The sequence below is a fragment of the Pseudomonas fragariae (ex Marin et al. 2024) genome (assembly GCF_059621105.1).
Window position 1 is genome coordinate 3,384,888 of the sequence record NZ_CM184369.1, and the last position, 56,857, is coordinate 3,441,744.

Annotated in this window: 52 protein-coding genes, 2 tRNA genes and 5 pseudogenes (2 of these 59 only partly in view); 25 read left to right on the top strand and 34 right to left on the bottom strand. The window is 59.0% G+C overall.

The features are described from left to right. Window positions 1-44 carry the 5' end (the start) of a benzaldehyde dehydrogenase gene (locus tag AC54XV_RS14445; RefSeq protein WP_058398308.1) on the bottom strand. 1,438 nt of this gene lie to the left of the window's left edge, so the window shows 44 of its 1,482 coding nt (coding positions 1-44); the start codon lies at window positions 42-44; its stop codon lies beyond the left edge, outside the window. 277 nt (window positions 45-321) lie between these two features. Between AC54XV_RS14445 and AC54XV_RS14450 the strand changes: the two genes are divergently transcribed. Continuing rightward, window positions 322-2,085, top strand: coding sequence for a sigma-54-dependent Fis family transcriptional regulator (locus tag AC54XV_RS14450; protein ID WP_024642851.1), 1,764 nt, complete (start codon window positions 322-324; stop codon window positions 2,083-2,085). Window positions 2,086-2,134: 49 nt separating this feature from the next. Here AC54XV_RS14450 and treS read toward each other — a convergent pair whose 3' ends face one another. The 4 genes from treS to AC54XV_RS14470 form a co-directional block, all read right to left on the bottom strand. Beyond that, window positions 2,135-4,198, bottom strand: a complete 2,064-nt coding sequence (gene treS / locus AC54XV_RS14455; protein ID WP_003401001.1) for a maltose alpha-D-glucosyltransferase — start codon at window positions 4,196-4,198, stop codon at window positions 2,135-2,137. A gap of 164 nt (window positions 4,199-4,362) precedes the next feature. Continuing rightward, on the bottom strand, window positions 4,363-4,932 hold the full coding sequence (locus tag AC54XV_RS14460) for a substrate-binding domain-containing protein (RefSeq protein WP_229768885.1): 570 nt from the start codon (window positions 4,930-4,932) through the stop codon (window positions 4,363-4,365). Beyond that, window positions 4,929-5,228 carry a LysR family transcriptional regulator gene (locus AC54XV_RS14465; protein WP_003400996.1) on the bottom strand — a complete coding sequence of 100 codons (300 nt, stop codon included), beginning with the start codon at window positions 5,226-5,228 and terminating at the stop codon, window positions 4,929-4,931. The genes AC54XV_RS14460 and AC54XV_RS14465 overlap by 4 nt, the downstream gene beginning before the upstream one ends. Window positions 5,229-5,454: 226 nt before the next feature. Further along, the gene (locus AC54XV_RS14470; RefSeq protein ID WP_010430079.1) at window positions 5,455-6,060 is read right to left on the bottom strand and encodes a DJ-1/PfpI family protein; all 606 of its coding nucleotides are present in this window, start codon (window positions 6,058-6,060) and stop codon (window positions 5,455-5,457) included. A 142-nt stretch (window positions 6,061-6,202) separates the two neighbouring features. Between AC54XV_RS14470 and ftrA the strand changes: the two genes are divergently transcribed. Further along, window positions 6,203-7,156 (top strand): transcriptional regulator FtrA, encoded by a 954-nt coding sequence (gene ftrA, locus AC54XV_RS14475; protein ID WP_003314848.1) that lies wholly within the window; start codon window positions 6,203-6,205, stop codon window positions 7,154-7,156. Here the strand turns inward: ftrA and AC54XV_RS14480 are convergent. From AC54XV_RS14480 to AC54XV_RS14530, 11 genes are all read right to left on the bottom strand, one after another. After that, window positions 7,116-8,306: a serine hydrolase domain-containing protein gene (locus AC54XV_RS14480; RefSeq protein WP_057457509.1), complete on the bottom strand. Its 1,191-nt coding sequence runs from the start codon at window positions 8,304-8,306 to the stop codon at window positions 7,116-7,118. The genes ftrA and AC54XV_RS14480 overlap by 41 nt on opposite strands. A 3-nt stretch (window positions 8,307-8,309) precedes the next feature. Further along, complete coding sequence (locus tag AC54XV_RS14485) at window positions 8,310-9,464, bottom strand: iron-containing alcohol dehydrogenase (RefSeq protein ID WP_024642854.1); 1,155 nt, start codon at window positions 9,462-9,464, stop codon at window positions 8,310-8,312. A gap of 24 nt (window positions 9,465-9,488) precedes the next feature. Next, window positions 9,489-10,133, bottom strand: coding sequence for a LysE family transporter (locus tag AC54XV_RS14490; protein WP_024651053.1), 645 nt, complete (start codon window positions 10,131-10,133; stop codon window positions 9,489-9,491). A 15-nt stretch (window positions 10,134-10,148) separates the two neighbouring features. Then, the gene (locus tag AC54XV_RS14495; protein WP_024642856.1) at window positions 10,149-11,897 is read right to left on the bottom strand and encodes an FAD/NAD(P)-binding protein; all 1,749 of its coding nucleotides are present in this window, start codon (window positions 11,895-11,897) and stop codon (window positions 10,149-10,151) included. Next, complete coding sequence (gene sbnB / locus AC54XV_RS14500) at window positions 11,897-13,954, bottom strand: 2,3-diaminopropionate biosynthesis protein SbnB (protein WP_080434085.1); 2,058 nt, start codon at window positions 13,952-13,954, stop codon at window positions 11,897-11,899. Before sbnB ends, AC54XV_RS14495 begins: the two co-directional genes overlap by 1 nt. 5 nt (window positions 13,955-13,959) lie before the next feature. Then, entirely contained in the window at window positions 13,960-15,279 is a 1,320-nt protein-coding gene (locus AC54XV_RS14505) for a lysine N(6)-hydroxylase/L-ornithine N(5)-oxygenase family protein (protein ID WP_103377781.1), read from the bottom strand. A 44-nt stretch (window positions 15,280-15,323) separates the two neighbouring features. After that, window positions 15,324-16,304: an ABC transporter substrate-binding protein gene (locus AC54XV_RS14510; protein ID WP_346618441.1), complete on the bottom strand. Its 981-nt coding sequence runs from the start codon at window positions 16,302-16,304 to the stop codon at window positions 15,324-15,326. Then, window positions 16,301-17,455, bottom strand: coding sequence for an NAD(P)/FAD-dependent oxidoreductase (locus tag AC54XV_RS14515; protein WP_496716973.1), 1,155 nt, complete (start codon window positions 17,453-17,455; stop codon window positions 16,301-16,303). The genes AC54XV_RS14510 and AC54XV_RS14515 overlap by 4 nt, the downstream gene beginning before the upstream one ends. 14 nt (window positions 17,456-17,469) lie before the next feature. Continuing rightward, window positions 17,470-18,969 (bottom strand): methionine--tRNA ligase, encoded by a 1,500-nt coding sequence (locus tag AC54XV_RS14520; RefSeq protein WP_496716974.1) that lies wholly within the window; start codon window positions 18,967-18,969, stop codon window positions 17,470-17,472. Then, entirely contained in the window at window positions 18,962-19,354 is a 393-nt protein-coding gene (locus AC54XV_RS14525; protein WP_058398302.1) for a cupin domain-containing protein, read from the bottom strand. Before AC54XV_RS14525 ends, AC54XV_RS14520 begins: the two co-directional genes overlap by 8 nt. 333 nt (window positions 19,355-19,687) lie before the next feature. Beyond that, window positions 19,688-20,653 (bottom strand): site-specific integrase, encoded by a 966-nt coding sequence (locus AC54XV_RS14530; protein WP_058398301.1) that lies wholly within the window; start codon window positions 20,651-20,653, stop codon window positions 19,688-19,690. A gap of 223 nt (window positions 20,654-20,876) precedes the next feature. Here AC54XV_RS14530 and AC54XV_RS14535 point away from each other — a divergent pair, with 223 nt between their 5' ends. Continuing rightward, on the top strand, window positions 20,877-21,341 hold the full coding sequence (locus AC54XV_RS14535) for an Xre family toxin-antitoxin system antitoxin (RefSeq protein WP_003400960.1): 465 nt from the start codon (window positions 20,877-20,879) through the stop codon (window positions 21,339-21,341). A gap of 5 nt (window positions 21,342-21,346) precedes the next feature. On the opposite strand, the gene acuI is transcribed toward AC54XV_RS14535, so the two are convergent. Together acuI and acuR are read right to left on the bottom strand one after the other, a co-directional pair. After that, window positions 21,347-22,330, bottom strand: coding sequence for an acrylyl-CoA reductase (NADPH) (acuI, locus tag AC54XV_RS14540; protein WP_003400957.1), 984 nt, complete (start codon window positions 22,328-22,330; stop codon window positions 21,347-21,349). 49 nt (window positions 22,331-22,379) lie between these two features. Then, window positions 22,380-23,039 (bottom strand): acrylate utilization transcriptional regulator AcuR, encoded by a 660-nt coding sequence (gene acuR, locus AC54XV_RS14545; protein WP_058398299.1) that lies wholly within the window; start codon window positions 23,037-23,039, stop codon window positions 22,380-22,382. Between the two features lie 135 nt (window positions 23,040-23,174). Here acuR and AC54XV_RS14550 point away from each other — a divergent pair, with 135 nt between their 5' ends. The 8 genes from AC54XV_RS14550 (at window position 23,175) to AC54XV_RS14585 (ending at window position 29,555) form a co-directional block, all read left to right on the top strand. Continuing rightward, complete coding sequence (locus AC54XV_RS14550; RefSeq protein WP_058398298.1) at window positions 23,175-24,254, top strand: NAD(P)H-dependent flavin oxidoreductase; 1,080 nt, start codon at window positions 23,175-23,177, stop codon at window positions 24,252-24,254. Between the two features lie 101 nt (window positions 24,255-24,355). Further along, window positions 24,356-25,123: a molybdate ABC transporter substrate-binding protein gene (gene modA / locus AC54XV_RS14555; protein ID WP_024660820.1), complete on the top strand. Its 768-nt coding sequence runs from the start codon at window positions 24,356-24,358 to the stop codon at window positions 25,121-25,123. Further along, window positions 25,124-25,804, top strand: coding sequence for a molybdate ABC transporter permease subunit (gene modB, locus AC54XV_RS14560; protein WP_058398297.1), 681 nt, complete (start codon window positions 25,124-25,126; stop codon window positions 25,802-25,804). 3 nt (window positions 25,805-25,807) lie between these two features. Then, the gene (gene modC, locus AC54XV_RS14565) at window positions 25,808-26,896 is read left to right on the top strand and encodes a molybdenum ABC transporter ATP-binding protein (RefSeq protein WP_058398296.1); all 1,089 of its coding nucleotides are present in this window, start codon (window positions 25,808-25,810) and stop codon (window positions 26,894-26,896) included. Between the two features lie 89 nt (window positions 26,897-26,985). Then, window positions 26,986-28,056 (top strand): DNA topoisomerase IB, encoded by a 1,071-nt coding sequence (locus tag AC54XV_RS14570; protein WP_058398295.1) that lies wholly within the window; start codon window positions 26,986-26,988, stop codon window positions 28,054-28,056. Window positions 28,057-28,223: 167 nt separating this feature from the next. Further along, window positions 28,224-28,309, top strand: a tRNA-Leu gene (locus tag AC54XV_RS14575). Window positions 28,310-28,885: 576 nt separating this feature from the next. Beyond that, window positions 28,886-29,254, top strand: a complete 369-nt coding sequence (locus AC54XV_RS14580) for a hypothetical protein (RefSeq protein WP_058398294.1) — start codon at window positions 28,886-28,888, stop codon at window positions 29,252-29,254. A 25-nt stretch (window positions 29,255-29,279) separates the two neighbouring features. Then, complete coding sequence (locus AC54XV_RS14585; RefSeq protein WP_080395945.1) at window positions 29,280-29,555, top strand: hypothetical protein; 276 nt, start codon at window positions 29,280-29,282, stop codon at window positions 29,553-29,555. 128 nt (window positions 29,556-29,683) lie between these two features. On the opposite strand, the gene AC54XV_RS14590 is transcribed toward AC54XV_RS14585, so the two are convergent. Next, a complete protein-coding gene (locus AC54XV_RS14590) occupies window positions 29,684-30,295 on the bottom strand; it encodes a DUF6338 family protein (RefSeq protein WP_058398293.1) in 612 nt (203 codons plus the stop codon). 84 nt (window positions 30,296-30,379) lie between these two features. Here AC54XV_RS14590 and AC54XV_RS14595 point away from each other — a divergent pair. Continuing rightward, window positions 30,380-31,185, top strand: a pseudogene (locus tag AC54XV_RS14595) (nucleoid-associated protein); the annotation flags it as partial. 311 nt (window positions 31,186-31,496) lie between these two features. Here AC54XV_RS14595 and AC54XV_RS14600 read toward each other — a convergent pair. Beyond that, complete coding sequence (locus AC54XV_RS14600; protein ID WP_058398291.1) at window positions 31,497-32,069, bottom strand: hypothetical protein; 573 nt, start codon at window positions 32,067-32,069, stop codon at window positions 31,497-31,499. Between the two features lie 97 nt (window positions 32,070-32,166). On the opposite strand from AC54XV_RS14600, the pseudogene AC54XV_RS14605 reads away from it, so the two are divergent. Continuing rightward, window positions 32,167-33,279, top strand: a pseudogene (locus AC54XV_RS14605) (DNA-methyltransferase). Between the two features lie 565 nt (window positions 33,280-33,844). Here AC54XV_RS14605 and AC54XV_RS14610 read toward each other — a convergent pair. Further along, entirely contained in the window at window positions 33,845-34,162 is a 318-nt protein-coding gene (locus AC54XV_RS14610) for a hypothetical protein (protein ID WP_058398290.1), read from the bottom strand. Window positions 34,163-34,424: 262 nt separating this feature from the next. Between AC54XV_RS14610 and AC54XV_RS14615 the strand changes: the two genes are divergently transcribed. Continuing rightward, a complete protein-coding gene (locus AC54XV_RS14615) occupies window positions 34,425-34,946 on the top strand; it encodes a hypothetical protein (protein WP_192873883.1) in 522 nt (173 codons plus the stop codon). Here the strand turns inward: AC54XV_RS14615 and AC54XV_RS14620 are convergent. Beyond that, window positions 34,916-35,203: an Ea8.5 family phage-derived protein gene (locus AC54XV_RS14620; protein WP_058398288.1), complete on the bottom strand. Its 288-nt coding sequence runs from the start codon at window positions 35,201-35,203 to the stop codon at window positions 34,916-34,918. The genes AC54XV_RS14615 and AC54XV_RS14620 overlap by 31 nt on opposite strands. 102 nt (window positions 35,204-35,305) lie before the next feature. Between AC54XV_RS14620 and AC54XV_RS14625 the strand changes: the two genes are divergently transcribed. Genes AC54XV_RS14625 through AC54XV_RS14635 form a run of 3 tightly spaced genes read left to right on the top strand, consistent with a single transcriptional unit; the run spans window position 35,306 to window position 36,042 of the window. Then, entirely contained in the window at window positions 35,306-35,530 is a 225-nt protein-coding gene (locus AC54XV_RS14625; RefSeq protein ID WP_058398287.1) for a hypothetical protein, read from the top strand. Next, a complete protein-coding gene (locus AC54XV_RS14630) occupies window positions 35,527-35,685 on the top strand; it encodes a hypothetical protein (RefSeq protein ID WP_235592044.1) in 159 nt (52 codons plus the stop codon). Before AC54XV_RS14625 ends, AC54XV_RS14630 begins: the two co-directional genes overlap by 4 nt. A gap of 27 nt (window positions 35,686-35,712) precedes the next feature. Next, the gene (locus AC54XV_RS14635; protein WP_235592043.1) at window positions 35,713-36,042 is read left to right on the top strand and encodes a hypothetical protein; all 330 of its coding nucleotides are present in this window, start codon (window positions 35,713-35,715) and stop codon (window positions 36,040-36,042) included. A 205-nt stretch (window positions 36,043-36,247) separates the two neighbouring features. Here AC54XV_RS14635 and AC54XV_RS14640 read toward each other — a convergent pair whose 3' ends face one another. Further along, a complete protein-coding gene (locus AC54XV_RS14640) occupies window positions 36,248-36,463 on the bottom strand; it encodes a hypothetical protein (RefSeq protein ID WP_152999820.1) in 216 nt (71 codons plus the stop codon). Window positions 36,464-36,551: 88 nt separating this feature from the next. On the opposite strand from AC54XV_RS14640, the pseudogene AC54XV_RS14645 reads away from it, so the two are divergent. The 4 genes and pseudogenes from AC54XV_RS14645 to AC54XV_RS14660 form a co-directional block, all read left to right on the top strand. Then, window positions 36,552-38,601, top strand: a pseudogene (locus AC54XV_RS14645) (DNA cytosine methyltransferase). Window positions 38,602-38,866: 265 nt separating this feature from the next. Continuing rightward, window positions 38,867-39,631 (top strand): annotated as a pseudogene (locus tag AC54XV_RS14650) (MCP four helix bundle domain-containing protein); the annotation flags it as partial. Continuing rightward, entirely contained in the window at window positions 39,623-40,486 is an 864-nt protein-coding gene (locus AC54XV_RS14655) for a methyl-accepting chemotaxis protein (protein ID WP_331851766.1), read from the top strand. The pseudogene AC54XV_RS14650 and the gene AC54XV_RS14655, both read left to right, overlap by 9 nt. A 341-nt stretch (window positions 40,487-40,827) precedes the next feature. After that, window positions 40,828-41,220 (top strand): annotated as a pseudogene (locus tag AC54XV_RS14660) (hypothetical protein); the annotation flags it as partial. Window positions 41,221-41,259: 39 nt separating this feature from the next. On the opposite strand, the gene AC54XV_RS14665 reads toward AC54XV_RS14660, so the two are convergent. Then, window positions 41,260-41,478, bottom strand: a complete 219-nt coding sequence (locus AC54XV_RS14665) for a hypothetical protein (protein WP_024638618.1) — start codon at window positions 41,476-41,478, stop codon at window positions 41,260-41,262. Between the two features lie 759 nt (window positions 41,479-42,237). Between AC54XV_RS14665 and AC54XV_RS14670 the strand changes: the two genes are divergently transcribed. Beyond that, a complete protein-coding gene (locus AC54XV_RS14670; RefSeq protein ID WP_104684267.1) occupies window positions 42,238-43,221 on the top strand; it encodes a DUF1852 domain-containing protein in 984 nt (327 codons plus the stop codon). Window positions 43,222-43,244: 23 nt separating this feature from the next. Beyond that, window positions 43,245-44,276 carry a methionine synthase gene (locus AC54XV_RS14675; RefSeq protein WP_003400934.1) on the top strand — a complete coding sequence of 344 codons (1,032 nt, stop codon included), beginning with the start codon at window positions 43,245-43,247 and terminating at the stop codon, window positions 44,274-44,276. A 158-nt stretch (window positions 44,277-44,434) separates the two neighbouring features. Here AC54XV_RS14675 and AC54XV_RS14680 read toward each other — a convergent pair whose 3' ends face one another. The 4 genes from AC54XV_RS14680 to AC54XV_RS14695 form a co-directional block, all read right to left on the bottom strand. Further along, window positions 44,435-45,208: a lytic polysaccharide monooxygenase auxiliary activity family 9 protein gene (locus tag AC54XV_RS14680; protein WP_003400932.1), complete on the bottom strand. Its 774-nt coding sequence runs from the start codon at window positions 45,206-45,208 to the stop codon at window positions 44,435-44,437. A gap of 147 nt (window positions 45,209-45,355) precedes the next feature. Next, entirely contained in the window at window positions 45,356-45,742 is a 387-nt protein-coding gene (locus tag AC54XV_RS14685) for a VOC family protein (protein ID WP_103377758.1), read from the bottom strand. A 1-nt stretch (window position 45,743) separates the two neighbouring features. Further along, window positions 45,744-46,757, bottom strand: coding sequence for an isopenicillin N synthase family dioxygenase (locus AC54XV_RS14690; protein ID WP_024642731.1), 1,014 nt, complete (start codon window positions 46,755-46,757; stop codon window positions 45,744-45,746). A 227-nt stretch (window positions 46,758-46,984) separates the two neighbouring features. Beyond that, entirely contained in the window at window positions 46,985-47,623 is a 639-nt protein-coding gene (locus tag AC54XV_RS14695) for an isochorismatase family protein (protein WP_487212762.1), read from the bottom strand. A 179-nt stretch (window positions 47,624-47,802) separates the two neighbouring features. Here AC54XV_RS14695 and AC54XV_RS14700 point away from each other — a divergent pair, with 179 nt between their 5' ends. Then, complete coding sequence (locus AC54XV_RS14700) at window positions 47,803-48,180, top strand: YceK/YidQ family lipoprotein (RefSeq protein ID WP_003400923.1); 378 nt, start codon at window positions 47,803-47,805, stop codon at window positions 48,178-48,180. Window positions 48,181-48,280: 100 nt separating this feature from the next. Here the strand turns inward: AC54XV_RS14700 and AC54XV_RS14705 are convergent, their stop codons facing one another. Next, entirely contained in the window at window positions 48,281-48,571 is a 291-nt protein-coding gene (locus tag AC54XV_RS14705; protein ID WP_024659478.1) for a hypothetical protein, read from the bottom strand. A gap of 307 nt (window positions 48,572-48,878) precedes the next feature. On the opposite strand from AC54XV_RS14705, the gene AC54XV_RS14710 reads away from it, so the two are divergent. Then, window positions 48,879-49,685, top strand: a complete 807-nt coding sequence (locus tag AC54XV_RS14710) for a c-type cytochrome (protein ID WP_058398281.1) — start codon at window positions 48,879-48,881, stop codon at window positions 49,683-49,685. Between the two features lie 156 nt (window positions 49,686-49,841). Here AC54XV_RS14710 and AC54XV_RS14715 read toward each other — a convergent pair. The 5 genes from AC54XV_RS14715 to AC54XV_RS14735 form a co-directional block, all read right to left on the bottom strand. Continuing rightward, window positions 49,842-49,915, bottom strand: a tRNA-Cys gene (locus tag AC54XV_RS14715). 200 nt (window positions 49,916-50,115) lie between these two features. Further along, window positions 50,116-51,855, bottom strand: a complete 1,740-nt coding sequence (locus AC54XV_RS14720; RefSeq protein ID WP_496716979.1) for a tannase/feruloyl esterase family alpha/beta hydrolase — start codon at window positions 51,853-51,855, stop codon at window positions 50,116-50,118. A 118-nt stretch (window positions 51,856-51,973) separates the two neighbouring features. Continuing rightward, the gene (locus AC54XV_RS14725) at window positions 51,974-53,380 is read right to left on the bottom strand and encodes an efflux transporter outer membrane subunit (protein WP_496718954.1); all 1,407 of its coding nucleotides are present in this window, start codon (window positions 53,378-53,380) and stop codon (window positions 51,974-51,976) included. Then, entirely contained in the window at window positions 53,380-56,526 is a 3,147-nt protein-coding gene (locus AC54XV_RS14730; protein WP_058398279.1) for an efflux RND transporter permease subunit, read from the bottom strand. The genes AC54XV_RS14725 and AC54XV_RS14730 overlap by 1 nt, the downstream gene beginning before the upstream one ends. A gap of 2 nt (window positions 56,527-56,528) precedes the next feature. Beyond that, window positions 56,529-56,857: the 3' portion of an efflux RND transporter periplasmic adaptor subunit gene (locus AC54XV_RS14735; protein ID WP_058398278.1), read on the bottom strand. The gene runs 874 nt beyond the window's last position; only the last 329 of its 1,203 coding nucleotides appear in the window; its start codon lies beyond the right edge, outside the window; the stop codon is at window positions 56,529-56,531.

The window sequence follows — 56,857 nt, forward strand, 5'->3', positions numbered from 1 at the left end:
TCAATCGCGCGTTGCAACAGAGGGGTGCCATCAGACGCTGACATATTAACTCCGGCTTTTATGGTTGTAATCGCCTGCCCCATTTGCCATGGGAAACATGCGCCGTACGTACGTCAGAGCAAAGGCTGTGCCGGGATTGTAATCCGACCATCATGTCATCACTCGACCGCTTTGGGACAAGGGTTTGCGACGACCTTATTGAAGCGTCGAGCCCCTCAGGCAGAAACTCTACGCGGACACGCTTGTTCATTTGATGAAGTTATGTTTATTGATCAAGCCTTAATTTGATCATTTCGACCATTGCCCGGCCGAGGTACATCCATGAACAACCCTCACTGCGAGCTGCCCGATCACAGCGTCCCCACCGAGCATTTCTCGCCTCGCGGCGACAGCAGTCAGACGCACGCAGGCGACTCGCCAACCGCTGAGGAATTGACCAGTTGCCTGTTCTTCTCGCCTGATGATGGGCGCATCTGGCTTAACGACCAACGCATGATGCTGCTGCATACTTCATCGTTCGGCACCCTGCGCCGTGAAATCATCGAACGGCTGGGCCTGGAACAGGCACGCGGGATGTTCACCCGTGCCGGGTATCTGTCTGGCGCGCGGGACGCCCGATTGATTCGCGAACGCTGGCCACAGGCTGACGCCTCGTCGGCGTTTCGTGCCGGTACGCACTTGCATACCCTGGAAGGCATGACCAAGGTCGAGCCGCTGCACTTCAAATTCGACGCCGAGTCGGGGTTCTACGAGGGGGAGTTTCTCTGGCATCACTCGTGCGAAGCCGACGAACATGTTGCAGCGTATGGCATCGGCCAGGACCCGGTGTGCTGGACCGAAATCGGTTACGCCACGGGCTTTGTCAGCGGCCTGTTCGGGCAGATGGTGGTTTTCCGCGAGGTGGAATGCCGGGGCATGGGGCATGCGAACTGCCGTGTGGTCGGCAAGACCTCGGAACAATGGGGCGATGTCGAACGCGACCTGAGCTACCTGAGAGCGGTCAACTCACCTGCGCCAGTACACAGCGTCCCGACGCCAGCGGCGAGCTATGAGGCAAGCCCGCCGACCGGCACCGACCAGCCGCTGGTCGGCGCAAGCGCTGCCTTCAATGCGGCCACCCAGGCGTTGCAACGGGTGGCGATGACCCCGGCAACCGTATTGATCAGCGGCGAGTCCGGAGTCGGCAAGGAAATGTTCGCCCGCCAGTTGCATCAGCTCAGCCGCAACCGCGAAGGCCCGTTCGTTGCACTCAACTGCGCAGCCATCCCCGACAACCTTATCGAGGCCGAGCTGTTCGGTGTGGAGCGAGGGGCTTATACCGGGGCAACGCATTCCAGAGCCGGGCGTTTCGAGCGGGCCAACGGTGGCACGCTGTTTCTCGATGAAATCACCTCTCTGAGCCTTGCCGGGCAAAGCAAGCTGCTGCGCGCCTTGCAGGAACGCGAGATCGAGCGCGTCGGCGGGGTGCACGGCATCAAGGTCAACGTTCGAGTGGTGGCGGCGACCAATGTCGACCTGCGCAAGGCGGTGGCCGAGGGCGATTTCCGCGAAGACCTGTTCTATCGCCTGAACGTCTACCCGATCGCCCTGCCGCCACTGCGCGAGCGCCGCGATGACATTCCGCTGCTGATCAATTTCTTTCTCGGGCGCTTCTGTCAGGAGTACGGCAGGACGCCGGCCGGATTGACCATGCGCGCGCTGAAGACCCTGCTGGGTTATGACTTTGCCGGGAATGTGCGCGAATTGCAGAACCTGATCGAGCGCGGCCTGATTGCCAGTGATGAAGGCCAGGCCATCGATCTGGTGCATATTTTCCGCAACGAATCGTTACCACAGGACACCTACTCGCTGAATCACCATGGAGCACTGCGTCAGGCATCGACTGCGGGCGCACAGCAGGCACCTGCTACCTCGCTGCTGGATTCCCTTAATCAGCCGGATCAGGCGTTCTCCATCGACGAGCTTGAACAGCGCCTGATCCAGGAGGCGCTGGACAAGAGCGAAGGCAACCTGGCGGCGGCCTCGCGCTTGCTGGGCCTGAGCCGCGCCCAGTTTGCCTACCGCCTGAAAAAGCGCCAGCCCTGAACAGCCTGATTCAGTTTCACGCGCAGCCAGTCCGGCTGCGCGTGACACCTCAGAGTGGCAAGGCGCTGACCACACGCAGAGCCAGCCCTTCGTAGGCATCGAGGGTGATGGTGAACTCGCCCTGCTCGGTCAGATCGCCTTCAACACGCTCGTTGATGATGTCAACCACCGGACCCGGCGCAATGCCAGGCAACTGCAGCGTTTCGACGATCGTCTCCGCGCTGAAATTAAGCGCAGTGATCTGCGTGCCCTTGCCGGCCGGCAGCTCATGGACCATGACCAGCAGCCCTGGATGCTCGACATCAGGAATCAGAATCTGACGGCTTGCCGCGATGTCATAGGCGCGGCGCACAGCGAGAATCTTCTTGAGCTGCGAGGCAAACGAATCTGGACGCTGGAGTTGAGTGACCAGGCTGCCGTACAACGTCTTGGGACGCGGCATGTCACCGGCAGAAAACTCGGCTTCCGGGTCGAGATCGACCAGATCGTAGGCGCCGCGGTGAACCCAGCGCGTGTCGCCATCCTGCATCAGGTGGTCGACCTGCTCGGCCGGCAGCGTCAGGGCACCGACAAGGTCCCAGCCAGACAGGGCAAACACGCCCGGCTGCATGGCGTTGTACATCACCAGCAGCAGGTGAATGTGCTGGATCTGCTGAATGTCGGCATCGGTAATGGTGCTCAGGTCACGAATGCCCAGCGCTGCAGTGATGATGCTCGCCGTGGTGCAGGAGACGCCGTTGGTGACGAACTTGAGGTTGTACGGCGCGTGTTCGCCGGACAGCTTCTCGTACATCTCCTCACGGATGTGCTCGCGCAGGATGTTGCCCGGGAACGTCTGGCCCTGGTAATGGAAGGTATCGTGGGCGTGCAGCGTCCAGAAGTGCACCAGTTCCAGGGTCAGCTCATCGTGGTTCTGCAAGGCATGGATCAATGACGCCGGATCGATGCCATAGGCATGCACCTGGCGCAGCATCAGGCGCAGGAATTCGGTGGTGCCGGTCAGCAGCGCGTGTTGATAGGCCGGCCGGGTAATGAAGTCGTAGGACAGATCCGCGCCACCCTGCCCCATGGAGGCAATGTCATCGATGGTCAGGTTCAGCTCCTGGAAGCTGAAGCCGCCGGCCTTGCGGATCGCGCCGGCCAGAAGCTGGTTGCCGGTGATCGACAGCGGATGGCTTTCCGACCAGGCGGTGCCTTCGGCGCGACGTTCGACGCCAAGGAAACCGTTGGCGTCCAGGCGCAACACCCGGGCGCCCATGACATCGATGGCATGCAGCGCGTCACCGATGATCATCTGCTGCGCGGCGAAGCTGGGGTCCAGCCAGTTCAGGGACGGCTGGCCGTCCTTGAAGTAATGCAGGTAAACCCAACGGCGGGCCTTGCCATCAACGCCCTGTACCACGTCGGTGGCGCTCCAGTCGGTTTCCTTGACCCCGGGCTCGAAGAAAATCACCCGCTGCAACTGGCCGACGATGTAGTGCTTGTCGCGCAACTGATCCACCACATCGGGCATCAGGTTGACCGCATCGCGGCCCGCTGGCACTTCAGGCAACAGCTGCCAGTCTTCCTCACGGATCTCGACCATGTGGAACAGGCCGGGGTAATCCTCGTACGCCATCTCGGCCAGGCGGAAGTCTGCGCCCTTGCCGGTGTGCGACGGGATGATGTCGTCGATGATCACCGCGTTGTGCGCTGCGGCAATGCGCGTCAGGCTCAACAGTTGCGCTTCGGTACCCAGGTCCGGGTCGATGCCGAAACTGATGCGGTCGAAGTTGCCATCGATACTCGGCGTGCGCTCGCGCCCCTGCAGTCCGCCGGACAGCTTCAGCGGCCCGTTGTGAATGCCCTGAATGCCGATTTCCGACAGTGCATGCCACAGCGTTTCATCACCCAGCGCTTCGAGCACCGAGCCGCCTTCGCGGGTAACGATTGAGGCCGGGTAGGCGGTGAACCAGACCGAGGCGATAGCGGAGGCGTCTCTGGGACGTGCAAGGGCGAAAGGACGCTGCCAGAGCCTGCCCTGCCCCGAATAGGTCTTGGCGCGCTGTCTTGCCGCGTTCAGCATCGATTGCTCGACCAGCCATTCCACGTACTGCTTGTCCGGTATCGTCATAGCGTTCAGTCTTCCTCTCGAATCGGCGACCTGAGACGCCCCGCGTGCGGAGCGTCCTGAATGTATTGCTTACGGATATGAGCCTTGCCGGCCCGATTCGTTGCATTCGTATCGCGTTCAAAGGTTCGTTGAGGGCACTGTGACAGTGTTTTGTGACACCTCCGTCAATGAGACTGAGGGTTCGAGGCCGGTGGTTTTTTCAGCGCCTGAATCACGGCATTGGCGGCGTTGGACAGCAATGAGGCAGGCCGCGCCACAACGCTGATCTGGCGCATCACGGTCAGCGGCAGCGGGATCGACTCCAGCTCGCGAAGCCGTCCGTTCAACAGCGCGCCAGGCACAATCGAGATGCAATGTCGCTTGGCAACCAGGTCCAGCAGCGTGTCCAGGCAACTGAGTTCGCCGCGTTGACTGAGCCGTACCTGTGCCGATGCCAGTTGCTGGTGCAGGCGCTCCACGCCCGGATGCCGCCAGGCCACATAGCGCGACACCTGCGCAAGCTCGGCGAAACACTGAGCTGCCCCCTGCTTGCTGCGCGCCGCCACCAGTACGTAGTGGTCCGACCAGCAATGGTGCTCGAGGTAATGCTCGTCCAGCACAGCACCCGGCAGGATGAGAATATCGGCCACGCCCTTTATCAATGCGTCCAGCGACGGATGCTGTTCGCTGCGGTGCAGCACGTTCAGATGAATATCGGGGTAATGATGGGCGAGAAAGTCCAGCGAGGTACTCAGGCCGGTCTCGCGGATGTGCGAGTGGTAATGAATGGTGACGCTGCCACTGACCCCATTTTTTTTAGTTGTTCGAGCGTGGCCATGATATTTCCCAGGGTCTGGCTGATGACCTTGCCTTCAGGGGTAAGCGTGCAGCCTGTGCGGCTGCGAATGAACAGGCGTTTTTCGAAAAAATCTTCGACTTCCTTGATCGCATAGCTAATGTTCGACTGGCTGCAGCCCAAAATGGCGGCGGCCTCGGAGAACGAACCGTGCTGTGCGACGGTTTGAACGACTTTGAAGAAGTGGGTTTTCATGTGTCCTGCACTCTGGTTTTGCAAAGGTGGGTGCGGCCCTGCCGCTGAGCCAAAGGCTCGGGAATACAGGAAACCCCCGCCGAAACACCGAGCTGGCCGGTTTATCGGCTGTTCGAATGAATGTCTCAAGCGGGGGTAAGGCGGACGCTGGCTATCGCGTTGAAGCGCTGGCTATGCACATTTCGCGCACATAGCCTCTTCAGGGGTATCCGCAGCGCGACTGGACTCAGTCGTTCTCGGTCCAGTCGAAATCCATTTGCAGCGCGGTACGTTCGGCCAGCTCACGGCTGTGCAGACGCTCGACCAGGTGCAGGCTCATGTCGATACCGGCGGAAATACCTGCCGAGGTCACGAACGAGCCTTCATCGACCCAGCGCAGCGTGCTGAGCACGTCCACCGACGGGAACATTTCCTTGAGGTCGTCGATGTCTTCCCAGTGGGTGGTCACCTGCTTGCCGGCCAGTTTGCCGGTCCTGGCCAGCAGGAAGGCGCCGGTGCATACGGCAGCGACCACGCGGCCAGGCTCCGACTGATCGCTGATCCAGTGAATCACGTCGGGCTTTTCCAGTTCAGCGGTCACGACGCCACCCGGAACGATCAGGCAGTCGACGGGCGGATGGTCGTTGATCGAGAAATCCGGATCGACCTTGAGCCCGGCGCGGGCACGCACTGACGCGGTGCTGCGGCCAATGGTGAACACGTTGAACAACTGCCGGTCATCACGGCTGTTGCGGGCGTGCATGCGGGTTGCGGTGGTGAATACTTCATAGGGGCCAGCGAAGTCGAGAACCTCGACGTCGTCATAAACGTAGATACCGATATTGAGTGGCACGAGTTGGCTCCAGGGCCTGCATGGCAGGCCACTTGCATCATAGTGAGGGTTAAGCGGGTTTCAGCGGTGACACAGAGCAGATTACTCAGTAGCATCACGTCAAACTACTGGCTGAAATGCCAATATCCGGTAACATCGCGCCATGAAAAATCATCTCGTCGTCGCACTCATCTACAACCAGCTGTGCACCTTCGAATTTGGCTGCACGGTTGAAGTCTTTGCGCTGAAAAGACCCGAGCTGGGCGTCAGTTGGTACGAGTTCGCGACCTTCCCGGTCGACGACGGCCCGATCACCGCTGCCGGGGGCATCACCATCGTGCCCACACCCGGCGAGGTGCTGCTGGAAAACGCCGACACGATCATCGTGCCGGGCTGGCGCGGGGTTGAATCAGAGGTTCCGCAACGGCTCATCGAACAGCTCCAGGCGGCTCATGCACGCGGCGCGCGAATCTGCTCGATCTGTACCGGGGCCTTCGTCCTGGCGGCGGCCGGTCTGCTCGACGGGCATAAGGTGACGACCCACTGGCGCTACACCGACCTGCTGGCCACCATGTACCCGGGCCTGACCATTCAGCCCAACGAACTGTATGTGGATCAGGGCAGCATCGTGACCGCAGCAGGCTCGGCTGCCGGGCTGGACATGATGCTGCACCTGGTGCGCAACGATCACGGCTCGCGCGTTGCCAACATGGTTGCGCAGCGCATGGTCATTCCGCCGCATCGCGAAGGCGGACAATCGCAATATGCATCCCGGCAACTGGTATCGGCCAGCGACGGGCCGATTTCCAACCTGATGGACTGGATTCGCAGCGACCTGCAGCGCCCCCATACCATCAAGGAAATGGCCTCACGCGCAGCGCTCAGTACCCGCACCTTGCACCGCAGCTTCATGGAAAGTACCGGGCTGACGCCTTACGACTGGCTGCTCGGTGAGCGCATTGCCTACGCCAAGGAACTGCTGGAATCGTCGAAATTGCGCCTGAATGAAGTGGTGGACCGCGCCGGCTTCGGCTCCGAAGAGTCGTTTCGCCGGCACTTCCGCAATCTGGTGGGCATCAGCCCGAGCAGCTACCGCAAGCAATTTGCCCGGGCCTGACCCCCAGCTTGGGGTAAAGCGCATCGACGATTGCGTCGGCAAACTCGCCCCACGCGCCGGCAACCGCCGTGTTGGTCAGGACCACCATGCTCAGCGCAGCACGCGGATCGACCCAATAATGACTGCCATACAGGCCGCACCACGACCAGGTTCCCGCCCCCTGCCGCTGCCCGGCAAGCACTGGATCGATAAGGATCATCGGCCCCAGCCCGAACCTCCAGCCGGGCCCGCGGCTGGCGATGATTGTCTGGCCAATCGCATTGCCCAGCAAGCGCGCGGTACCGGCTTCACTCAATACCGGCGCGCCGCCGAGACGCAGGCATTCGAGCAGCCGCAGATAGTCATCAGCCGTGCCGAGCATTCCCGCCCCGCCCGACTCATAAGCGCATGAGTCAAAGGCGCGGGCTGCGGACAGCCGCGCCCGGCCGCTGTCGAGCAACACCCCATCGTCATCGCCGATACGCTGCGGGCCACTGACCCCATCCTTGTAGGCGCTGGCCAGCGGACATTCCGGCAGGTGCCTGAATGAGGTCGCATGCATGCGCAGAGGCACGGTGACCCATTTATCGATGGCTTCTGACAACGCCAGCCCCGTGGCCTGTTCGATCACTGCACCCAATACATCCGTGGCCAGCGAGTACCCCCAGGCGCTGCCGGGCTCAAACAGCAAGGGCACACGCGCCAAACGCCTCAGGTTTTCCTGCAGGTCGAACGGTACGCGATCCAGCCCGTCCGACACCCCGGCGCGCTGATAAGCGTTATCGGGCGCTTGCTCAAAGCCGTAGCTCAAGCCCGACGCGTGTGACAGCAGGTGCTGCAGCGTGATGAGCGGCTCGCGGCCATTGGCCAGATGCGGTCGAAAGGCTGGCAGCCAGTGCGTCACCGAAGCGTGCAGATCCAGCACACCCCGTTCGCAGAGCCGCAACACCGCGACCGAGGTCAACAGCTTGGTCAGTGAGGCCAGACGAAAACGCGTGCGGCGGGTGACCGGAATCTGCTGTTCACGATCGGCCCAGCCGCGCGCACTGGCGTATTCCAGACGCCCATGCCGAGCCAGCAACAGCACGCCACCGACGATCCGACCCTGCTCGACGAAACTGCGCCAGACATGGTCAAGACGCTGTATCCCCGCCTCGTTCAGGACAGCCATGGTTCACTCGCCCCTCACTGCACGGCTGAAGATCTGCGCGTAGGCCTGCGCCGAATGGCGAATCGGGTTGGTGTGCGAGCAGCCATCGGCGAAAGCCATCCGCCCGACCCGCTCGGCGTCGCGATCGTCGATACCGATCTCGCCCAGCGTATGTGGAATGCCGATCTGCTCGCGCAGTGTCAGCAGCCAGTCCATCACCCCGGAGAAACCGGGCGACGGCAACCGCAGGTAAACCGCCAGATCGTCCATTTGCGTCTGCAGCACCGAGCGATTGGCCTCCAGCACGTAGGGCAGCAGGATTGCGTTCAGCAAGCCATGATGCTGGTCGTAGAGCGCCCCAAGGCTCTGCGCGATTGCGTGTACGCCGCCCAGACCGCGCTGAAACGCGGCCGCGCCGAGGCTGGAGGCCACCAGCATCTGCTGCCGCGCCTCCAGGTCCTGCCCGTCGGCGACGACACGCGGTAAAAACGCCTTGATCATCTGCATGCCCTTGACCGAAACCGCTTCGGCCATCGGGTGCCAGGCCGGCGAACACCAGGACTCCATGCAGTGGGTCAAGGCATCGGCGCCGGTGGCGGCGGTCAGGTGCCTGGGCAGGTCGAGTGTCAGCGTCGCATCCAGAATCGCGATGCGCGGCATCATGCGAAGGTGCAGAATGGTGCGTTTGACCTGCGCCTGCTCATCGGTAATCACCGACGCACGCCCTACTTCAGAGCCGGTCCCGGCCGTTGTCGGCAGCGCAATCACCGGCGCAATGCCATCCGGATCGGCGCGCAGGTGGTTGTCGTTGATGTCTTCGAAATCCCATAACGGGCGGGTCTGGCCCGACATCAGCGCGACTGCCTTGGCAGCGTCCAGCGCCGAGCCGCCGCCAAACGCAATCACACCGTCGTAGCCTCCGGTTCTGTAAGCGTGCAGCCCCTCGGCGACGTTGGTGCCGGTCGGGTTGCCCTTGACCCGGTCAAACAGGCCGCAGTGGCCCAACTGACTGCGGCAGTCCTCTACGGCGCCGGTGATCATGTCGGTGCTGCCGAGAAAGCTGTCGGTGATCAGCAGCGGACGTTGTATGCCGGTCACCCTGCAGGCGTCGGCCAGTTCGTTGACGCGTCCTGCGCCTGCGCGGATGGAAGTCGGGTAGTGCCAGTCGTTGCGGTGCATTCAGGTATTCCTTTACAGGTGATTTCAGTGAGTGAGGCCAGCAGGCAGCAACCCGATCAGCAGGCGCAGACCGAAAGCGATCATGAACAGGCCGGTGACGATGTCGATGGCCTTTTTCATGCGCTGATAGCGCGTCTGTACCGCGGGGATCGAAAACAGCGTGGCGAGCAGCACGAACCAGGCAATCGCCAGCACCGCGATGATCGATACACCCGCAATGCGTACCCACATCGGCATGCCCGGCGTGGTCACGGTGGTGAACACGCTGGTGTAGAACGCCAGCGCCTTGGGATTGGTCAGGTTGGTCAGCAGGCCGAAACGATAGGCGCGGCTCAGACTGCCAATGCCCAGCGCAGCGATGTCCCTGGGTTTGGGCTGGCTGCCGGCACTGCGCAGGCTTTTGCTGCCGAGCCAGGTCAGGTAGGCACCGCCGAGCAATTGCAGGGTCGGTTGCAGCCATGGCAACTGTTGAAACACCAGCCCCAACCCGGTAGCGGCCAGCAAGGCCCAGAGGATGCTGCCCGAGGCAACGCCCAGCCCGGCACAGATGCCCTGCTGCCGTGACTGGCTGAACGAGAGTTGGGTGATGACCAGAAAGTTCGGACCAGGGCTGATGATCAACACGATGAACGCCCCAGCGAGGGCGGTCAGCAAAGTGATTTCTTGCATAGTAATAATTCCTTTTTAATTAAAAGCTTGAATGGCTTTGTTCAACTGAAATGTGATGCCACTTGAAGTTGTGTTTGTCAGCGTATCCAGACAAGACTCGACTGCCCGGCGCGCCTCGATCAGCGCGCGACAGGTCGGATCAGGAGTCGGTACGTAGTGGTTGTAGAACGTGCAGCCTTCCACGGCGGGCCCGAGAACCCATAGCCGCTGCTGCACCTCACCGTCGCGACCGATTGCGCGACCCGCTGCGTCGGTGTCGATGCCATCGGCAGGCCAGGCATGCGCGGCACGAATCAGCCCGCGCTTGCGCAGATCGTTGATTAACCCATAACGACTGCCCGACACACCGCTGTGGGCGACACGGGCAGACACGCAGTTGTACGGCTCCTGCACGTCACTCATCGGCGGCAAGACCGTCACGACCCCGGCCTCGATCAACGCCAGCAGGTCTTCATGGCGTTCCTTCTGCGGCCCGCCGACCAGACGGTTACTCAGTCCCGCCCAGGTGCCATAGAAATCCAGCGTCGAGGATTCGGTCAGGCCGTTGCGATCGACGACCAGACGCAACAGGTCGCGATAATCGCGCCAGACCTCCAGTGCCTGACAGATCGGGCTGTGCGCGGTGCCCAGCCGACTCAGGGCCAGGTCACGTTTGATCCAGTCGACGAACCACTGCCCGTATGTTTCTTGCGCGCCGGACCAGGGCTGGGTGATCAGCCAGTGCTCAGGCTCGAATTCACCCCACTGCTCTGCCAGACGGGCAAACACTGCCGGTCTGCTGATTGACTCGCGCAGCAGGCGCTGAACAGAGGCCAACCGCCCAGGCGCCTCCATACGGACCCTGGCCTGATAAAACACGGCACGCATTTCATCCTTGATCAGGGGCAGCACATCGGCGCGAAAGTCGAGCCGCCCGCCTTCCCTCTGCTCGCGCAAACGCGCTATGGCGTCGGCCGTGAAAAACAGCCTCGGCAACGGTGCGTGACGGCAGGCATGCCACTGCGGCCTGGCATGAAACGGCAATCCGCTACGGGAATACATCAACACCCTGGGCTCGCGTCCGGACGGCAGGTAACGCCAGCCGGCGAAGCCGCCATCGCGCACGTAGCGCCCGCCGCGCCCCTCAGTCAGATGCGCCAGCGTGTCCATGGCGGTCAGCCCCAGGCCTTCGATGACCACGCACTCGCCGACGTCCTGCTGCACGTGGGGGTCAGGCGCATGTCCGCTGGTGAGGAACACGCCGTCGACGTTCATTGCCAGACTGCCGGTACGCAGCCGGAAACCCGGCGTTTGCGACCTTGGCTGGCAGCTCAGCACCTGCTCGGCGTGGTGGCGCACCTGCACGTGCGCCGGGCAGCGTTGCAGCAGAAAGCGATAACTGTCCTGCAAATAGCGCCCGAGCAGAGCACGCGGCACGAAGTCGCCAAATGCCACCGCTCTGCCCTGCCCATCCAGGCTGACATGGCCGCGCGCGTCCAGGCGTACATCCTCACGGCTGCACCATTGCAAAAAGGTCGGGCCTGGCGGTTCACACGCCGGGAAAGCCGAGGAAAACGCCGACAACTGACCGGCCATGGTGTTGAGCATCAGGTAATCCGGCTGCTGCGCAAGGTGCAGCCCGCTGCCCGGCGGCTGCGGATCGAACACGTCGATACGCAGCGGTTGCCGCACGTCTTGGCGACTCATGCCGATCAACTGCTCCAGAATGCTCAATCCGCGCGAGCCCATGCCGATAATGGCGACGGTATGCGTCTGCATGGCCATCACCAGCGCGCCGATTCAAAGAAGAACTGCGGCACCGGCAAAGCGCTGCCCTCGGCCACCGCCTGGCGATACACCCGCTGCCCCACAGCAAGGTCGAGCACGCCAAGCCCGAACGGCGAAAAGATCGAAGCCTTGTCCGGACTCAACTCCACTTGCCCGGTCATCAACTGTGCCAGCGTCCCGGTAATGAACGAGCGGTGCTGATACTGCTGCACGGCGAGGTCAGGCGAGGTCTGAGCCTTGAGGCAGTGTTCGACGTCATCGAGGATGTTGTTGGCCTGGGCAATGACCTCCGGCCCCAGATCGCGCAACGAGATGTTCAGCACCCGTTGCCCCGGCTGAAACACCGGCTCCAGTACATAAGGGCTCGGCGCAGTAGTGGCGAACACCACCACATCGGCTTGCAGGCACGTCGCCAGGTCGCTCGGCTCGCTGTGCAGTCCATGACGGCTGGCATGTCCGACCAGCGCCAGCGCCGAATCCTGGTGCTGATCGAAGACGCTGACTGCGTCCATCGTCCAGCCATCGCTGACGAACATGTCGAGGATGGTGCGGGCAATGAAACCGGCACCAATGAACGACATTCGCCCGACATGGCGCTGCTGGCGGCTCATCCAGCGCGCAGCGAGCACCGCCGAGGCTGCCGTGCGCATGGCACTGATACGCGAGGCCTCCAGGCAGGCAAAGGCATAACCGGTGAGTGGATCGTTGAGAATCAGCACCGCCGAGGCGCGCTGCAGGCCCGTGTCGATATTGCCCGGAAAGCTGGAAATCCATTTGATGCCACTGACCGGCTGCTCGCCCGACAGGCTGGCGGGCAAGGCGATGATGCGATTGGCCGGTGCCTGCGCAAAGCGCAGAAAGTAACTGTCGGGATTGATCGTTTGGCCAGCCTCATGAGCCAGATACGCCGCCTGCACGTCATCGATGCAGGCCAGCGGGTCTGCCGCCAGCAGGCGCGCAACCACCTCACCGTCGAGCACATGGAACGCCGCGCGCTTCATGCGCTCGGCGGCCAGCCAGACCGTCCAGCTTGAATGCCGGGAAAGCGCAGGCGCTTCCATGCTCTCAGAACATGTCTCGGCCACTGGCGAGGACAGGTCTGCCAGGGTCATGCTCAGCACTTCGCGGCCAAACCGCTGTTCGACCCAGTGATCATCGTACAGCGTGTCGAGGTAGCGCTCGCCCCAGTCCGGCGACAACGCCACCACCACCGAACCGGGCTCGATGCGCTCGCGCCAGGCATGCACCGCAGCGATCACCGTCGCGGTGGACCCGCCGACCAGCAGACCCTTGCTGCGCGCCAGAATGCGGCACATGGCGACGGTGTGTGATTCCGGGACCATTTCCAGCGCATGAATGCCATCGGCATTGAAGATCGGCGGGCGCTGGCTGGTGCCCAGTCCAGGAATGAAGCGCCGGCTGGCCGGAGTGTCGAAGGTCACCGAGCCGACGCTGTCCACGGCAATGATTCGGGTGGTCGGATGATGGCGCTGAAAATGCTGAATGCAGCCCATCAACGTGCCAGTGGTCCCGGCACCGACGAACACATAATCCACATGGCCGAAATGCTGGCTGATCGAACGCGCCGTGGTTCGCGCATGGGCACGCGGGTTGGCCGCATTCTCGTATTGATTGAGCCAGACATAGCGCGGGTCGCTGGCCACTTTTTGGCGAATCAGCTCGATGCGCGTCCCGAGGAACCCGCCGTTGGCGTCCGGGATTTCGACCTGGATGACCTCGGCGCCGTAGCTGCGCATCATGCGGATGTTGTGGCTGGAGCTGTTGGGGTCGACCACGCAGGTAAACGGGATGCCCCGTTCAGCGCAGATCATCGCCAGCGCCACCCCGAGATTGCCCGACGAGGACTCGATCAGAATCGTGTCCGGGCCCAGCAGGCCCCGCGCCTGAAGGTCATTGATCAACCCCACGGCAGTCTTGAGCTTGATAGAGCCTGCCGGGTTGAGTGATTCCATTTTCAGGAAAAAATCGGCGCCCAGGCCAGTCACCTTGAGGAAGGCCTGATCGTGAACGATTTCGCAAAGAGAGTTGTACATGGGCTTCACTTCCACTGTGCCAGCAAAGGTTCGGCTGCCGGTGCTACGGCCTGCTGAAGGGCCGTGGCGATACGCTCGGCGCGCAACGCCATCAGTGAAAACGACTGACTGTCACTGATTCCGTGGCTGCGTTCGGAAAGGCCGTTGACCCAGATATTCACGTCGCACTCGCCTTGGGTGGCGACCCGATAGTCCCGATCAATCAGCAAACCACCGTCGACATCGGCCTGCAGCCATGGCTGCAAACCACTCAACAACGGCGGTATCAGGTACTGCTGATACCCGGTGCCAAGCACCACGGCATCGACCTCAAGCACCTGGGTGCGCTGGCTGAAGGTGTCGGTCAGCTCGACCCGGTAGCCTTCGGCGACGGGCTCGATGGCGCTGATCACGCTGTAGGCGTAGGTCTGCAGGCGTTTGCGACCGGCAATGGAGTCTTCGTAGATCAGCGAAAACAGCTTCTGGCTTTCGTCCGGGTCGATCCCTGCGTAATTGGTCGAGCGGCTCCAGTCGAGAAAACGCTGCCTCGCGGCCGGGTCCAGGCTATGGAAATAATCAACGTGATCCGGAGCGAATACCCGGCTGGGGAACTGGCCCAGCTGAGTGAGTTTGAAACCGGCCGAGCGATGCACTGAATGCACCTCGATGCCGGCGTCGCGGCTGACCAGTTCCAGCACCGACTCACTGGCGCTCTGCCCCGAACCGAGCACCAGCCAGCGCTTGGGCAGGTGCTCGCCGAAGGCTTGCAGGCGGCTCAGAAACTGCGACGTGTGAAACAGCGTCGGGCCGATCAGCGCCTCGAACGCGGGCGGAATACGCGGAGCACTGCCGCTGGACAGCACGACATTGCGCGTCGTGAAACAGGTATCCGCCGTGCACACGCGTAGTTCATGCAGGCGCCCATGACGCAGCACCGGGTCAATGCCTGTAACCGGCGTGTTGAAGCAGGTCTGGCTGTCCACCTGCGCGGCGACCCAGGCCAGATAATCCGACCATTCATGGCGACTGGCCGGGCGGCCCAGCAGGCCGAAATCGAACATTCGCCCGTGTTCCTTGAGGTACATGGCGAACGAGAAGCGGCTGCGTGGATTACGCGGGGTCACCAGATCGCGAAATACGTGATGATTGATGTCCGTTCCGGCCAGCAGCAGTTCGCGATGCCATTGGCTGTCCTGCGCAGCTTCCAGATAGCGAACGGACAGCGCGCCCAGCGGGTCATTGGCCTCTCGCGCATCGGCGAACGCGCAGGCCAGCGCGATACCGGCCGGACCGAAGCCGATACAGACGGCGTCCGAATGCAAGGTGTGTGGTGTCGAGTTACCCATGAAGTTCCGGTCCTTAGAGTTGGTGTAAAGCGGTGTTTTGGGTGCTATGGGGTGATGCGGCTCAGCCCGGTGGGGCCTGGCGTCCAGAGGCAGGTCGTCGCGCTGCGTAGCTCGCCCTGATCGAAGCTGACCGTGCCCAGCGGTGTGTTGAAGGTGCTGTGCCGAAACGCATCCGGCAGTTGCGCGGCGCGAAGACCGGCGCGGGCCACCTCGGCCAGCACGTAAAGCATCAGCAGGCTTTCGCGAAAGTAGGTCTGCGGTTCGGCAGCGAACAGCGACCGGTGCAGTGCCTGGGCCTGACAGCGATGTCCAGCGCTGTCGGGGGCTGCGAAGCCGATCACGAAGGTGTTGCTGTCGTGCGCTGCGGCGCACCCCAGATACGGCGAGGCAGCGTCGTCGGTCAGCACCAGCGGTCGAGTACTGTCGGCCTGCCGCCGCGCTTGCCAGTGCTCGCGACTGGGTTTGAGGCGTCCGGCAAACACCTCGACATCGGCCTGGTCGAGCTCGTCGACACGTTGCAAACCGGCACCTGCCAGTGCCGCGCTGATGGCGATGCACAAGGCCCGACCGTGAGCACTGTCGTCGGCCTGAACATGCACGCGCAGCCACTGACGAGTCTCCAGCCAGCTGACCAGATCCGCCGCCAGTTGCCGGTCCGCGGGGCAGAAACGAAAGACGTTGGGGTGCTCCAGGGTCAGGCAATCGATCGTTGCTGCGGGGGTCAGCAGGGCAATACCGGCGTGCCGATACAGCGGCGCGGCAGCAACGGCTGCATCCGAAGAGAAATGACCGATGACCAGATCGGCCTTCCAGTCGATCATTTGCCGAGCCACATCGGCCCCGCGAACGGCATTGGCAGCGTCGTCGAGAAAGCGCCACTGCACCCGCTCAAGCCCCGGCATGCAATTGCGCGCCACCGCCAGCGCCCTCAAAAAGGTCCGTGCATGCGGCGTGTCGTCGGGGTCGAACAGAGCGCTGACCCCGACCCGCAAACCCGGCAGACGCGAGTCGACCGAGGACGTCATGACTGCACGCTCGCCAGCGCGAGGTCTTGTGCTGAAAAGCCCGGCATCGACCTGCCTGGCGACAATGCCGACCAGCCAGAGCAAGCGCGATCCTTTCCAGCCAGATGCCTGCGCAGTTGCTCGACAGCAATGTGCGCCACGCCGGGCGCGAACTTGAAGCCCAGCCCGGACATGCCTGCGGCCAGATACACCGGGCTGCGCTCGGCGCAGAACCCCAGCATCGGCCGACCGTCGGCGCTGTAGCTGTCGAAACCGGGCAACACATCAAGCACATGCGGCTTGCCGGCCGAGGCGCACACTTGGGCGACGCGTTTGCAGGCGTCTTCGCTATGCCGTGCATCGGGCTGCGCAAGGTGCTCGGGCCACAGGCCGCTGTCACGCACGCCACAGCCGGTCTGCACGATATGCCGAGTCAGCGGTATGCCGTAGCTCTGGGTAACCGCATCAATCACCGGCATTGACCAGTCGCCTTCGGTCAGCACCCGGGCAAGGGGAATCGAGCGTGCTTCCAGCCCCGAGTGCGGCACCAGGTGCTGGCTCCAGGCACCGGCAGCGACCACCACGGTCCGGCAACGCAGCGTGGCGCTGCCCAGGTCGATGTGCACAAGGTCGGGCGCCCGGCAGTCGATGGACTTGATCTCGCGATGCTCCAGCAGCAAGCCCTGCTGGCGTACCGACTGACACAGCGCGGCGACGGCCTGACGCACATTGCCGACGCAGGCGCGCGGCTCGAACAGATTGACCCGTTCCAGCGCCGGGCAATGCGGGTAGCGACTGCCATCAAGCTCGTGACCTGACAGCAGGCGCATCGGGTAGCGTTCGCTGCCGTACTGGTCGATGGCGCGGTGCAGGTTATCCAGCTGGTCCGTGGCGGCCCGGTAAATCACCCCGGTACGCCGCAACGCACTGGCGTAAGTGGTCGCAAAAACGCCGTCGTCCATCAGGCTGATGGAATAGGCCGCCAGTTCCATCAGAAGCGGATCGCTGTCATACAGGCGAACCAGGCCGCCGGAATAGCCGCTTGCGCCCAGGCTGCCGGCTGCGCCCTTGTCGATCAGCGCGACCGACACACCGGCGCTGCACAGCTTCGCCGCGATACTGGCGCCGGTGATCCCGGCGCCAATGACCGCTATCTCATAATCGATAAACATTGTCGTGAATCCGTTCAGATGGAGTATTCAGCGGCCGGGCCGTTCATCAGCGTGGCGTGGACGCGGGCCTCGGACAGTGCGAACGCGCTGATGATCTGCGCTGACATGTCCGGAATCAGCGCCTTGCCGGCCACCGCGATGAATGCCGCCAGATGGCTGACCGGGCGTCCTTCGGCCAGACGCCCGCGGGTGATGGCGATCGCGTCCAGCAGCACCTGAGCCATGCGTTTCATCGAAAACTGCGCAGGCTCCGAAGCTTTGCTCCACTTCACGCGCAACGCTTCCAGGAGTCCGGCGTCCGCCCCGCAGAGGCCGCTCCACCAGTGGTCGTCGCGGTTTATTCCGGCGTCCAGCAAGGCCGGGAAAAACTCGCTGAACACCTCTGCCCGCCATGCAAGGAACTGCGCCAGGCGGAAATCACCTTCGCTTTCCTCCGGCGCGATACTCGCCAGATACAGGCGCGCACTGTCCGCGCAGGCTTCACGGGCCAGGTCGCCGACCCAGATCGCATGGTTGCGACTGGTCGACAGGTTCAGGCCGTCCAGCTTGAGAAACTGATTGGGCATGAAGCGCTGGCGGACCCTGATGTCGTGCAGCGCCGTCAGTTGCGCCGGATAGACGATGGCGTGGCTGAACACACAGTCAAAGCCGAGAAAATGCACCAGCGTGCCCTGCCCTGACTGCCAGTACTGACGAAACAGCTCCGGACGCCCGACGCGGTCGGCATACTCCCGAAATGCCGCCATGTAGCCCGCCAGCCCCATGAACCAGGTGTGCACCCGGCACGAGCCGTCGGCCTGCAGATCAAGCCCGCCGTCGCCCGGACGCGTGACGCCCCAGTCATGCAGGTGCTCCAGGCTGTCGCGCAACCAGCTGTCGAGCGGCTTGCGCCATGACTGGCCCAGCAGGCGGTCACGCAACTGCGGCTTGAACCCGGCCAGTTTCAGAAACGCGCGATGGGCGTTTTTCCATTGCGAGGGCTGACTGCAGAGCTTGCAGCGCAAGTCTGTCATCAACTCGGCGTCAGGGGCCTGGGCGCAGTTCTCGCACTGACTGGCATCGGACTCGGCACCGCAGTAATTGCAGTTGCCCCGGGCAAAGGCCTCGTAGCCCCAGACGTCGCAATCAGGGCAATACGGCTCGCTGGAATCCCGACACTCGATCGCGCCGGCATCACGCAACGCACCGAACACTTCACCCACCGCTTCGGCGAACCACGGGTTGTCGTGCGGGCGCATCCAGTTATCGGGCTGTATGTTGATGGCCGCCAGCGAGGCCTCGATGCGGTCGGAATTGCGCCTGGCCAGCTCGACCGGGTCGACGCCCTGCTCCAGCCCTTTGCGCAGCATGTAGGACTGGTAGTCGTCGGAGTAGGACACCAGCACACACTCGTGGCCACGCTGACGCTGCACGCGAGTAAACACATCAGCGGCCAGAAACGGCCCGGCGATATGGCCTATGTGCAAATCGCCGTTGGGGGTCGGGGGCGTGATGGTGACGATGAACTTACTCATCCAGGCACCCCGTGGTCTCGCTGTGCTGCGCCACGAACGCGTTCACGTAGTTCATGTCCCACCAGACCACATAGAAGTGGAAGTCCTCGGCGGACTCATTGATGACGTAATGGTTGGTGTGTTTCGGAATCGCGGCGATATCGCCAACGGTGAAATCCATCTGCCGGTCACCGACAACCAGACGCGCACTGCCCTTGATGGCAATGAAGATTTCCTGATCGATCTGGGTGTGTGCTTCGCTGCAGGTGCCCGGACGGACCACGCACCAGCCGCCGGCGAACGGCATCGGGTAGCCTTCCCACGGCAGCAGGCGGCTGCCATCCAGACCGTACTCGTGTACCAGCCAGTCGAATCGGGTTTTACGGTGTATATCGAACTTTTCCATGCTCAGTCCCGTACGTTTCAAGTGCGGCAAAGCATGAAATTGTTGCCAATTGTTGGCTATCCGATTGCCGGATAGCTCAGGGTCGAACTATCCATTTTCTGGATGGCGATCCGCAGCCCCGTCCGCCGTCCTATTTCTTTTGCCAATGACGGCTATCGATAACGCTGATAACTGAATCGGGAACGCCGGTGTTAACGTTGCCGGCGATGAACGAACACTTCTCCCGGCCCCGCGAATCCGCGTCGCGATGCCGGTGAATCTCTGCTCTGCTTCATCACTCCTTTGGTTAGATCTTTTAAGCCACCCCGTTTACGCGAGGTGGCTTTTTTTTGCTCAAAGATCAAACCCGTCCACAACGTTGCGCCGCTCGTTGTCACTGCGCATGTCGTAACTGGCGGTGGTCGAGATGTGCGTGTGATGCGCGAGCTTCTGGGCAATCGACAGATCGAACTCTTCGATCACCCGGGTAATGAACGAACGTCGAAAATCATGGGGCATGATGTTCACGCCCACCTGGCGCCCGCGCTGCTTGGCGATGAAGTAAATGGCGTGCTTGGTGATTCTGTCGCGGGTGATATGGCTGCCACGGCGAATCCGGTTGAACAGGAACGGGTCGTCGCCCTGCCCCGGCTGGAGACACGACCGGCGCAACTCCAGCCAGTCGTTCAGCGCCTTGAAGGCCCATTCGGGGGCGTATTTGATCAATTGCTTGTTGCCTTTGCCCAGCACCCGCAGGCTGCGCTCGGCGAAGTCGATCTGGGAAAGGTCGAGGTTGACCGACTCGGACTTGCGCATCCCCGAGCCATACAGAATGGCAATGATCGCGGCATCGCGACGCCCTTGCGGCCTGGGGTCGGCAGCACAGGCTTCCATCAGCTCACGAATCAGCGTGCGACGGATGTTGCGGCCCTTGATCAGCCGCGTGCCGCTGACCGGTTTGATCGAGCGGATTTTCAGCAGTTGATCGTGGCTGATCAGGTCGTGTCGCCAGGCTTCGTTCATCACGCCGCGAATGGCGTTCACATACAGCGAGGTGGTATTGGGCGCGTAGTCATCCTGACGCAGCGTTGCGACCAGCGCGGTAACGTGGCCAGGTTGCAGGGTGTGCCAGGGAATATCATGAATATCGACGTCAGCCATGCCCAACCGGTCTGCTGCATCCTGCAGAACGTAGGTCATGGTCAGGCGGCTTGAAGGTGCCAGGCGATCGAGGTAGAGGCGCAGTGGCTTGTTGACGTCGGGCAGCGAAGGCTGGCTGACGATGCGTGCGTCCTTATCGGTGTGAGGGTCGTGCGGCATAGAAAGCGACGCCTTTTCTGGTGCAAGCGCGTGCCAACAGCCACGGCGCTTTTCATTCGTATTCAGGCGAGCGACTTTAGCACGAGGGCTCTGGTGCGACACCTGCGCTGCAGCGCACCACCATTATCCTCAGGCAACGCCCGGTAACATCCTGCTGCTTGAACGACGCGTCACCTGGGATAGCCTTGGCCGTCCTTTCCGCCATCGAAGGCCGGCACGCACCTTGATTCCGTCCTCTGCCCGCAAAACACCTGGCCGCGGTGAAGCGGCGGCCAGTTTCTGGCTGCTGACCCATCAGCTCAGTCAGCGCAGCGAAGCCGAACGCCTGACGAACATTCAGGCAGGCTTTGCACCGCGCTGGATCCGTGCAGTGCGGGACGCGCTGGCCCTTGCCCCCAGGCAAATGGAAGCGCTGTTCAACGCATCGGTTTCAACCCTCGAACGGCGCCAGCGCCAGCAACAGTCACTGGACCTGGTAGCCTCCGAACGCCTTGACCGTGTGGCGATGATTGCCAGCCACGCGCTGCAGGTGTTTGCAACGCCCGAGCGTGCCAGCCAATGGCTGGTTGCCCGCAACACCTCATTCGGCGGTCGCACGCCGTTGCAATTATGCGAAACCGGGCTCGGCACGACGCAAGTTCATCGCGCACTGGTCGCGCTAGAGTGTGCCAGTGCCGACGCGCCGTGATTCACTCAGCGTGCAGTATCCACCACGATCCGCCCACGAACCTGCCCTGCAATCAATTGCGGCGCGAGGTCGATCACCTCGCTCAAGCCGACTTCACGGCTGATCAGTGGCAGCAACGACATGTCCAGGTCGCTCGCCAGCCTCGACCAGGCTTCCAGCCGATCCGCGCGCGGGCGAGTCACGCTGTCGATACCCGCCAGCGTGACACCGCGCAGAATGAACGGCGCAACCGACCCCGGAAACTCCATGCCCTGCGCCAGGCCACAGGCCGCCACCACACCGCGATAACGAATACCGGCGCACACGTTGGCCAATGTATGGCTGCCGACAGAGTCGACTGCCGCCGCCCATTGCTCCTTGGCCAGCGGTCGCCCAGGCTGCGAGAGGGTTTGCCGGTCAACGATCTGTGCCGCGCCGAGTTGCTGCAGGTAGTCGCTTTCCGAGGCCCTCCCGGTGGAAGCAATGACCCGATAGCCGAGCCTGGCCAGGATGGCGATGGCAAAGCTGCCGACCCCACCATTGGCGCCGGTGACCAGCACATCACCGTGGTCCGGGGTCAAGCCGTGCTTTTCCAATGCCAGGACACTGAGCATCGCGGTGTAGCCCGCCGTGCCGATGGCCATCGCCTGCGCCGGCGTGAAGGCCTCTGGCAAAGGAATGAGCCATTCGCTCTTGAGCCGGGCCTTTTGCGCCAGCCCGCCCCAATGCCCTTCGCCTACGCCCCAGCCATTGAGCAGAACCTTGTCCCCGACCTTGAACTCAGGGGTATCGCTGGCTTCAACCGTACCGGCCAGGTCAATACCCGGGACCATCGGGAAGCTGCGCACGATCGGGCTCTGACCGGTGATCGCCAGCGCGTCCTTGTAGTTGAGCGTGCTGTGCGACACGTCGATCGTCACGTCGCCCGAGGGCAGCCGCGCTTCGTCGATGTCGGTCAGATTGACGTGGTAGCCCGCCTCATCCTTGTCGATCAAGATGCCCTTGAACATATGCGCCTCCAATTTAGACTGATCGTCTTTAAATAGTTCTGAAGAGAAATCATTGCGGCAAACCGCGAAGGTAGCCGGCAATGAACGTGTTCAATGGTGTAGCGCTTTTAACCAGCCGGGCACGCAGCACTGCGCCCTCCCAGCCGATCCAGAAAAACGCGGCCAGCTCATCGCAATCAGCGTCTGCAGCCAGCTCGCCCATTGATTGCGCAGCCCTCAGACAACCCGCCAGTTTCGACTGCCAGTCCAGCAGCGTCTGTTCCAGTACCTCGCGAAATCCGTCCGGTAACAGACTGATTTCCTGGCCCAGATTGCCGACCATGCAACCGCGTCGATAGTCGTGTCGCGCCATACCGCCCTTGGCGCTCTGCACAAAGCCGACCAGTCGCTCCAGTGGCGAAAGCGCTTCATCCAGCAGCCAGTGGTCGAGCCGTTGCGCAAAATAGCGCGCGTACTCATCCAGCACCGCCCGGCCAAAGGCTTCCTTGCTGGGGAAGTAGTGATAGAACGAGCCTTTGGGAATACCGACTTCCTTGAGGATGTAATCCAGCCCCGTGGCCGAAAAACTCTGCTCGGTGAGCACTTCCAGACCGCGACGCAGCAGCGCCTCGCGGGTCTCGAGGTTATCGCGATCAACCTTTGGCGGCCGGCCGGGACGCCGGGGCCTGGCGAGTAAGGGAGTGGGTAGCGAGGTGGTTGGCTGAGTCATGCCCGAATAGTAGACCGATCGTTTTTTATGTCAACCGAATGGCCCTGCCGGCTTGTCGACGCTCGACGTGGCGTTTGCCATTCACGCCATTCGCGCGCTCAATGAGCATTGCCTGAATGCCTGCCGGAGAAACACATGAGTCAATGGCCAGATAGCCGCATCACTGAACTGTTTGCCGTCGAACTGCCGCTGTTGCAAGCCCCCATGGCGGGCGCCAGCGGATCGCAGATGGCCATTGCTGTGGCTCAGGCTGGCGGCTTGGGGGCATTGCCCTGCGCCATGCTCACCCCTGAGAAAATCGAACAGGAAGTAGCGACTTTCAGGCAGCAGACCGGTAACGCTCCGCTGAACCTGAATTTCTTCTGCCATCAGCCTCCGGCCCACGATGCCGAGCGCGCCGAACGCTGGAAGCAGTCGCTCAAGCCCTATTACGAGGAATTGGGTGCCGATTTCGATGCGCCGACACCGGTCTCCAACCGCGCACCTTTCGACAGCGACAGCTGCACGCTGATCGAACGATTGAGGCCGGAAGTGGTGAGTTTCCATTTCGGCCTTCCGCAGCCATCGTTACTCGATCGGGTCCGGGCCACGGGTGCAAAGATCATCTCGTCAGCCACCACGGTCGAGGAAGCGATCTGGCTGGAGCAACACGGCTGCGACGCGGTGATTGCCATGGGCTACGAAGCAGGCGGCCATCGGGGGCTGTTCCTCAGCGATCAACTGCACACCCAGGTCGGTACCTTTGCATTGGTCCCGCAAATCGCTGACGCCACAAGCATCCCGGTCATCGCCGCAGGTGGTATCGCAGACGGTCGCGGTGTCGCGGCGGCATTTGTTCTGGGCGCTTCGGCGGTACAGGTCGGGACCGCGTATCTGTTCTGCCCGGAAGCCAGCGTCAGCGCCCTGCACCGTCAGGCGCTGCACGATGCCACGGGCAGCCAGACCGCTCTGACCAACCTCTTCACCGGGCGTCCGGCGCGAGGCATCGTCAATCGGATCATGCGCGAAGCCGGCCCCATCAGCCCGCTCGCCCCGGCGTTTCCGCTGGCGGGCGGTGCCTTGATGCCGCTCCGCGCGCAGGCGGAGAAACTGGGCAGCAGTGACTTCGTGAACCTCTGGGCAGGCCAGGCAGTCGGTATCAAACATCGGCTGGGAGCCACCGAGCTGACGCGGCAACTGGCTGAAAATGCGCTGAAAATTCTGTCTCCGCGATAAAACAGTGCTTTCAGAACAACAGGCTGACGCTATATATTTATTTATATAGCGAAACGCCCTTACCCCGATGGCGTGCGTTTTCATCATCAAGGAGCTGCTTCATGCGAACGACCACGCTGCGCGCCATTCTCAAATTCTCCGTGCTGGCCTTTGCCGCCTCTGCCGCAGCCTATGCGTCTGCCGACGAAGTGCAAGTCGCCGTGGCGGCCAATTTCACCGCGCCGATCCAGGCGATCGCCACTGACTTCGAGAAGGACACCGGCCACAAGCTCGTCGCTGCGTTTGGCGCTACCGGTCAGATCTATACGCAGATCAAAAATGGCGCGCCGTTCGAGGTATTCCTCTCGGCTGACGACACCACGCCGGCAAAACTCGAGCAGGAAGGCGACACCGTCAAGGGTTCGCGCTTCACCTACGCGGTCGGCACACTGGCGTTGTGGTCGGCCAAGGATGGTTACGTCGACAGCAAGGGCCAGGTACTCAAGGCCAATCAGTATCAACATCTGTCCATCGCCAACCCCAAAACCGCCCCCTACGGTCTCGCGGCGACTCAGGTACTGAGCAAACTGGGCCTGACCGAGGCCACCAAAGCCAAGATCGTCGAAGGTCAGAGCATTACCCAGGCCTACCAGTTCGTGTCCACCGGCAATGCCGAGCTGGGTTTCGTGGCCCTGTCGCAGATCTACAAGGATGGCAAGCTGACCAGCGGCTCGGCCTGGATCGTACCGGATGACCTGCATGACCCGATCAAGCAGGACGCAGTCATCCTCAACAAAGGCAAGGACAGCGCCGCTGCCAAGGCGCTGGTCGAGTACCTCAAGGGCCCGAAAGCCGCCGCGATCATCAAGTCCTTCGGATACCAGCTGTAAATGCCGCTGGGGAGTGCCGACATCGCGGCGATCTGGCTGACGCTGAAACTGGCGTCGCTGACCACTGTCATCCTGCTGATCATCGGCACGCCCGTTGCGCTGTGGCTGGCGCGCACTGATTCATGGCTAAAGGGGCCGATTGGCGCAGTCGTCGCCCTGCCCCTGGTCTTGCCGCCAACCGTTATCGGTTTTTACCTGTTGTTGCTGCTCGGCCCCAACGGTGCGGTGGGTCAGCTTACGCAAGGCCTGGGACTGGGCACACTGACCTTCAGCTTTGCCGGCCTGGTGATCGGCTCGGTTCTGTACTCGATGCCTTTTGTCGTGCAGCCGCTGCAGAACGCGTTTGCAGCGATCGGCACGCGCCCTCTGGAGGTCGCAGCCAGCTTGCGGGCGGGGCCTTGGGACACCTTTTTTCACGTGATTCTGCCCCTGGCCAAGCCGGGCTTTATCACCGCGGCCATCCTCGGGTTCGCGCACACGGTCGGCGAGTTCGGTGTGGTCCTGATGATCGGCGGCAATATTCCCGAGAAAACCCGTGTGGTGTCAGTGCAGATCTTCGATCACGTCGAATCCATGGAGTACCTGCAAGCGCACTGGCTGGCCGGCGCGATGCTGGTCTTTTCCTTTCTGGTGCTGCTGGCGCTTTATTCCAGTGGCAAATCCAGAACGGGATGGAGCTGAGTTATGGCGTCGCCTATAGAAGTTCGCCTGCAGATGGCCTACCCGGATTTCACCGTCCGTACCGACCTGAGCCTGCCGGGATCAGGCATTACCGCGCTGTTCGGGCCTTCCGGCTCGGGCAAGACGACCTGCCTGCGCTGCATCGCCGGCCTGGAAAAAGCCGATCAGGGCTTCATCCGCGTTCACGATGAAGTCTGGCAGGACACCGAAGAAGGTATTTTCCTGGCTCCGCACAAACGGGCGATCGGCTATGTGTTTCAGGAAGCCAGCCTGTTCCCGCATCTGTCGGTGCGGGACAATCTGGAGTTCGGCATGAAACGTATCCCGCGCCAGCAGCGCCGCATTCAACTGCCGCAGGCCAGCGAACTGCTCGGCATCGATCACCTGCTGCAGCGCAACCCTGACAAGCTGTCCGGTGGCGAGCGCCAGCGCGTGGGCATCGCCCGCGCCCTGCTGACCAGCCCGCGGCTGATGCTGCTCGATGAGCCGCTGGCGGCGCTGGACACCCGGCGTAAAAGTGAAATCCTGCCGTACCTGGAGCGCCTGCACCGCGAGCTGGACATCCCCATGCTGTACGTCAGCCATGCTCAGGATGAAGTCGCACGCCTGGCGGACCACCTGGTGCTGCTCGAGGCAGGCACCGTGCTGGCCAGCGGTCCGATCCACGAAACCCTGGCGCGGCTGGACCTTCCTCTGGCGATGGGCAGTGATGCAGGCGTGGTCATCGAAGGCACGGTCAGCGCCTATGATCAGCATTACCAGTTGCTCACCGTAACCCTGCCCGACAGCAAACTGAGCATGCGCGTCGCCCACGCGCAGATGCAGGTCGGCACCCTGCTGCGCATCAAGGTCCAGGCCCGGGATGTCAGCCTCAACCTGCAACCCGATTACCAGAGCAGCATCCTCAACCGCTTGCCGGTCACGGTGATCGAGGAAGCGCTGGCCGACAATTCGGCACACGTTCTGGTGAAGCTGGACGCTGGCGGCACGCCGCTGCTCGCACGCATCACTCGCTATTCCAGCGACCAACTGAACCTGCACAGAGGTCAGTCGCTCTGGGCGCAGATCAAGGCGGTCGCGGTGCTGGCCTGACCTTTCGAAAAAAACAGCCACGCAGCAAATAAACGGCACCACCGTAAAAGCCCGAGGTCAGTGTTTTTAACTGCCTTTGGAACTTAGCCATGCCTGACTCGACTGCCATCAGCCAGCCCGCCAGTGAACTGCATTACGTAGACGACACTCAACCGGGTCTTACGCGCAAGGTACTGCGCGGCAAATTCGCGTACTTTGACACCAAGGGTCAGCGCATCAAGGACGAGTCGAAGATCAAGCGCATCAACGCACTGGCAGTCCCGCCCGCCTACACCGAAGTGTGGATCTGCGCCGACCCGTTGGGTCACCTGCAGGCCACCGGCCGCGACGCCCGCGGGCGCAAGCAGTATCGCTACCATCCGCGCTGGCGCGAAATACGTGATCAGGACAAATACTCGCGGCTGATCGAGTTCGGCCATGCGCTGCCCAAAGTGCGCAAGCAGATCGAAGCACAGCTCGCTCAGCCGGGCATGGGCCGGGAAAAAGTCATGGCGACGGTCATTTCATTACTGGACGCAACACTGATCCGCATCGGCAACAGCCAGTACGCCAAGGAAAACCGCTCGTACGGCCTGACCACCCTGCGCAACAAGCACGTCGAAGTCAAAGGCGGCCAGATCCTCTTCGAGTTCCGCGGCAAAAGCGGCGTCGAGCATAAAGTCAGCGTCAAGGATCGACGTCTGGCCAATGTGATCAAGCGCTGCATGGAGCTGCCCGGACAAAACCTCTTCCAGTACCTGGACGAAGACGGCGTGCGCCACGCGGTGACCTCTTCCGATATCAATGCCTACCTGCAAAGCCTCACCGGCTCGGACTTCACCGCCAAGGACTACCGAACCTGGGCTGCCAGTGCGCTGGCACTGGCAACGCTGCAAAAACTGCACTGGGAGCCAGAGGCCGACGCCAAACGGCACATCGTCGACATGGTCAAGGCAGTCTCGAAACAACTGGGCAACACCCCCGCCATCTGCCGAAAATGCTACATCCACCCGGCGGTTCTGGAAGGCTTCCTGCTCGGCAACCTGGCCAAACTCCCCCGCTCCCGACAACGCAAAGGCCTGCGCCTGGAAGAAGTCGCCCTGGCGAGCTACCTGCGAATACTGGCTGACAAGGTCGAGGCCGTGGTGAACGATACGGTGGTGAAAGACAGCAAAGCCTGAGCCGCCGGATCACGGCACGTCAGCCTTTGCACCAATAAAATTTCGTAGCCTCATGATTTGCCAAGCATTTCTAACAGGCAAAAAAGCAGCGTCTTGTACCTTTCGGGACGCTTTCAAGCTTGCTTCATAGGGGCCGGGTGTATATATTCCCTGCTCTTGGCGCTACCGCCCCGATGGCGAAATTGGTAGACGCAAGGGACTTAAAATCCCTCGTCCTTTGGACGTGCCGGTTCGACCCCGGCTCGGGGCACCACATATATAAAGGGCTTACCGGGCATTTTGCCGGGTAGGCCCTTTTTGTTTTGGTTCGGAAAAACAGTCGTTTATTGGACTGTCTGCCTACAACGACGGCGGTGTCGCCGCACAAAAATCCATCTGGTGAATTGTGTGCTGGATCACCAGACGCAGCTTGTCGACGCAGTGATCAAGACCTGCGCCTCTGTCGTCGATCGCCTTTATTACGTATGACTAAAGCCTGCGTGATGCCTCCGATTTGGAGCTGCACCGTGCCAATCTGGAAAGCTTGCCGCTGCCGCAAAAGTCGAGAGAGATACCGGTGCTCAAAAAGTGAAAGCCAGCGCGACCGCACCACAAGCCGCTGCGGCGCCCATACCGGTCGAACAGGCATCACCAAAGATGTCTACCGTAGCATCTTCCCCCAAGCCGACGAAGCTTGAAGCGAATGTCACCGCTACCGATCTTCATGCGCTGGTAAAGGCCAGACTCCAATCTCGGTCCTCACCGTAAACTGGGGCGCGCTGGACGATCTGGTGCACATCCAAGGCGCTGACTCCCAAATGGACGGAGTAACCATCACGCAGTTGGCAGCATGATCGCTACCGAACTGAGTACCATCCAAGCCAACCGCGCAAAGTCAAAGTCATCCGAGCTGTCCGAGGCCTTAAACGAGTTTCAGCGCAGCGGTGGAACGGTGCGCGACCTTGGGTCGTTTCAGGTCGCGCCCCGCCCTCCACGTAAAGAGCCGCCACCCCGCAAGCCCCGCTACAACGGCGCGGATCAGCGGAAGTATGTTGAGGAGGAAGAGGACCTGGCGCTGCTCAAGCGTATAGAGGCAATGCGCGACCTGGGCGTCAGCCACTTCAAGGCCGAAAAGCTGACCGGGATCAACCGCACCGTCATCAGGCGAATCGTTCAGAAGTACAGCCTGGACTACCCCAGCAGCAGCCGGGCGAAATGAAGCGGCAGAAGGCCGGGAAGAGGAATTGCGGCTAAGGGTTCGGCCCGGCACGAAACAGGCGCTGAGCGAACTGATGGGGTGGGCGCAGATTGAGGAGCAGGCCGAGGCCAGGACCCTGATGATTCACCACCTTCATGCGCTGGGCCCGGTTGAAGCGATTCGCTTTCTTCAGGTCCCGCGCCACGAAATCAAAGTGTCGAATATCGTGGCGCTGGAGTTTCACCGCAAGAGCATGCTGATGCTTCGGCAGGATGCGGGCGATGAGTTTATCGCTCCTTTGGCGGAGCAGGCACGTTGGTAGGGCTATCACCACTGCTGATAGGCTGATAACCACTATGGGGATTCGGTCGATGAGGAGTATCTAAAACTGGCTGGTAACCTTTCTCGACCTTTTCTGGTGCGGGTTGGTAGCCATTATTCGTCAGATCTTTATCTGCCATGTCCATCTCCTGATTGAAATTGAGAAAATTCAAGATAAGAAATCTCCGAAGCCATGACCAGCACTCCGGCACTACCTGTGATGGGACGATCCAGTATGCCATCGGCTTTAACGAGCCATGCCTCTTCCAAAAATATTTGTTCCTCCACAGGATAGCTGGAGGCAAATGACTGCCCCGAATACTTACCGCCAACCATTTTACCGTTTTTGAGATAAACGACGATCCAATACGGCTTAGCCTGCTTGAAGACGTAATCCCACGGTTTTGCGGTCGGATGCGGCGCGGAGCCCTTAAATCTCTCATGCGTTCTCAGCCACTTCCAGATTAGCACCAACAGAAACGGAGAGACGAATAAAACAAAAACATAAAACAGGTAATAAAGAACTGGATGCACAACCCGTAAGCCATGACTCTCAACGTAAACAACGACCCAGAATAACAGGGCGTAATTTATACAACTGTAAGCGATTGCGTCCACTAATTGATCAGACGCGTTTCTAATCGTCCCTGGGAATATAAGTTGGTAAAATTTAATACTTAGGAAGCCTGGTATGACGAATGCTATGAACAAGACTAGCTTGTCAGCGGCCCAAATATCCATTTTTTCTATTCTCCACAGGTGCTACGAGTAATCGTTACTCAATCTCGTAAGAATACTCCTTCCCTAGCAACTTGCCACCCCCGGATACAGAGGGCGGCGCCTACCCTAGGTAAAAAAAAGCTTGTACGTCACAGCGTCATCTACAAAATCGACAAGAAGCCTGACGGCAGTCCTGCCGTTCTGTTCCTTGGCGCTGCCGAGTAGGTCGAGAGCCAAGCCCGCGACGATCTGATGAGTCAACTCAACGAAAGCTACAACGCAACCACTGGCAAGGGATGGGGTACTTTTACCCACAGTCAGGCGCTTTCCCGTTTAGCGGCTGGCTCGGCAAGTACATGGCCGGAGATATCGACTTGCTGGGATTCAGCGCCAGCGCCGTCGAGCACCTGACAAAGCTGATGGAAGAGTCGAACCTAACCACCGGCAGGCATGCCCTTTACTGCCACTACCAGCAAGGACTGAACGACTATCTGGTTTTCGCTCTGGTGCAGGAAACCGAAGCGGCGACCATGACCAAAGAGCTGGCGCTGATGACGGTGAACCGCCTCGACCTCGACCAAATCCGCCTGGCCGCGTGCATCAACGTGAGCGAGTGGCAGAACAACCCTCAGTCGAAGCAGTACATCTCGTACCTCAAGGGTAAGCAGGGTCGTCGGGGCAATGATTACTTCCGTGACTTCATTGGCTGCCAAGAAAGCATCAACGGACCGGGCGAAACGCGAACGTTGCTGAAGGCGTTCAGCGACTTTGTCGAGAGCGAGGACATCGCAAACGAGGCCGCTCGCGAGAAAACCAGCACGTTGGTCAGCTATCCCATGGCCCAAGCCAAGCTGGGCGATTCCATTACCCTCGACGAATTATCAGGCCTCGTCGACGAAAGCCGGCCGAAAAAACCCAGCTCACTATCCAGCTCAAGCACATCGCCGCCTGAACCGCCCCTTCTATTACTCTGGACGCTCCCATTGCTTCGCTCAACGCCATGCAACTGCGCTGAGTCGGTTAGGACGTGCAGCGCGAAGAGATTACCCAAGAGTTCAAGTCAGTGATTGAAGCGAACGTAGGTGACGCAGCGCAACTGGCGCTTGGTAGCTTCTCGGCTTGATTTCTAAATTCCATGCAAGAAACAATAATGTCGGAAATCTTGCCGATGGAATTTTACCGGAAGTGCATGCGGATGAATGATCAGGTGCCATGAATGATATTACAGAGACGACAGGCAGGACAGTTCCGGGCAAGAATGATACCCCGCAGTGATAATAGCTGCGATCAAGGAGCTAATAATAAACGCCTTGGATACCCTGCGCAGCCATATTATTGATGACTCGCCGAGTTTCACCCTATCCCACTCGTTTTTTAGGACCTTTTGAGTCTCCGCGCTTAACATTCTAATAAAATCTTTATGCTCAGCCTTGCTTTTTATATCACTGGAGTCTTCGTCCAGAAGCCCTATGATTCCTTGGTGTTCATTAGGATTAAGTCGCAGCCGAATTCGGGATTCCAGCATGTATATCTCGACCCATTCTTTTTGGTGCTCCAAAATGTACTTCTGGACCTCCTCCTTAGATTTTTTCCTCACAATTTCCGACATATGCCATGAAACCTCGTGGTGAGCGATCAACTGCGACACATCATCACGCAGACCTTCAATCCAAGACTGCCGGAACTCTGACGTCTTCTGATCCTTCGCCAAAATTGATGCTACAAGGCTAACGGTAGCGGCAAGCGCGCCTGCAATTAGAGTTGCGACTGCTGGCACTAATGGAAAGTCTGGCATGAATTGCTCCAAAGGCTGAATTACCGAACATCAAAACCCATTTGCTGTTAATTTGCCACCACCGGACACGGAGGGAGGCGCATGCCTGGAATTCGATATGAGCCAGCTCCACCAGATACTGATAGGCGACGGCATCGACATGATGCGCACGCTGCTAGATGAAACCGTGCATATGTGCGTGATCAGCCCGCCCGACCACGGTCTGCTGGACTATGGCGTCGAAGGCCAGATCGGCCTCGAGAAAACGCCTGCTGAGTTCATCGCCCGCTTGGTAGACGCGTTTCGAGAAGTGCGCCGGGTGCTCCGCTCTGACGGCACGATCTAGGTGAAAATGGGGGTTATATACGCCTCCATCGCTGGGGGCTGTGCACCTGTTGGGTCAGCAGGCAAGCACGACATGGTTTCTCAGGCTATGCGTGGAGCTTTGCTGCGTGGCAAGCGGCGATTGCCACCGATGGGGCTCAAACAGAAAGACTTGACGGGTACTCCCTGGCGCCTGGCGTTCACCCTCCAGAGTGACGGCTGGTATCTGCGTCAGGACATAATCGGGCACAAGCCAAACCCGATGCCTGAAAGTACCCGAGACAGGTTCACAAAGTCACAGGAATACTTGTTCCTGCTGAGCAAGTCGCCTCGCTATTACTACGACCAGAATGCGGTCACGGAATCTGTAGCACTCAGCTCGATCGTGCGAATGGCTCAGTATCTTGAGCAACAACATGGCAGCAATAGAGTCCCAGGCAAAGCCAATGGGCCGATGAAAGATGAAAGCAGTGCGCAGCAGGCGGGACAGCTTTAAGCGGGAAGACTCGAAGCGGGAACAGGTGATTCCTGGCCAGAAAATAGGTACCCATAGACCTGATCGGATGACAGCGATTACCCATTGGATATGCGAAGCGTAGCGTGTGGACAGTTCCAACGCAGGGATTTAAGGGCGCCCACTTCGCCACCTTCCCGCCCGACCTGATCAGACCCAGCATCCTGGCCGGCGCGCCTCGCGATGGCGTGGCGCGCCGGCCCATTCGGCGGTGCAGGTACCACGTCGCTGGTGTCGATTCAGGAAGGTCGCCGGTCGATCATCTGCGAGTTTAACCCGGAGTATGCGGCTATTGCCCGCGCTCTTATCAACACAGCCTGGCTGGATGGCGCGTCGCAAATGGATGTGTTTCGGGACTGCGCTCAGCCTGACGTCATATTCGCCACGATCTGAACCAACACCATAAATGCTGCTGATATGGCAGCGGCGCTGTTCCATTTCGCCTGAGCTCTGACGGTAGGCACAAGGTCCGCACCGTTGGCGATTATGTGACCGTGATACATACCGTCGGATACCTCTCTGAATTCCGGTGGGGGCTTTACCCTTACAAAGGCAGCGCAAACCCAACAGAAAGCGGAAAATAGTCCGGTGCCCAGTGATACGAAATTCAAAGCGTCCTTTAGATCCACGGTTCCAATACCGACCTCATGTCGGGCAGCCACCAATACCCCACTTTAACGACTCACGCCAGCCCGACAGCGTTGACGACTCGCTGTACTGATGAGGACGGGTAGCGCGAAGAGATCGCGCAAGAGTTCAAGTCAGTGCTTGAGGCGAAGGTGGGCAATGATGCTCAGTTGGCACTGGGCAGTTTCTCAGCCTGGTGCATGAAGTTCCACGCCACGAAATCATAGTGTCGAAATTCGTGGCGTTGGAGTTTCACCGCAAGAGCATGCTGATGATTCAGCAGGATTCGGGCGATTAGGTCTTCTTTCAGATCGTACTTGAAGCGTAACGCTTACAGCCTAGTCAGATCAAAGCCGGAGTTGCGAGCGCATTCCATGATTTTCTCAAGATATGTGCGAACATTTACATTTTTCTCATAAATGATTTGAGAGTAGTCTTCCGCAGATATGTGGTCGGTGTAACCGATGTAGTTCTCTCCTGGCTCTTTCAATTCAGTGTCGTGAATGTGATCTCGCCCAACGTACATTGCACAGATGAGCTGCGCCTGTACCTTGCTCGAGTAAAGCGATAAGAGATTTTGCGCATCAGGTGCGCTGACCTTACCAGCTGTGATGAAAGTATCGATCGCGTCGTACACGGTAGTCGTCATGACTAAATTTCCCTCTGAAAAGGCCTAGCAGAATGCCCATGGCCAAAACTAATAATCCATTTAACTTAACGCAGCGCCCGTAATACCCCATTCCAACCCAAATTGCCACCACTAGACACGGAGGGCGGCGCATGCATGGAGAAACACCATTGCCGAGGCGCAGGTAGGCCTGCTCTGGCACGCGCTAGGCCTACGACCTGATTGTCGCGACAGCCGAACCGTATATCGAAACCGTTTCCTTGCCGGCCCAGGCCACGACGACATGACGGATTTGGAGGCTCTGGTGACCCTGGGGCTGATGGGAAGTCGAAAGCCACCAGCGTTTTGCGATCAGAACGAAATTCTCTATTTCGCGACCGAAGAAGGCGAACGATTCGCCACTGCCCAAATGCCACCTGCACCTAAGCGCACGAATTTTGACGCCTACCTGAATGAGAGCGAGTGCTACGACAGCTTTGCCCACTTCTTGGGCATCAAGATGCCTCGGTATCAAAAGCACGAATATCGCATGGTTCGCTACAGGCCCAACATAAACCGCTTTCATAGCGCCGACTACTTGCTGCTTTGCGAACCAGCTGAAATAGCCGGTGAGTGGTGCTTGGACAAGAAGGAAGCGAAGACCAGTACAGAGCCGCACTTAAAGCGGCCCCTCGCAGAACCCGACGAGAGTACGACGAAGGTTTTTGACTGCCCACCCTCACCTATTGCGCTGAACGCCTCGGCAGGCGGGCGGCTGCCGAAAAGGCAACGGAATCAATCATTACGATGCTTTTCGCAGCTATAGCACTCTTGAGCGGCAAAACTCTCAAAAGCGCTGGTGATGGAATCGGTTGCATCCTTCTGATCATCAAATATCTGATACTCGCCGCGCTTATAGTGAAACGCCACGTGTTTGAAAGCCTCGTTGAGCCCTGTTTCTTGATCTAGATACGTTCCGGGGTGGGCCCGACACTCTTTCAAAGCGTTGGCTTTAAGTAGGATAGATAGTGCGATCCCGTGCTTTTCCTCTTCCCGTTCCATTTCCCGCTTCGCCTGTCCCATTGCCAAGACCTCACGCCGATTGATTGAAGAACCAACATCTCATGTCGGCATGATTTGTCAATTCACATTTTTCCAAGCACGCCACACCGGCGAGGATGAACCATGAAAACCTACCGGCACACGTTCACGGCCGTCTGCCCCTCGGACGGTGACACGATCATCTACAAGCTGGAGATACGCACGCACCTCAAGACAGCGACGGCGCTCATCAAGTCTGGGTATCACGAACGCATTGCTGACGATTTGTCGGAGCGCTTCGGCGGAGACCAGACGATGATCGTCACGCACCAAGGCGTCGAGATTGAAACAGTGAGGCTAAGCAGATGATCCACTACCACGGCACCCCAGTCGACGGCACCCGCCAGGACGGCGCCAGATTCCTTGCCGGTCGGCACGCGCTGGTGCCCTTCCCTCGCCAGGATGACATGGGCATCGTCGCCGAGGTTTGTCAGTCGTTCGTGTTCGACAATGGCGCGTTCTAGATCTGGAACAAGCGCGGCACGCTTGACGTGGAGGGTTACACCCGCTGGGTGGAGGACTGGCACCGGCACCCGGGTTTCGACTGGGCATTGATCCCCGACGTTATCGACGGCGATGAGAAGGCAAACGACGTGCTACTGGCGGCGTGGCCCAGCGGTTTGCGCGGCGTACCGGTTTGGCATCTGCATGAGTCGATCGAGCGCCTGCATCGGCTTGCCAGCGAATGGCCAACGGTGGCCTTTGGCAGTTCCGGCCAATGGGAGTCACCAAGCACATCTGCATTGTGGAAGCGGATGGCTGCCGCGATGGACGCGATCTGCGACGAGCAAGGCCGCCCCATGTGTCGACTCCACGGCTGAGGATGCTGGACCCCGCCATCTTCCAGCACCTTCCGTTCACCTCAGCCGACTCGACAAACGCTGCTGTCAACGGCGGCAGCATCAGCCGATTCGGTATGTACGCACCACCTACAGCAGGGCAGCGCGCCTGCGTTATCGGCGACCGGATTGAAGCACACAACAGTTCGCCTATCTGGCAGCGAGAAAAGCAGAGCGAGATGGCTATCTAATTCAAGCGCGACTGATCAGCAGGGAACCAATTCTTCCGGTCAGGCGCTTGTGTCTGCACCTCAAGCGACCATTTATCGCCGCACTCTTTGCACTCATAGCTGGTAACAAGGTTTGATCCTTTTTCATCTGTTCCGTAGTTCAGAAATTTGTCCGAACTTCCTGTGTCTTCAACTTCAGTCATTGCAGCTGAGCAGCAGTTACCAATTCCCATCGTTTCTATCTCCTTGCTCCGGCGATCTGCCGGGGTGAACACCAATACCCCACTTCAACGACTCACGCCACCCCGGCGAGGATGAACTATGTCCGCTCACCAGAAGAACACCCCTTCGACTTTAAAACCCAGTAAGGCCTTGGCTTCAATCCGCAAGACGATGAGATCGTTGTGGACTTCTTTTGTGGCGGCGGCGGTGCCGGTACCGGGCTGGAAATGGGCCTTGGGCGCACCGTCAGCGTGGCCAAGAATCACAGCCCGGCGGCGATCAGCATGCACACCGTGAATCACCCAGGTGCGAAGCACTTCACCACCGATGTATTCGACGGCGATCCGGATACCGAATGCGGTGGCAAGGCCGTGGGCTGGTTCCAAATGAGCCCGGATTGCACCCATCACAGCCAGGCCGCTGGCGGGCAGCCGCGCAGGCGCGAGATCCGCAACCTGTCTTGGATCGGCTTGAAGTGGGCAGGCAAGAAGAAACCCCGCGTCATCAGCCTGGAGAACGTGAAGCAGATCCTGCAGTGGGGGCCGCTGGTAGCCAAGCGTTGCAAATCGACCGGGCGGGTCGTGAAGCTGGGCGGCGGTATTGCTGCACCGGGTGAGGTTGTGCCGGTCGATCAGCAGTTTCTGGTGCCAGACCCTGCCAAGCGCGGCCAGACTTGGGCGGTGTTCATGGCCGAGCTGGAGCGCCTGGGCTATACCGTCGAGTGGCGTGTGATCCGAGCGTGCGCCTTCGGCGCGCCGACCAGCCGGGAACGCCTGTTCATGATTGCCCGCTGCGACGGGCAGCCGATCGTGTGGCCAGAGCCGACCCACGCCAAGCGCCCCGCCAAAGGGCAGAAGCCTTGGAGGACCGCAGCAGAGTGCATCGACTTCACCGACCTCGGCAAAAGCATATTCGGGCGCAAGAAAGACCTTGCACCGGCTACCTTGCGGCGGGTGGCCAAGGGCATGAAGAAATTCGTAATCGACAACCCGGCACCGTTCATTGTGCCGATTGCGAACTGGTCGGGCGAAACGGTGCAATCGGCCAACGAGCCGCTGCGCACGATCACATCATATCCAAAGGGCGGCGCTTTCTCGGTCGTCAGCCCGGTCATCGCACCAGCCACCCATCAAGGCAGCGATCGCATCAACGATCCACTTGAGCCGCTGCCAACGATGACGTGCGCCAACCGCGGCGAACTGACGCTGATCAGCCCTATCCTGATCCAGTCTGGCTACGGTGAGCGCGACGGCCAACAGCCTCGCGTGCCGGGTATCGATCAGCCATTAGGAACGGTCGTTGCCGGTGGCGTCAAACACGCGCTGGCCGCAGCGCACTTGGTGAAGTTTCGATTCAACGACCCAGGCAAGGCGCTTGACGAGCCTCTGCCGACCATCACAAGCGGAGGGAACTACCAACGGCCCGCTGGTGCAGCCCACGCTATGGGCTTGTCGACAGCGTTCATGGCTCAGATGAACGGTGGCTTCAACACGACGCACGCCAAGGGCGTCGACGAGCCAATGACGACGGTCACCTACACCGGAAGCCAGCAGCAACTGGTGGCCGCAAGCCTGGTGCACCTTCGCGGCAACTGTGACGCGCGGGACACCGCCGAACCTCTGCACACGATCAGCGCAGGCGGCCAGCACCACGGACTGGTCAGCGCGTTCATGGAAAGGCAGTTCGGTGCCAGTGTCGGTCAGCCTCTGGATGAGCCAGCGCCTGCCGTGACGGCGGGTGAGCTCTGTCTTATCGCTCAGGCTCTCCCCAGAGCATGAGGAAGGTGCACTGCGCGTCGCCGCATTCCTGATCAGCTATTACGGCACCGAGAACGTGAGCGGTGCGGGTGAGCCAGCACCAACCATCACCACCAAGGATCGCTTGGCGCTAGTCACCGTCATGGTCAAGGGCACGCCCTACGTGATCGTCGACATCTGCCTGCGGATGCTCAACCCGTCCGAGCTTTACAAGGCTCAGGGCTTCCCCGCCGACTACGTCATAACACACGGCGCCGACGGTAAGCCATTCACCAAGACCCAACAGGTTCACATGTGCGGCAACAGCGTGAGCCCGCCGCCTATGGCAGCGCTCGCTCGAGCGAACGAACGACCCGTAGCGCACATCAACTCAACATCAGGTGGCAGCATGATCAATCTCTTCTGGCGACTGCTCGCCGAGCTACTCGCGCGCCACGCAATGGCTTCCTGGCCAGCGGTGCTGATCAGGTGCGTGGCTTGACAGTGCTGTAAAGAGAGCAGCAGTGAACATCCGGCGCCCGGCTTTTATAAAATTACGCCGCTTGTCGCCCCTACTGCGGGAACGGCAGTAGGAGGCCGATACAGATGCATCACCCTTCTGGTTCGGATAGGGAAAACAAGGAAGGCTACACTACGATGAATCTCTTACGCGGCACTATGTTATCAACACGGCTAATTTCTGCGTTTGTAGTATGCGCAGTTGTCACACTAGGTGTCGGTTTTATCGGATATACGGGAATTACCGGCCTCAAAAACAGCGTAGATGGAATCGTAAACAACAACCTTATATCTGTATACAGCACGAGTAACGCCCGTTCAAATGCTATAGCACATTACCGTGACTTACACCGCGCATTGCTGTTCAAATTCGCGAAAGCAGATCAAGCCAAATATGAAGATGTTATAAGATCCTTAGCAGACAACCAGCAAGAGGTGGAGCAACTTTTCAAAATATATCGGCAAACTCCTTTGCAAGACGATGAACGCATTGCAGGTGACCAGTTTGAAAAATCGTGGCCAACTTATATAAACGCATCCTCTAAAGTAATCGAATTAGCGGCGAAAGGTGACCTTGAAAGTGCGACCAGGCTATTCGAGCAAGAAGTGGATCCCGAATACAAAAAAGCAAACGATGACCTAAAGATAATAGTAGCTTCTAATAAGCGCCAGAGCGACGAAGCCGCAGTAGAAGCCGTGAAAACTTCAAACACCGCCTATTGGTCATTAGCCGTAGGTGTTGTGATCGCATTCATTGCCGCGATTATTCTGGGTTTATTGGTAACACGCTCGATCACTCGGCCGCTTCTTGGGGCACTGCGGACCGCAAAACAAGTGGCCGACGGCGACCTTTCTCAAAAAATTGATGTAAGTGGGAACGACGAGATTAGCACACTGCAATCAGCACTGGGCATAATGCAAATTAACCTAAGAGATACTATTCAGGAGATCGCTAATGCGGCTGATCAACTAGCATCTGCGTCCGAAGAGCTGAACGCAGTTACGGAGGAAAGCGCCAAAGCACTGATACGTCAGAACGATGAAATTCAGCAAGCCGCTACGGCGGTTAATGAGATGACAGCCGCCGTAGAAGAGGTAGCTCGTAACGCGTCTGGAGCCTCTGAGTCCTCTGAAGAAACCAGCCGTAGTGCTATTCAAGGACGTGACCAAGTAAAGAACGCAGTTGGATCGGTTAATACAATGGCAGAGCAGATTTCTCAATCGACTGAAAAAGTCACGGTACTCGCGACGAGAGTCAACGAGATAACCGGAGTTCTCGCGGTCATTCAGTCAATCGCCCAGCAAACCAACCTCTTGGCCTTGAATGCCGCAATCGAGGCTGCCAGAGCTGGCGAGCAGGGTCGCGGCTTTGCCGTAGTCGCCGATGAAGTACGTGCCCTTGCGCATCGAACGCAAGCATCAACTACAGACATCGAGTCTATGATGAGCCAGATCCGTGCCGGTGCGGATGAAGCAGTGATCGCCATGAATAACAGTAGGAGCCTTGCAGGAGAAACCCGTGACCAAGCGATTGAGGCAGGCCACGCGCTAGACAGAATAACCGAAGGTGTTTCAACGATTAACGAGAAAAATCTCGTAATCGCAAGTGCTGCCGAAGAGCAAGCTCACGTAGCTCGTGAGGTGGATCGAAACTTGGTCAACATTCAAGATATCTCTACTCAGACCGCAACTGGCGCACATCAGACCAATGCTTCAAGTGCCGAGCTCTCCCGACTGGCTGCCTCATTTGGATTGCTGGTTAATAAGTTTAAACTCTGAATAATAACTGATCAGAGTGCGCGCATGTTATACGCACCTGATGATAGTCTATCCATGTGCATAGTCGCTATCCATGCGTCTCTGCTAATAAGTCAAGAATAGGTTCCGGCCTAAGTAGCTGGAACCTAACTCAGAGAACAGTGTGCGCCCTTACACTTATATAAGCTAAACGCACTAGGCTTCAAAAACCTTAAACGCGTCAACAGAGAAATATTACAACCTTGAATTAAATGAGGTGGGGGTATGACATCATCCGATTTGAGATCGCAGCGAACTGGACTGATGAACCCGTGCCAAGCTAGATAGGCCTTCTGATGCCGAGAATTAGCCTCCTCCCAATGGTACGAGAGGCTTGGCAGGATGATGCTCAGGTGAATGCGATCGCGCCGCGAGAGCTGAGCCATGGTGAACCGATCCAGTACCCGGCGGATGGAGCCTCGAGGCAAAACGGATGCTCGATGATCACGCCAGGGAAAACTCGGCCATCCATTCACATGCCGCGCAGGGTCAGCCGCATCCTGCTGGAGATCAATGATGTGCGGGTTGAGCGTCTGCAGGACATCAGCGAAGGGCAGGCAGAGGGCGTCAACTTCCTGCGTTCAGCACCAGACCTCGATGAGACGCTGACCGCTGCGCAGCTCTTCGATTGCCTTTGGTCGGCCATCAACAGTGCCGATTCATGGAACGCCAACCCATGGGTCTGGGTAGTTGAGTTCAAGCCGGTGACGCGATGACAGGCTGCCAAGCACTAGAACAAGCCTGCGTCAACGACGTCAGCCTATGCTAAGCAACCGCGCTGGCGGTTTCTCATCAGCTTTCCGGTAGAGATATTGACGCCATTCCCGAAAGGCGCTTTGCTGACGCGAGCATGCATCTCTCCACTGCTCACCACCCACCTGCCCCACATGCAGGGCCATCATTATTTCAGTGGCCTTGTCGAGCTCGCCCACTAAATCATGTGCATTGGTTGTATCGAAATAATTGGTGTTCATAAAGATCCATTTTAATTATTGGCTATCAATCGACTAGCCATCTCCTTGATCGTGCTCGGGCTCTGACGAGCGGTATAAATACAAAATCCAGCTCGAAACGTTAAGCATGTCCACTCTCCCAATAAAACATTTACAGCCTGCCGGTGATCGGCAGGCGGAGACCTGTCATGCCTGAAAGAATCCCCTGCGTCGAGTACGACGCCGCAGCCATTCGTTGCAATAGCGGTTTCCCGGTCCTGCACTCTATTTGCCATGGTGGTCCTGTAGGCTGCCATTTCTGCGGCGTGCCAGGAACCATGCCCATGTGTCTGCGTGAAGACCTTCCGCCTCACCTGATGCGGGACGACGGCATGCCGCTCGGCTGGCATGACAAATCACACCGCCCTACATGTTCGTAAAGATCAGCTCTCCCCTGTCTGTAATTGCCATGCCGTACTTGAGTCTGCCCAGGTACTGCTCGTGCATGGAGTAGACCCGGTCATTGATGATTCTGAAAATCATCGTTGTGTCCGACCAGATATTACCGTGGATGGCCCCCCTTCCAGAGACCTGCCTACCCTTAGGTCAATCATGAGCGTGACTAATGATTTATTGAAATAAATTCGTTTTTGTTCATGTAGGCAACCGGCCTAAAATTCCTACAGCTCTTCACCCTCAACAGAATAATGGTCGCTGATTGAAGAGACAGACATCGGTCATAGCTGAAGGGGTAAGAAGCCTGTTCGGGTGTTGCCTCATAAGAAAGGATGCCAAGCCAAGATGAAAAAAGAATTCACATTTTCTGTCAAGTTCACTCGTTTTGATGAGAATTATTCACCCTCAGACACGACACGAGTCACGACGAATTTTGCGAACCTGGCCAGGGGGGAAAGTCGCCAGCAGAATTTGCGTAATACGTTGACGATGATCGACAATCGCTTCAATGCGTTGGTGCACTGGGACAACCCCAAAGGGGATCGTTATACGGTGGAGCTGAATATTGTCTCTGCGGAAATGAATATCGATACTGAAGGCAATCACCCTGCTATTCCGTTAATTGAGATTTTAAAAACCACGATCATTGATCGAAAAACCGATGAGCGTATTAATGGAATGGCAGGAAATAATTTTTCCTCTTATGTGCGAGACTATGATTTCAGTGTGCGATTGCTGCAGCACAATAAGAGTCAGTCCGGGCTCAGCACGCCAGAAAACTTCGGAGACTTGCACGGAAAACTCTACAAATGCTTCGTCAATTCAAGTAGCTACAAAGCACATTTCGACAAGCCACCTGTTATCTGCCTGAGTGTATCGAGCGCCAGGACCTACCACCGGACCGGGAATCAGCATCCGGTATTAGGGTTCGAGTACCAGCAGGACGAATACTCGTTGACGGATGAGTACTTCAGGAAGATGGGATTAAAGGTTCGCTATTTCATGCCCCCGAACAGCGTTGCGCCTTTGGCTTTCTATTTTTCAAACGACTTGCTTGGTGACTACACCCCTCTGGAGCTTATTAGCACCATCAGCACGATGGACACTTTTCAGAAAATTTATCGACCTGAGATCTATAACGCGAACTCAACGGCAGGAAAACTCTACCAGCCCAGCTTGCAAAATCAAGATTACTCACTGACTCGCATTGTGTATGACCGCGAGGAACGCAGTCAGCTGGCTATCGAGCAAGGAAAGTTCGCTGAAGAGCACTTTATCAAACCTTACCAGACCGTTCTGGATCAGTGGTCCGCTAGCGACGCCCTTTGATCATCTAAACCAAGGCTATTTTTATGAAAAAGCTGTTGCCTACCTCTACCGCTGGCAGTTTGCCTAAACCTTCCTGGCTTGCACAACCTGAGACGCTCTGGTCACCTTGGAAATTGCAAGGCGAAGCACTGGTTGAAGGCAAGCAGGATGCGTTACGTTTGTCGCTGCAAGAACAACAACTGGCCAATATTGATATCGTCAGCGACGGTGAACAAACGCGCCAGCATTTTGTAACTACATTTATTGAGCATCTCGACGGCGTCGATTTTGAACAGCGCGAGACCGTTAGAATTCGTGACCGCTACGATGCGAGCGTGCCAACGGTCGTGGGCGCTGTCGCTCGCCGAGCGCCGGTTTTTGTTGAAGACGCAAAATTTCTACGCCAGCAAACCAGGCAGCCTATCAAGTGGGCCTTGCCCGGGCCAATGACGATGATTGACACCCTCTACGATGCTCATTACAGAAATCGTGAAAAACTGGCTTGGGAGTTTGCCAAAATTCTCAACCAAGAGGCCAAAGAACTTGAGGCTGCCGGGGTTGATATCATTCAGTTTGATGAGCCTGCATTCAACGTGTTTTTTGATGAGGTGAACGACTGGGGCGTCGCCACCTTGGAAAGGGCAGTTGAAGGGCTTAAATGTGAAACGGCCGTGCATATTTGCTATGGCTACGGCATCAAGGCGAATACCGACTGGAAAAAAACGCTGGGTTCGGAATGGCGGCAGTACGAAGAGGCCTTTCCCAGACTGCAGAATTCCAGCATCGACATCATCTCATTGGAATGTCACAACTCGCGCGTCCCTATGGATCTGCTGGAACTCATCCGAGGCAAGAAAGTGATGGTAGGGGCCATTGATGTGGCAAGCCATACCATTGAAACGCCTGAGGAAGTCGCCAACACGCTGAGGAGAGCGCTTCAATTCGTCGATGCCGACAAACTCTATCCGTGCACAAACTGCGGAATGGCCCCCCTCCCTCGTCATGTCGCCAGCGGCAAGCTGCGCGCGTTAAGTGCGGGGGCAGACATCGTGCGCAAAGAACTCTTGAGCCAGTGATCGGCTACGTACGCAAGTCAGTAGGCGATACTCAGGCCTGGCTTGCACAAAAAAGCCCGGCGCTGAAGCCGGGCTTTCTGATCATCTATTCCTTATGCAGAACAAGCATGGGCAACGCTTCGCTGGACGCTTGCACCCTGCCCTTCACATCTACCGCCTCATTTTCCAGACACGGGCACATCAAAATCGACATCAAACGCCTGATAAAACGCTTTATCGGTTTCGGCGACGATCCAGGCAAGAAGAATGACATGATGTCCGTGTTTATCGCTGGGTAATGTTGCTTTTGTAATCTCTGCGGGCTGAAGCTCATCCCGGTGTTTATCAAAAGGACTCAACGGCGAGATATCGCTCCACATCAATCCGTCTTGACCGTCCGCTTTGAAGTGGTTATCACTGACGTAGTTCTTTCCCTGGAAGGCTTCCCGCGTAATGGGTTTGCTTTCATCCCAGCCGTCTTTGGTAATAAACCACCGGTAGCCGCGTGTGACATGTACGGCATGGTACGCCCATCTAACTTCAAACTCGTCTCCACCCGCAACGCTCAACCGAGGCCACTTTTCAGCCGCACCATGACCTTTTTGCGTTATTTCCTCAATGATCCCGACATCCGTCAGGTTCAAGCATTTACGCCGATCATCTTGCCCCCCGCTCAGTATGAGTCCGTCTGGTGGCGGGTTGGCAAGCGGCGGCGCTGACGCAGGCGGATCGAGATTAATAGGCTCATCGACGCCAGGGAAGTCGTGCGCAAGACCAAATGTCTCGTCTGGAAAGTTTTTGCCTCCTTCCATAGCGACCACCTCCCACTCCAGCAACAGCCCTTTGGATATGGCATAAGAACCACGGGATTCGGGACTGGTTACCATACCGTGTCTGGGTTGTGCGCTAGCAGATTCATTCATGTCCATATCCTCAATTATTGAATCAGGCATGCCTTGCCTGTTGCACAATTGAAGACCTGCTTTCACGGACGGGATAGCTAGCAGTTCAGCCAGTAGATTTTTCGATAAATGTCTGAAACAGAGGAGCCTGTCTGGCCGCGCCAGCCCCCTCTCCACTCCATGCTCGACAGCAACTTTTCAGCGCATCACGTTAATGCGAAAGACATTCTGCTCGGGGTCCAGCAGCACGGCCTGATACCAGTTGTAATAGGTCAAGTACGGTTCCTTGACCAGTGTTGCGCCCTGCGCCACCGCCAGCGGCACCAGTCGGTCCACCTCGGCCTGGTCGGACACGTCGATGTTGAGCAAGAACCTGCACCCCGTGCTGCCTGCAAACGCCTCCAGGCCAAGCAGCTCGTACGCATCCAGTGCGTTGAAACCAATACAGGACTTGCCGGTGTCCAGTCCGCGAAAGATCGGTGACCTGATGGCCTCGATTTCGCGAAAGCCGAACAGGTTCGAGTAGAAGGTGCTCAGGCGGACGATGTCCTGCGCGAACACGTTGACGTATGAAAGTGTGCTCATGTCAGGCCACCTTGCTGCCGCCAAAAGTGGTCTGCTTGACGAACTTGGACAGCAAATGATCGCCTGATGTAACCGGCGCATGCCGAGGCGTGGCGCCAGGCTGCAGGCAACCTGGCAGGCATTTAATCAACGTGTCGTAGTTCGGTTGGTGGAAGAACACCAGAGACTGTCGGCGGTTGTCCTGCTCGCTGGTCATCGGTGGATTGACCACTCGGTGCAGCGTGGAAATCCACTGGTCGTTGGTCCACTGCATCATCAGGTCGCCAATGTTGACCACAAAACCATTCTCGACATACGGCACATCGACCCACTCGCCCTGACGATTACGTACTTGCAAGCCGCCCAGCGCGTTATCAGGGCGAACTATAGTCAGACTGCCGTAGTCGGTATGCGCACTGGCGCGTAACTGGCCAGCCTCGACTTCAGTCTTGATATCCGGATAACTCAGGCTGCGGAACATACTGATATGCCGGTCGATCTTGTCATCGAAAAAACACTCATCCAGTTCCAATGCCAGGGCAAACAGGCGCATCAACGATTGAGCCAATTCGCTCATGGCATCGAAATAGGCCTGGTAAGCCTCCTTGAATCCGGGCAGCAGGTCTTGCGCAGGCCAGACATTCGGTGCGAAGTGCGACCCGGCCTGGGCATTGTGATAATAATCTTCATCCGGCACATCGCTCGGCCCGATGGAGAAAGACTCCTTGAGATCCCCCGGCGCACTTTCCTCCAGAGAATAGGAAAGGCTCTCCTCGGCCACCGCGCTGTAACCACGCACCATTTCCGGGCTGGGCCGATCAACCTTGCGCTTTTCCGCCAGCGGCAAATCAAAAAATTGCCGGGTCAAACGCGAGACACTGTCGATAAGTTCTCCGGGAATCTGGTGCTCGGTGATGACCAGAAACCCGATATCCCTACACGCCTGATTGACTGCCCTGGCTACGGCAGCCTTGCCGTCCGGGTCTTCTGAAAAGTAGGGGGCCAGGTTGATAATGGGCACATAGTGCAGAGTCATACGGCTGTTTCCTCTCGCTGAAACGCTGCTGGAAAGGCTCACCGACAAGGGTGAAGGTCAGCGAGGCAGGAGCAGAAAGCATGCCACTGGAAGAATTCATCGTTCATACAAGCAGTTAGCTGTTTCGACGGTTAAAGCCGGATCAAACGGTCTGAAACAGAACGCATGGTTTGAATGCACAGGTCTGACAAAACGGGCCAGGATTGCGCACATTCGCCCCGCTGTTTTCAGGCGCTTGCAATACGCTGGATGACGTCGGCGGTCGTCGTTACTTCACCGAACTCATAGGCAATCGTCGTCAGGGATATTCGCTGAACTTCTTCAGCTGAAACAGCACCGAACCCGACGTCCGGGTAGTCCATCGCAGCATTGGCGTCGCTCAGCGCGATGACTTTGTACTCACGATGCACGCCGTCTCTGATCGTGGTTTCACAACACACATTGGTGACCGTACCGCAGACGATAATCGTGTCGACATCCCGCGCACGCAGCACGGTGTCCAGGTCCGTGTTATGGAAGCCGCTGTAAAACAGCTTGTCGACAATCACGTCACCTGGCCGAGGCGCGAGTGCTTCGATGACCTCAACGTCCGGATCATGCCGTGCCAGTATCTGGTCCACATTCGGATAAAGATCACGCATGCGCCCGGTATCAGAACCATCGCCGCGCACGATATGGCGAAGATAAACCACCATCACCCGAGCAGACCGTGCGGTTTGCAGCAGCATCTGGATAGGCTGGACGATGTCCGCAGTACTTTTTACGTACAACGCCCCGCTGGGCTCACAAAATACCTTTTGCATGTCTACAACGATGACCGCCGTTCTGAGCGGATCGATCGGCCAGCGGACAAGGGGTTTGCTCATGGGACTTACCTCGATTGAGCCTGACAGGCTGGGTAGCCATGCCAAGCAATAATCGTGCTGTCTGTTTCCAGGGCATCTGCAAGGAAGAACTGTGCACCGTTCACGCGGCATTACAACGTATGTGCCTCATGCGCCTGAACCGCCGTCCTAAACGCATTGAAAATACAGGGAACGTTGTTATGAAGCCAAGTTTCGTAGAGCAAAAACCGTCAGGCAGGTTTCATCGAAAAACCCATGGCATGCTACTGCTGGCACTTGCCTTGACGGGGTGCGGAACAATCAACACCACGTTTAGACCCGATTCCGTCGCAGGTGAAAAGCTCACTGACTGGAAATCAAATTGCTCCTCCATTCCGCGCGTTTACAGCGGGGTCATGCTCGACTTCTGTGAACTGAACGCCGAGCCCAAACAGAGTAGCGCTTATCAGAAGACCAATGCGCCTGAGTGGGTTTTACTGGACATGGGCTTATCAGGCATCGCGGATACGTTGCTCCTGCCCTACACGATTTACCAGCAAAACCAATACGGCTACATCAACGCAAGCCGCTTTAAATAGCGGCTGAGCCAGGTTTTGGAACCCCTCGCGCTCCACTCCCCGACAAGAGCAAAGTACACGGGTACCCCACTCGTCCATTGCGTAAAGCATCAACGAAAGCTCAGGAAAGCTTGAAGGCCTTCAGCGCCTGCTTGGCATTCGCGATCAGGTCAGGCGTCATTGGCTTGCCCTGCCTGTCCAGAAGTACCGGGGTGCATGCGCATCGACAGCGCACGCGGTTATCCCCCTCTGCCCACCAATCGAGCATCTGCTGCCCCGTGAACAACTCGCCATGTCGTTCGATATGCTGCTCCCGACTGGTGGGCGTCAGGGCGGACAGGTGCATGAATTTCACAGTCATCCCGAGGCGCTCTGAATCAGCGATGTCGTTCTGCAACTTGCGAATCCGCATTTCATGAAGTTCAGAATCAGAAATTCTACCGACCAAGGCTGAGCCCTCGTTAAAACACACATAAAATTAATAGACCACTCCAGCAACTCACGCCAGCTTTCAATCGCCTATCAAGCCAGTTTCAGCGGATAACGATCGCACGGCAGGGGTAATACCCGAGCGAATTACCCTTGCTATGGCCACGGGCAGAATGCGAACAAAGAGCCCCGTTCAGGCTTCGCATAGCCTTCAAAATGAGCAAGCCCGCTTTTCACGTCCGTGTGGTCGTGCCAGACTTCTCGCCGTTCACGATAAGGAGCGAGATCCTTTGAAAGCACTTATTTTAGTCGGAGCTCTGTTGCTGAGCGGGCCGGTGTCCGCGGCTCAACTGGACCTGCAGTTGGGGCAGAACAGTCGCACCTGGCAAACGGAAGATTTGCTTACCCATCCTCAACTGCAAGTCATTACCGTTAAAAATGATGTTGCTTACAAGAAGGACATGGTCTATCGCGCCGTGCCTCTGACTGCGCTGCTGACAGGAGTCAAGCCCGGCGACCACCTGCAGGCAGTCGCTCTGGACGGGTTTGCCGCAGAGCTGGCCGCTGCACCCTTACTCAACGATAAAGGCGCACGGGCCTGGCTGGCGATTGAAGACCCTGCCCATCCGTGGCCCCCTTTGGCCGCTGACAAGCCCAGTGCAGGGCCTTTCTACCTGGTATGGACGGACCCTCAGGCTGGTAATATCAGCCCGGAGCAATGGCCATTTGAAGTGGCCAGCATCAAGCGTATGACTCCCGTTGCCGAGCGCTTCCCTGCTCTGTTGCCGGATCCTGCGCTCAAGATTGATGATCCGGTCAATCAAGGGTTCGCGCTATTTCAGAAAAACTGTCTGGCTTGTCATCGTTTGAACGGCGCGGGGGACGCACAGTTTGGGCCTGATCTGAATATTCCCTACAACCCGACCGAGTATCTGGGAATGGACTTCCTCAAGCTCTACATTCGCAACCCTCAGGATTTGCGTCAGTGGCCGCAGGCGAAGATGCCGGCGTTTTCGGAAGCGGTTTTGCCGGATGCAGACTTGCAGATGCTGATGGCCTATCTGCACCATATGGCTGGACGCAAGATAAAGCCTTGATACCGGCGGGCCACTTCAGCCAGGAGATAACGAAGTGCGTACAGCGCAGGGTCAGGGCCGTTGCGCAGCCTTCAACATGAGGAGATTTCGGAACTCCTCACTTTTCAGCGCCCAATAAAAAACCCCGCAGACGTTAATCTGCGGGGCTTTGAATAGTGGAGGCCGAGGTCGGAATCGAACCGGCGTAGGCGGATTTGCAATCCGCTGCATAACCATTTTGCTACTCGGCCTCAAACGAAAGATGCTTCACTTGAACATCAAACGTATTTTGATTTCGCGGGAAACCTGTATTTCTTTGGCTTCCAACCCATTGAATCTAAAGGGTTTTTTTCAATTCCTCGCTCAGGAATGGACGCAATTCTGTACTGGTTCGCATGCCATGTCAAGAACGAGGAGAAAATAATTCGCCTACGCTGTACCCGTGCAATCGTTACTGCGCCTGACGTTCCAGGGGCGTATAGGGTTTGAAGAACGCGCTGCCCATCCATTGCGGTGTTTTTTCCGTAGTCAGCGGCTGGGCGCGCTGGTAGCTGTTTGCGTTTTTCGCGTAGCCCTTGTGGTCGTACTCGGCCATGAACGGGTACGGGAAGACCTTGCGGGTGCGTCCGCGATTGCCCACGTTTTCCTTGACCATGGACGCCGGCAGCGACTGTGCCAGCGGTATCTGCCTGTTGCCGGCCTTGTCGGGGCCTGCCTGCCTGACAACGATGGCATCCGGGGCCCGGCTTTTTTCGACCCAGGCCATGACCGGTGTCAGCAGATCGACCAGGCTTGGCCCTTCCCCGCCGCCGCAGTGATAGACGCCGGGCAGCATGTACAGCCTCGAGAACGCCTCGGTGCGGGTCTTGCCCATCTCGGCTTCAAGCGCCTCGTGATACGCCAGGGTGTTGAGCGGTGAGACGTTCGGGTCAGCCCAGCCGTGCCAGAGGATCAGCTTGCCGCCGCGGTTGGCGAATGGCGAAAGATCAGGGTTGGTAGCGTCGTACAGCGCATGCAGCGGGCGCAGTTGGTCAAAGGTTTTTTTGTCGAAGTCCAGCGCATTCAAATCGAAACTTGCAGGCGGGTTCTTCTCGAACACGACATTGCGAATGGCCTCCAGCGCGGCCTTTTCGCTGTACACCGTCTGATCGGCGCTGACCGGCACGAACACGCCAGCCCAGGCCAGTTCCGAGCCCGGCTGCGGGCCGCCCAGGGTCAGCCGCTCGCCACTGGCGGCGTCTTTCGGGCCTTCGTAAAAGCGTCTGACCGTGGCCACCTCCGCTGCGCTCAGGCACGTGGCGGGGTCGGCAGATGCCTTGCATTGCAACGCCGCGGGGTCGAAGTGGCAGATACGCGGATCCGCTATGAGGCCATCGATCTGCCCGTCCAGCAGATCGCATTGGTCGAGTACGGCCTTGTGCAACAACGGCAATCGTGAAGCGAGCAGAATCGGCTTGCCGTCCGCGCCGCGGTTGGAGCGCGCCATCCAGCCGTGATACAGGGTTTTCTGCACTTGAAAGTTGAGCGCCGGGGCTCCGGCAATGATGCCGTCGAAATCGTCAGGGTATCGCTGTGCTTCGATCAACGCCTCGCGGCCGCCGTCCGAGCAGCCACTGAAGTAGGCGTATTCTGCTTTGCGGCCATAGAACGCGGCGATCAGTTTCTTCGAGGCCAGCGCAGTGAGGTGCACACCACGATGGGCGAAATCGGCACGCTTTTGCGGGTCGTCGCCAAAATGCTCGTCTGCCGCCCGATGGCCCATGTCGGTTGAAGCCACCGCGAATCCGCCAGCACTCAGGGATGTGCAGCCATCAGCGGCGCGCACGGTCGAGTTGACGTTGCCACACAATCCGCCGCAGCCGACTTGCAGATAGCGCTGCTCCCAGGTGCCGGTTGGCAGCTCGAGCCTGAAGTTGATCTCCGGCGCCAGCCGGGCTTCTACGGCACACACCGCAACACCGTCACGCGTCGATTCACTGGCCGCCAGCACACGACTGCCCTGCCCGCCGATATCACTGAGTTCCACGCTGCTTAGTGCAGCACAGTTGCTGACCGGTTTGACCACTGCAAGCCGGGACGTGTTGTCGGTGGTTGCAGAAGATGCCATACGGGCCAGAGCCGGTGTCTGAATGCTGAGTGAAGTGACCAGCAGCAACAAGGCGTAGGCGTACTTCGGCTGGGAGGGTTTCATGAGAACTCCTGTTCATGAAGGATCAAAACCACAGTGCGAACCCATAAATGGCCGCACTGTGCGTAAGGGTAAAACGTTTAAGCCTGGCGATTATTCAAAAGCCAGTAGAAAAAAACCATCACCGATTCCATCCGCCGCCCATGACCTTGTAGAGCGTGACGCGGTTGCTCTGCTCTGTGAGACGCAGGGAAATCAGGTCCTGCTCGGCACTGTAAAGCGAGCGTTGCGACTCGAGCGCCTCCAGATAACTCTGCGATCCGCCGCGGTACAGGGCGTCGGCCAGTTCGTAGCTTCTGCGGCTGGCATCGGTGTAGGCCTGCTGCGCGGCAAGCCGCTCATCCAGCGTGCTGCGCACCGCCAAGGCATCGGCCACTTCCTTGAATGCGGTCTGGATCGTCTGCTGATAGGTCTGAATCTGGATCTGGTTCTCGACCTTGGCCAAGTCCAGCGTGGCCCGATTGGCGCCGCCATCGAAAATCGGCACGCTGATACTTGGCGCAAAGCTCCACGCGCCGGTTCCGGACTTGAACAGGCCTGACAGGCTGGTGCTGGAAGAGCCTGCACTGGCAGTCAGGGTGATACTGGGGAAGAACGCCGCACGCGCGGCACCGATATCAATGTTCGCGGCTTTGAGTGTGTGCTCGGCGCTCAGCACGTCCGGGCGACGTTGCAGGAGGCTGGAAGGCAGGCCATCCGGCACCTGCACCAATTGCGCCACCGACTGCATGTCGGCATTGGGCAGCAGTTCCTCCGGTAGATCGCTGCCGACCAGCAAGCGCAAGGCGTTACGGTCCTGAAGAATCTGGCTTTTATATTGCGCGACATCGCCCCTCGCCGATTCGACCGTTGTCTGCGCCTGAGCCACTTCCAGTCCGGAAGAACCGCCCAGCGCATGGCTGCTTCTGGTCAGCTCGTAGCTTTTCTGCTGACTGGCCAGCGTGTCTTCGGCGAGTTTCAGAAGCTGGTTGTCGGCGGCCAGGGTCAGCCAGCCGGTCGCCACTTCGGCGATCAGGCTGATCTGCGTGCTGCGCCGGGTTTCGGTCAACGCCAGGTAATCCTCGAGCGCTTCGTCCTGAAGGTTCTGGATACGCCCGAACACATCCAGCTCATAGCTGCTCAAGCCCAACTGCGCGCTGTACTCGTGGCTGATCGACGACTTTCCGGTCATCGAGGTCGATGACGGCGTGCGTGTATGCGTGCCGCTGCCACTGGCATCAATGGTCGGCAGGCTCGCCGCCCGCTCGATGCGATATTGCGCCTGCGCTTTCTCGACGTTGAGGCTGGCCAGGCGCAGGTCGCGGTTATTCACCAGCGCCAGGGTCTGCAGGCGCACCAGGCGGTTATCGATGAAAAAATTCTGCCATTCGACGTCCGTGGGCACGCTGCCCGACGCGGCCGGTTGGCCAGCCGTCCCCGGCAGCCATTGGCTTGAGACCGGCGCTTCAGGGCGCTGATAGTCCGGGGCCAGATTGACGCAGCCCGCAAGCAGCGCCGTGACGGCCAGCGAAGGCCAGAAAAGACGCATCATGCTTCACCTGTAGATGTGGGTTGAGCCGCCGGATCATTGCCTGACGAACGACTGAAGCGGCGACGTACTTCGACGAAGAACAGCGGCACCAGGAAAATCCCCAGCACGGTGGCGCTGAACATGCCGCCCAGTACGCCCGTGCCGATCGCATTACGTCCGGCCGAGCCTGCACCGCTGCTGAGGGCCAGCGGCAGCACACCGAACATGAACGCCAGTGAAGTCATCAGAATCGGACGCAGCCGTTGCCGGGCGGCAAGAAGGGTCGCTTCATGCAGGCTTTTGCCCTGTTCCTGAAGATGCTTGGCGAACTCGACGATCAGGATCGCGTTTTTCGCCGCCAGGCCCACCGTGGTCAGCAAGCCCACCTGGAAGTACACGTCATTGCTCAAGCCACTGATCCGCGTCGCCAGTACCGCGCCGACCACACCCAGCGGCACCACAAGCATGACCGAGAACGGCACCGACCAGCTCTCGTACAAGGCGGCCAGACAGAGAAACACGAACAACACGGAAATGGCGTAGAGCATCGGCGCCTGGGAGCCGGACAGGCGCAGTTGATAGGACTGCCCGGTCCACTCGTAACCGATGCCTTCGGGAAGTTGCTTGATGATGGCTTCAACGGCATCCATCGCGGTACCCGAGCTGACACCTGGCGCAGGATCGCCCACCACCTCAAGTGACGAGCTGCCGTTGTAACGCTCCAGCAGGGGCGAACCGTAGCTCCAGCTGCTGCTGGCGAACGACGAGAACGGGACCATTTCGTCATTGCTGTTGCGCACGAACCAATGGTCCAGATCGGCTGATTGCATGCGCGAAGCGGCCTCGCCCTGCACGTAGACTTTCTTCACTCGCCCCTGATTGAGGAAGTCATTGATGTAGCTGCCGCCCAGCGCTGTGGACAGGGTCGAGTTGATGTCGCTGGTGGACAGGCTCAGTGCACCGGCCTTGCGGTCGTCGATGGTCACTTTCAACTGCGGAGTGTCGTCCAGGCCGTTGCTGCGCACGCCCAGCATGCTCGAGTCCTTTCTCGCCAGCTCGATAAACTGCTCGCGTGCCGCCACCAGTGCCTCATGCCCCACCCCGCCAAGGTCCTTGAGTTGCACGTCGAACCCCGAACTCTGCCCCAGGCCGCGTACCGCAGGAGGCTGCATGACAAACACGCTGGCGTCGCCGATGCTCGCCAGGGCCAGCGTCGCGCGCTGTGCTACCTGCGCCGCACCCTGCTCCTTGCCGGACCGCTCGCTCCAGTCCTTGAGCTTGATGAACGCCCTGGCGGTGTTCTGACTGTTACCGCCCATCCCCAGCCCGGAAATACTGATCAACGCCTCGACTTCCGGCTGTTTGAGCATGTAAGCCTCGAACTGCCGCATCACCGCCTGTGTACGGCTGTCGGTAGCGCCCACCGGCAGCTGGATCTGCGCCATCAGTGCGCCCTGGTCTTCATCCGGCAAAAACGATGTGGGCAGGCTGACGTAACCCACCGCCATGACCACCAGCACCAGCGCATACACCAGCAGCCCCTTTACGCGATGTTCGATGACTCCGCTCACGCCTCGCTGATAGCGGTCGGCACTGCGGTCGAACGTGCGGTTGAACCAGCCGAAAAAGCCACCCCGTTTTGCATGCAGTTGCGCATCCGAGGCTTTGAGCATCGTTGCGCACAACGCCGGCGTCAGGGTCATTGCAACCAGCACCGAAAGCAGCATGGCCGAAACGATGGTCACCGAAAACTGCCGGTAGATAATCCCGGTGGAACCGCTGAAAAAGGCCATCGGAATGAACACGGCGCTCAGCACCAACGCGATACCGATCAGCGCGCTGGTGATTTCGTCCATTGATTTGCGGGTCGCTTCCAGCGGGCTCAGGTGCTCTTCGCCCATGACCCGCTCGACGTTTTCCACCACCACAATGGCATCGTCGACCAGCAGGCCGATGGCCAGGACCATCGCGAACATGGTCAGGGTGTTGATCGAATAGCCGAACAGCGCCAGCACGCCGAACGTGCCCAGCAGCACCACCGGCACGGTAATCGCCGGAATCAGCGTGGCACGCAGGTTCTGCATGAACAGAAACATGATCAGCACCACCAACGCGATCGCCTCACCCAGCGACTTCACCACCTCCTTGATCGACAGGCTCACGAATGGCGTCGTGTCATAGGCAATGACTGTTTTCAGCTGCATTTGCGCGGGGTAGAACGGTTCCAGTTCCTTGAGTTTGGCCTTGATCGCTTCGCCAACACTCAGCGCGTTTGCACCTGACGCCAGTTGAATACCCATTGCGGCAGCCGGCCGGCCATTGAGCGCCGAGTTGATGTCATAGCTCTCGCTGCCCAACTCCACCCGTGCCACATCGCGCAAGAGCACAACAGCGCCGTCACTGGAAGATTTGACGACCACGTTCTCGAACTGCTCGGGCGTCTGCAGCTTGCTGCGGGCGCTGATGGTCGCATTCAGTTGCTGACCTTCAACCGCGGGCAAGGCCCCCAACTGGCCTGCCGAGACCTCGGTGTTCTGCGCCTCCAGGGCCGAGCTGATGTCGGAGGGCATCAGCGAATACTTTTCCATCCTGGCCGGGTCCAGCCAGATACGCATCGCGTACCCCGAACCCAGGGTCTGCACGTCGCCGACACCATCCACACGGCTCAGTTGATCGAGCAGCGTGCTGGAAATGTAATCACCAATCTGCGTGCCGGTGACGCTTTCGTTGTCGGAGGCAAGGGCGACCAGCATCAGGAAGTCGGAACTGCCCTTGGTCACCGTCAAGCCTTCACTCTGCACGCTTTGCGGCAGGCGCGATTCGGCCTGCTGCAACTTGTTCTGCACCTGCATCTGCGCCACATCAGGGTCGGTGCCTGCGGCGAAGGTCAGGCTGATGCTCGCACTGCCCGCAGAGCTGCTGGAGGCGGACATGTAAGTCAGCCGGTCCAGCCCCTTCATCTGCTGCTCGATGACCTGCGTGACGGAGTCTTCGACGGTCTTGGCCGATGCGCCAGTGTAGGTGGCGGAGATTTTTACCGTCGGCGGCGCGATATCGGGGTATTGCTCAAGGGGCAGCTGGCTGATGGACAGCCCGCCGGCGAACATGATGCAGATGGCAATGACCCAGGCGAAGATGGGCCGATCGATGAAGAAACGAGCCATGTTCAGCCCTCCTTCACGGTAGCGGCAGTAGCCGACGCGCCAGGCGCTGGCGAATCGGCGTTGTCAGCGTTCTGCACGCTCACCTCGGTGCCGACCGGGGTTTTCTGCCCGCCTTCGACCACCACCTGATCATTGGCCTTGAGCCCGCTGCTCACCCACCACTGGTTGCCCACCGTGCGGTCGACGCTGATCACCCGCTGCTCGATCTTGCCGTCAACCACCAGCAACACCGTGGTCTGGCCACTGGCACTGCGGGTGACGGCCTTTTGCGGTATCAGGATCGCATTCTGATCCTGCGCCTGTTCCAGCACCGCCACCACGTACATGCCGG

Excerpts from the sequence above, each read along its gene's own strand:
- AC54XV_RS14730 (WP_058398279.1), bottom strand. The coding sequence starts at position 56,526 with ATGGCTCGTTTCTTCATCGATCGGCCCATCTTCGCCTGGGTCATTGCC.
- AC54XV_RS14480 (WP_057457509.1), bottom strand. The coding sequence starts at position 8,306 with ATGGCTGTCCTGAACGAGGCGGGGATACAGCGTCTTGACCATGTCTGG.
- AC54XV_RS14590 (WP_058398293.1), bottom strand. The coding sequence starts at position 30,295 with ATGGATATTTGGGCCGCTGACAAGCTAGTCTTGTTCATAGCATTCGTC.
- AC54XV_RS14695 (WP_487212762.1), bottom strand. The coding sequence starts at position 47,623 with ATGAGCAAACCCCTTGTCCGCTGGCCGATCGATCCGCTCAGAACGGCG.
- AC54XV_RS14510 (WP_346618441.1), bottom strand. The coding sequence starts at position 16,304 with ATGACGTCCTCGGTCGACTCGCGTCTGCCGGGTTTGCGGGTCGGGGTC.
- AC54XV_RS14515 (WP_496716973.1), bottom strand. The coding sequence starts at position 17,455 with ATGTTTATCGATTATGAGATAGCGGTCATTGGCGCCGGGATCACCGGC.
- AC54XV_RS14625 (WP_058398287.1), top strand. The coding sequence starts at position 35,306 with ATGAAAACCTACCGGCACACGTTCACGGCCGTCTGCCCCTCGGACGGT.
- ftrA (WP_003314848.1), top strand. The coding sequence starts at position 6,203 with ATGAAAAATCATCTCGTCGTCGCACTCATCTACAACCAGCTGTGCACC.
- AC54XV_RS14705 (WP_024659478.1), bottom strand. The coding sequence starts at position 48,571 with ATGCGGATTCGCAAGTTGCAGAACGACATCGCTGATTCAGAGCGCCTC.
- AC54XV_RS14520 (WP_496716974.1), bottom strand. The coding sequence starts at position 18,969 with ATGAGTAAGTTCATCGTCACCATCACGCCCCCGACCCCCAACGGCGAT.
- modC (WP_058398296.1), top strand. The coding sequence starts at position 25,808 with ATGGCGTCGCCTATAGAAGTTCGCCTGCAGATGGCCTACCCGGATTTC.
- AC54XV_RS14680 (WP_003400932.1), bottom strand. The coding sequence starts at position 45,208 with ATGCCTGATTCAATAATTGAGGATATGGACATGAATGAATCTGCTAGC.
- AC54XV_RS14550 (WP_058398298.1), top strand. The coding sequence starts at position 23,175 with ATGAGTCAATGGCCAGATAGCCGCATCACTGAACTGTTTGCCGTCGAA.
- AC54XV_RS14690 (WP_024642731.1), bottom strand. The coding sequence starts at position 46,757 with ATGACTCTGCACTATGTGCCCATTATCAACCTGGCCCCCTACTTTTCA.
- sbnB (WP_080434085.1), bottom strand. The coding sequence starts at position 13,954 with ATGTACAACTCTCTTTGCGAAATCGTTCACGATCAGGCCTTCCTCAAG.
- AC54XV_RS14620 (WP_058398288.1), bottom strand. The coding sequence starts at position 35,203 with ATGGGACAGGCGAAGCGGGAAATGGAACGGGAAGAGGAAAAGCACGGG.
- AC54XV_RS14685 (WP_103377758.1), bottom strand. The coding sequence starts at position 45,742 with ATGAGCACACTTTCATACGTCAACGTGTTCGCGCAGGACATCGTCCGC.
- AC54XV_RS14525 (WP_058398302.1), bottom strand. The coding sequence starts at position 19,354 with ATGGAAAAGTTCGATATACACCGTAAAACCCGATTCGACTGGCTGGTA.
- AC54XV_RS14485 (WP_024642854.1), bottom strand. The coding sequence starts at position 9,464 with ATGCACCGCAACGACTGGCACTACCCGACTTCCATCCGCGCAGGCGCA.
- AC54XV_RS14640 (WP_152999820.1), bottom strand. The coding sequence starts at position 36,463 with ATGGGAATTGGTAACTGCTGCTCAGCTGCAATGACTGAAGTTGAAGAC.
- AC54XV_RS14725 (WP_496718954.1), bottom strand. The coding sequence starts at position 53,380 with ATGCGTCTTTTCTGGCCTTCGCTGGCCGTCACGGCGCTGCTTGCGGGC.
- AC54XV_RS14720 (WP_496716979.1), bottom strand. The coding sequence starts at position 51,855 with ATGAAACCCTCCCAGCCGAAGTACGCCTACGCCTTGTTGCTGCTGGTC.
- AC54XV_RS14615 (WP_192873883.1), top strand. The coding sequence starts at position 34,425 with ATGACGGATTTGGAGGCTCTGGTGACCCTGGGGCTGATGGGAAGTCGA.
- modB (WP_058398297.1), top strand. The coding sequence starts at position 25,124 with ATGCCGCTGGGGAGTGCCGACATCGCGGCGATCTGGCTGACGCTGAAA.
- AC54XV_RS14465 (WP_003400996.1), bottom strand. The coding sequence starts at position 5,228 with ATGAAAACCCACTTCTTCAAAGTCGTTCAAACCGTCGCACAGCACGGT.
- AC54XV_RS14675 (WP_003400934.1), top strand. The coding sequence starts at position 43,245 with ATGAAAAAGCTGTTGCCTACCTCTACCGCTGGCAGTTTGCCTAAACCT.
- AC54XV_RS14630 (WP_235592044.1), top strand. The coding sequence starts at position 35,527 with ATGATCCACTACCACGGCACCCCAGTCGACGGCACCCGCCAGGACGGC.
- AC54XV_RS14505 (WP_103377781.1), bottom strand. The coding sequence starts at position 15,279 with ATGGGTAACTCGACACCACACACCTTGCATTCGGACGCCGTCTGTATC.
- AC54XV_RS14670 (WP_104684267.1), top strand. The coding sequence starts at position 42,238 with ATGAAAAAAGAATTCACATTTTCTGTCAAGTTCACTCGTTTTGATGAG.
- AC54XV_RS14700 (WP_003400923.1), top strand. The coding sequence starts at position 47,803 with ATGAAGCCAAGTTTCGTAGAGCAAAAACCGTCAGGCAGGTTTCATCGA.
- modA (WP_024660820.1), top strand. The coding sequence starts at position 24,356 with ATGCGAACGACCACGCTGCGCGCCATTCTCAAATTCTCCGTGCTGGCC.
- AC54XV_RS14600 (WP_058398291.1), bottom strand. The coding sequence starts at position 32,069 with ATGCCAGACTTTCCATTAGTGCCAGCAGTCGCAACTCTAATTGCAGGC.
- AC54XV_RS14570 (WP_058398295.1), top strand. The coding sequence starts at position 26,986 with ATGCCTGACTCGACTGCCATCAGCCAGCCCGCCAGTGAACTGCATTAC.
- AC54XV_RS14530 (WP_058398301.1), bottom strand. The coding sequence starts at position 20,653 with ATGCCGCACGACCCTCACACCGATAAGGACGCACGCATCGTCAGCCAG.
- AC54XV_RS14665 (WP_024638618.1), bottom strand. The coding sequence starts at position 41,478 with ATGAACACCAATTATTTCGATACAACCAATGCACATGATTTAGTGGGC.
- acuI (WP_003400957.1), bottom strand. The coding sequence starts at position 22,330 with ATGTTCAAGGGCATCTTGATCGACAAGGATGAGGCGGGCTACCACGTC.
- AC54XV_RS14655 (WP_331851766.1), top strand. The coding sequence starts at position 39,623 with ATGCAAATTAACCTAAGAGATACTATTCAGGAGATCGCTAATGCGGCT.
- acuR (WP_058398299.1), bottom strand. The coding sequence starts at position 23,039 with ATGACTCAGCCAACCACCTCGCTACCCACTCCCTTACTCGCCAGGCCC.
- AC54XV_RS14450 (WP_024642851.1), top strand. The coding sequence starts at position 322 with ATGAACAACCCTCACTGCGAGCTGCCCGATCACAGCGTCCCCACCGAG.
- AC54XV_RS14580 (WP_058398294.1), top strand. The coding sequence starts at position 28,886 with ATGATCGCTACCGAACTGAGTACCATCCAAGCCAACCGCGCAAAGTCA.
- AC54XV_RS14490 (WP_024651053.1), bottom strand. The coding sequence starts at position 10,133 with ATGCAAGAAATCACTTTGCTGACCGCCCTCGCTGGGGCGTTCATCGTG.
- AC54XV_RS14610 (WP_058398290.1), bottom strand. The coding sequence starts at position 34,162 with ATGACGACTACCGTGTACGACGCGATCGATACTTTCATCACAGCTGGT.
- AC54XV_RS14495 (WP_024642856.1), bottom strand. The coding sequence starts at position 11,897 with ATGGCCATGCAGACGCATACCGTCGCCATTATCGGCATGGGCTCGCGC.
- treS (WP_003401001.1), bottom strand. The coding sequence starts at position 4,198 with ATGACGATACCGGACAAGCAGTACGTGGAATGGCTGGTCGAGCAATCG.